Annotated in this window: 68 protein-coding genes and 1 pseudogene (2 of these 69 only partly in view); 16 read left to right on the top strand and 53 right to left on the bottom strand. The window is 58.2% G+C overall.

Annotated features, from left to right (window positions below; all coding sequences use genetic code 11):
• The 15 genes from ACFWHB_RS08010 to ACFWHB_RS08080 form a co-directional block, all read right to left on the bottom strand.
• Window positions 1–420, bottom strand: partial view of a Rha family transcriptional regulator gene (locus tag ACFWHB_RS08010; protein WP_395949880.1) — the 5' portion only. It extends 216 nt beyond the left edge of the window; 420 of the gene's 636 nt are visible here — the first part of the coding sequence; the start codon lies at window positions 418–420; its stop codon lies off the left edge, out of view.
• 460 nt (window positions 421–880) lie between these two features.
• Window positions 881–1,711, bottom strand: a complete 831-nt coding sequence (locus ACFWHB_RS08015; RefSeq protein WP_395949881.1) for a hypothetical protein — start codon at window positions 1,709–1,711, stop codon at window positions 881–883.
• Window positions 1,712–1,774: 63 nt separating this feature from the next.
• Window positions 1,775–2,227: a phage virion morphogenesis protein gene (locus tag ACFWHB_RS08020; protein ID WP_395949882.1), complete on the bottom strand. Its 453-nt coding sequence runs from the start codon at window positions 2,225–2,227 to the stop codon at window positions 1,775–1,777.
• On the bottom strand, window positions 2,209–2,679 hold the full coding sequence (locus ACFWHB_RS08025) for a phage tail protein (RefSeq protein WP_268030434.1): 471 nt from the start codon (window positions 2,677–2,679) through the stop codon (window positions 2,209–2,211). The genes ACFWHB_RS08020 and ACFWHB_RS08025 overlap by 19 nt, the downstream gene beginning before the upstream one ends.
• The gene (gene lysC, locus ACFWHB_RS08030; RefSeq protein WP_395949883.1) at window positions 2,654–2,896 is read right to left on the bottom strand and encodes an Rz1-like lysis system protein LysC; all 243 of its coding nucleotides are present in this window, start codon (window positions 2,894–2,896) and stop codon (window positions 2,654–2,656) included. Before lysC ends, ACFWHB_RS08025 begins: the two co-directional genes overlap by 26 nt.
• The gene (gene lysB, locus ACFWHB_RS08035; RefSeq protein ID WP_395949884.1) at window positions 2,790–3,263 is read right to left on the bottom strand and encodes an Rz-like lysis system protein LysB; all 474 of its coding nucleotides are present in this window, start codon (window positions 3,261–3,263) and stop codon (window positions 2,790–2,792) included. Before lysB ends, lysC begins: the two co-directional genes overlap by 107 nt.
• On the bottom strand, window positions 3,253–4,074 hold the full coding sequence (locus tag ACFWHB_RS08040; protein ID WP_395949885.1) for an N-acetylmuramidase domain-containing protein: 822 nt from the start codon (window positions 4,072–4,074) through the stop codon (window positions 3,253–3,255). The genes lysB and ACFWHB_RS08040 overlap by 11 nt, the downstream gene beginning before the upstream one ends.
• Entirely contained in the window at window positions 4,071–4,394 is a 324-nt protein-coding gene (locus tag ACFWHB_RS08045; RefSeq protein WP_395949886.1) for a phage holin family protein, read from the bottom strand. The genes ACFWHB_RS08040 and ACFWHB_RS08045 overlap by 4 nt, the downstream gene beginning before the upstream one ends.
• The gene (locus tag ACFWHB_RS08050) at window positions 4,381–4,770 is read right to left on the bottom strand and encodes a putative holin (RefSeq protein WP_395949887.1); all 390 of its coding nucleotides are present in this window, start codon (window positions 4,768–4,770) and stop codon (window positions 4,381–4,383) included. The genes ACFWHB_RS08045 and ACFWHB_RS08050 overlap by 14 nt, the downstream gene beginning before the upstream one ends.
• Window positions 4,771–4,779: 9 nt before the next feature.
• Window positions 4,780–5,010 (bottom strand): TraR/DksA C4-type zinc finger protein, encoded by a 231-nt coding sequence (locus ACFWHB_RS08055; protein ID WP_193758501.1) that lies wholly within the window; start codon window positions 5,008–5,010, stop codon window positions 4,780–4,782.
• Between the two features lie 2 nt (window positions 5,011–5,012).
• Complete coding sequence (locus tag ACFWHB_RS08060) at window positions 5,013–5,216, bottom strand: tail protein X (protein WP_025327452.1); 204 nt, start codon at window positions 5,214–5,216, stop codon at window positions 5,013–5,015.
• Window positions 5,216–5,686: a head completion/stabilization protein gene (locus tag ACFWHB_RS08065; RefSeq protein ID WP_395949888.1), complete on the bottom strand. Its 471-nt coding sequence runs from the start codon at window positions 5,684–5,686 to the stop codon at window positions 5,216–5,218. The genes ACFWHB_RS08060 and ACFWHB_RS08065 overlap by 1 nt, the downstream gene beginning before the upstream one ends.
• Window positions 5,687–5,783: 97 nt before the next feature.
• Window positions 5,784–6,467, bottom strand: coding sequence for a phage terminase small subunit (gpM, locus tag ACFWHB_RS08070; protein ID WP_395949889.1), 684 nt, complete (start codon window positions 6,465–6,467; stop codon window positions 5,784–5,786).
• 10 nt (window positions 6,468–6,477) lie between these two features.
• The gene (locus ACFWHB_RS08075; protein ID WP_395949890.1) at window positions 6,478–7,512 is read right to left on the bottom strand and encodes a phage major capsid protein, P2 family; all 1,035 of its coding nucleotides are present in this window, start codon (window positions 7,510–7,512) and stop codon (window positions 6,478–6,480) included.
• A 12-nt stretch (window positions 7,513–7,524) separates the two neighbouring features.
• On the bottom strand, window positions 7,525–8,352 hold the full coding sequence (locus tag ACFWHB_RS08080) for a GPO family capsid scaffolding protein (RefSeq protein ID WP_395949891.1): 828 nt from the start codon (window positions 8,350–8,352) through the stop codon (window positions 7,525–7,527).
• Between the two features lie 149 nt (window positions 8,353–8,501).
• Here ACFWHB_RS08080 and ACFWHB_RS08085 point away from each other — a divergent pair, with 149 nt between their 5' ends.
• A complete protein-coding gene (locus tag ACFWHB_RS08085) occupies window positions 8,502–10,268 on the top strand; it encodes a terminase ATPase subunit family protein (RefSeq protein WP_395949892.1) in 1,767 nt (588 codons plus the stop codon).
• Complete coding sequence (locus tag ACFWHB_RS08090) at window positions 10,265–11,308, top strand: phage portal protein (RefSeq protein WP_197970311.1); 1,044 nt, start codon at window positions 10,265–10,267, stop codon at window positions 11,306–11,308. Before ACFWHB_RS08085 ends, ACFWHB_RS08090 begins: the two co-directional genes overlap by 4 nt.
• Before the next feature lie 492 nt (window positions 11,309–11,800).
• Here the strand turns inward: ACFWHB_RS08090 and ACFWHB_RS08095 are convergent, their stop codons facing one another.
• From ACFWHB_RS08095 to ACFWHB_RS08150, 12 genes are all read right to left on the bottom strand, one after another.
• Entirely contained in the window at window positions 11,801–12,283 is a 483-nt protein-coding gene (locus ACFWHB_RS08095) for a hypothetical protein (protein ID WP_395949893.1), read from the bottom strand.
• Window positions 12,284–12,292: 9 nt separating this feature from the next.
• Entirely contained in the window at window positions 12,293–13,198 is a 906-nt protein-coding gene (locus ACFWHB_RS08100) for an endonuclease/exonuclease/phosphatase family protein (RefSeq protein ID WP_395949894.1), read from the bottom strand.
• Between the two features lie 129 nt (window positions 13,199–13,327).
• On the bottom strand, window positions 13,328–13,951 hold the full coding sequence (locus tag ACFWHB_RS08105; RefSeq protein ID WP_395949895.1) for a P22AR C-terminal domain-containing protein: 624 nt from the start codon (window positions 13,949–13,951) through the stop codon (window positions 13,328–13,330).
• Window positions 13,952–14,410: 459 nt separating this feature from the next.
• Window positions 14,411–14,818, bottom strand: coding sequence for a hypothetical protein (locus ACFWHB_RS08110; protein WP_104452382.1), 408 nt, complete (start codon window positions 14,816–14,818; stop codon window positions 14,411–14,413).
• Complete coding sequence (locus ACFWHB_RS08115) at window positions 14,818–15,375, bottom strand: Panacea domain-containing protein (RefSeq protein WP_104452383.1); 558 nt, start codon at window positions 15,373–15,375, stop codon at window positions 14,818–14,820. The genes ACFWHB_RS08110 and ACFWHB_RS08115 overlap by 1 nt, the downstream gene beginning before the upstream one ends.
• Window positions 15,376–15,852: 477 nt before the next feature.
• Window positions 15,853–16,194: a hypothetical protein gene (locus tag ACFWHB_RS08120; protein ID WP_395949896.1), complete on the bottom strand. Its 342-nt coding sequence runs from the start codon at window positions 16,192–16,194 to the stop codon at window positions 15,853–15,855.
• On the bottom strand, window positions 16,191–16,538 hold the full coding sequence (locus tag ACFWHB_RS08125; RefSeq protein WP_395949897.1) for a hypothetical protein: 348 nt from the start codon (window positions 16,536–16,538) through the stop codon (window positions 16,191–16,193). Before ACFWHB_RS08125 ends, ACFWHB_RS08120 begins: the two co-directional genes overlap by 4 nt.
• 1 nt (window position 16,539) lies before the next feature.
• Window positions 16,540–16,761, bottom strand: a complete 222-nt coding sequence (locus ACFWHB_RS08130) for a hypothetical protein (RefSeq protein WP_395949898.1) — start codon at window positions 16,759–16,761, stop codon at window positions 16,540–16,542.
• Window positions 16,758–19,295, bottom strand: a complete 2,538-nt coding sequence (locus ACFWHB_RS08135) for a replication endonuclease (protein WP_395949899.1) — start codon at window positions 19,293–19,295, stop codon at window positions 16,758–16,760. The genes ACFWHB_RS08130 and ACFWHB_RS08135 overlap by 4 nt, the downstream gene beginning before the upstream one ends.
• Window positions 19,292–19,663: a hypothetical protein gene (locus ACFWHB_RS08140; RefSeq protein WP_290028030.1), complete on the bottom strand. Its 372-nt coding sequence runs from the start codon at window positions 19,661–19,663 to the stop codon at window positions 19,292–19,294. Before ACFWHB_RS08140 ends, ACFWHB_RS08135 begins: the two co-directional genes overlap by 4 nt.
• A gap of 68 nt (window positions 19,664–19,731) precedes the next feature.
• Window positions 19,732–19,938 (bottom strand): hypothetical protein, encoded by a 207-nt coding sequence (locus ACFWHB_RS08145; RefSeq protein ID WP_139736260.1) that lies wholly within the window; start codon window positions 19,936–19,938, stop codon window positions 19,732–19,734.
• Window positions 19,935–20,252, bottom strand: a complete 318-nt coding sequence (locus tag ACFWHB_RS08150) for a hypothetical protein (protein WP_395949901.1) — start codon at window positions 20,250–20,252, stop codon at window positions 19,935–19,937. Before ACFWHB_RS08150 ends, ACFWHB_RS08145 begins: the two co-directional genes overlap by 4 nt.
• Before the next feature lie 280 nt (window positions 20,253–20,532).
• On the opposite strand from ACFWHB_RS08150, the gene ACFWHB_RS08155 reads away from it, so the two are divergent.
• On the top strand, window positions 20,533–20,790 hold the full coding sequence (locus ACFWHB_RS08155; RefSeq protein ID WP_005308783.1) for a hypothetical protein: 258 nt from the start codon (window positions 20,533–20,535) through the stop codon (window positions 20,788–20,790).
• 17 nt (window positions 20,791–20,807) lie between these two features.
• Here the strand turns inward: ACFWHB_RS08155 and ACFWHB_RS08160 are convergent, their stop codons facing one another.
• The 7 genes and pseudogenes from ACFWHB_RS08160 to ACFWHB_RS08190 form a co-directional block, all read right to left on the bottom strand.
• Window positions 20,808–21,032 (bottom strand): hypothetical protein, encoded by a 225-nt coding sequence (locus tag ACFWHB_RS08160; RefSeq protein WP_395949903.1) that lies wholly within the window; start codon window positions 21,030–21,032, stop codon window positions 20,808–20,810.
• Between the two features lie 11 nt (window positions 21,033–21,043).
• Window positions 21,044–21,487, bottom strand: coding sequence for a hypothetical protein (locus tag ACFWHB_RS08165; RefSeq protein WP_395949904.1), 444 nt, complete (start codon window positions 21,485–21,487; stop codon window positions 21,044–21,046).
• A gap of 15 nt (window positions 21,488–21,502) precedes the next feature.
• A complete protein-coding gene (locus tag ACFWHB_RS08170) occupies window positions 21,503–21,724 on the bottom strand; it encodes a hypothetical protein (RefSeq protein ID WP_395949905.1) in 222 nt (73 codons plus the stop codon).
• Window positions 21,721–21,945, bottom strand: coding sequence for an ogr/Delta-like zinc finger family protein (locus tag ACFWHB_RS08175; RefSeq protein ID WP_183149781.1), 225 nt, complete (start codon window positions 21,943–21,945; stop codon window positions 21,721–21,723). Before ACFWHB_RS08175 ends, ACFWHB_RS08170 begins: the two co-directional genes overlap by 4 nt.
• Before the next feature lie 11 nt (window positions 21,946–21,956).
• Window positions 21,957–22,430 (bottom strand): annotated as a pseudogene (locus ACFWHB_RS08180) (phage regulatory CII family protein); the annotation flags it as partial.
• A 75-nt stretch (window positions 22,431–22,505) separates the two neighbouring features.
• Window positions 22,506–22,868 (bottom strand): hypothetical protein, encoded by a 363-nt coding sequence (locus tag ACFWHB_RS08185; protein ID WP_395949906.1) that lies wholly within the window; start codon window positions 22,866–22,868, stop codon window positions 22,506–22,508.
• A gap of 10 nt (window positions 22,869–22,878) precedes the next feature.
• On the bottom strand, window positions 22,879–23,070 hold the full coding sequence (locus tag ACFWHB_RS08190; RefSeq protein ID WP_277736453.1) for a Cro/CI family transcriptional regulator: 192 nt from the start codon (window positions 23,068–23,070) through the stop codon (window positions 22,879–22,881).
• Window positions 23,071–23,189: 119 nt separating this feature from the next.
• Here ACFWHB_RS08190 and ACFWHB_RS08195 point away from each other — a divergent pair, with 119 nt between their 5' ends.
• The 3 genes from ACFWHB_RS08195 (at window position 23,190) to ACFWHB_RS08205 (ending at window position 25,624) form a co-directional block, all read left to right on the top strand.
• Window positions 23,190–23,840, top strand: a complete 651-nt coding sequence (locus tag ACFWHB_RS08195; RefSeq protein WP_395949907.1) for a LexA family protein — start codon at window positions 23,190–23,192, stop codon at window positions 23,838–23,840.
• Window positions 23,841–24,154: 314 nt separating this feature from the next.
• Window positions 24,155–24,514, top strand: a complete 360-nt coding sequence (locus tag ACFWHB_RS08200; protein ID WP_395949908.1) for an effector-associated constant component EACC1 — start codon at window positions 24,155–24,157, stop codon at window positions 24,512–24,514.
• 78 nt (window positions 24,515–24,592) lie between these two features.
• Window positions 24,593–25,624, top strand: coding sequence for a hypothetical protein (locus ACFWHB_RS08205; RefSeq protein WP_395949909.1), 1,032 nt, complete (start codon window positions 24,593–24,595; stop codon window positions 25,622–25,624).
• A 396-nt stretch (window positions 25,625–26,020) separates the two neighbouring features.
• Here ACFWHB_RS08205 and ACFWHB_RS08210 read toward each other — a convergent pair whose 3' ends face one another.
• A complete protein-coding gene (locus ACFWHB_RS08210) occupies window positions 26,021–26,263 on the bottom strand; it encodes a hypothetical protein (protein WP_395949910.1) in 243 nt (80 codons plus the stop codon).
• Here ACFWHB_RS08210 and ACFWHB_RS08215 point away from each other — a divergent pair, their 5' ends adjacent.
• Complete coding sequence (locus ACFWHB_RS08215; protein WP_395949911.1) at window positions 26,264–26,719, top strand: hypothetical protein; 456 nt, start codon at window positions 26,264–26,266, stop codon at window positions 26,717–26,719.
• Complete coding sequence (locus tag ACFWHB_RS08220) at window positions 26,716–27,771, top strand: phage integrase (RefSeq protein WP_395949912.1); 1,056 nt, start codon at window positions 26,716–26,718, stop codon at window positions 27,769–27,771. The genes ACFWHB_RS08215 and ACFWHB_RS08220 overlap by 4 nt, the downstream gene beginning before the upstream one ends.
• Before the next feature lie 420 nt (window positions 27,772–28,191).
• Here ACFWHB_RS08220 and ACFWHB_RS08225 read toward each other — a convergent pair whose 3' ends face one another.
• Window positions 28,192–28,341 (bottom strand): hypothetical protein, encoded by a 150-nt coding sequence (locus ACFWHB_RS08225; protein WP_163135033.1) that lies wholly within the window; start codon window positions 28,339–28,341, stop codon window positions 28,192–28,194.
• Between the two features lie 240 nt (window positions 28,342–28,581).
• Here ACFWHB_RS08225 and ACFWHB_RS08230 point away from each other — a divergent pair, with 240 nt between their 5' ends.
• Complete coding sequence (locus ACFWHB_RS08230; RefSeq protein WP_395949913.1) at window positions 28,582–29,205, top strand: glutathione S-transferase family protein; 624 nt, start codon at window positions 28,582–28,584, stop codon at window positions 29,203–29,205.
• 128 nt (window positions 29,206–29,333) lie between these two features.
• Here the strand turns inward: ACFWHB_RS08230 and ACFWHB_RS08235 are convergent, their stop codons facing one another.
• The 4 genes from ACFWHB_RS08235 to ACFWHB_RS08250 all read right to left on the bottom strand — a co-directional run bounded on the left by ACFWHB_RS08235 (window position 29,334) and on the right by ACFWHB_RS08250 (window position 31,627).
• On the bottom strand, window positions 29,334–29,582 hold the full coding sequence (locus tag ACFWHB_RS08235; protein WP_106887912.1) for a GlsB/YeaQ/YmgE family stress response membrane protein: 249 nt from the start codon (window positions 29,580–29,582) through the stop codon (window positions 29,334–29,336).
• Between the two features lie 119 nt (window positions 29,583–29,701).
• The gene (lpxH, locus tag ACFWHB_RS08240) at window positions 29,702–30,430 is read right to left on the bottom strand and encodes a UDP-2,3-diacylglucosamine diphosphatase (RefSeq protein WP_395949914.1); all 729 of its coding nucleotides are present in this window, start codon (window positions 30,428–30,430) and stop codon (window positions 29,702–29,704) included.
• Window positions 30,427–31,140 carry a DUF4269 domain-containing protein gene (locus ACFWHB_RS08245; protein ID WP_395949915.1) on the bottom strand — a complete coding sequence of 238 codons (714 nt, stop codon included), beginning with the start codon at window positions 31,138–31,140 and terminating at the stop codon, window positions 30,427–30,429. The genes lpxH and ACFWHB_RS08245 overlap by 4 nt, the downstream gene beginning before the upstream one ends.
• The gene (locus tag ACFWHB_RS08250) at window positions 31,130–31,627 is read right to left on the bottom strand and encodes a peptidylprolyl isomerase (RefSeq protein WP_025327420.1); all 498 of its coding nucleotides are present in this window, start codon (window positions 31,625–31,627) and stop codon (window positions 31,130–31,132) included. The genes ACFWHB_RS08245 and ACFWHB_RS08250 overlap by 11 nt, the downstream gene beginning before the upstream one ends.
• Before the next feature lie 203 nt (window positions 31,628–31,830).
• Between ACFWHB_RS08250 and cysS the strand changes: the two genes are divergently transcribed.
• Complete coding sequence (gene cysS, locus ACFWHB_RS08255) at window positions 31,831–33,207, top strand: cysteine--tRNA ligase (protein WP_395949917.1); 1,377 nt, start codon at window positions 31,831–31,833, stop codon at window positions 33,205–33,207.
• 208 nt (window positions 33,208–33,415) lie between these two features.
• Here cysS and ACFWHB_RS08260 read toward each other — a convergent pair whose 3' ends face one another.
• From ACFWHB_RS08260 to ACFWHB_RS08270, 3 genes are all read right to left on the bottom strand, one after another.
• Window positions 33,416–34,312, bottom strand: a complete 897-nt coding sequence (locus ACFWHB_RS08260) for a hypothetical protein (RefSeq protein WP_395949918.1) — start codon at window positions 34,310–34,312, stop codon at window positions 33,416–33,418.
• A 693-nt stretch (window positions 34,313–35,005) separates the two neighbouring features.
• Window positions 35,006–35,656, bottom strand: a complete 651-nt coding sequence (locus ACFWHB_RS08265) for a hypothetical protein (RefSeq protein WP_395949919.1) — start codon at window positions 35,654–35,656, stop codon at window positions 35,006–35,008.
• Window positions 35,657–36,501: 845 nt separating this feature from the next.
• Window positions 36,502–37,032: a hypothetical protein gene (locus ACFWHB_RS08270; RefSeq protein ID WP_395949920.1), complete on the bottom strand. Its 531-nt coding sequence runs from the start codon at window positions 37,030–37,032 to the stop codon at window positions 36,502–36,504.
• A gap of 1,312 nt (window positions 37,033–38,344) precedes the next feature.
• Between ACFWHB_RS08270 and ACFWHB_RS08275 the strand changes: the two genes are divergently transcribed.
• Window positions 38,345–39,385, top strand: a complete 1,041-nt coding sequence (locus ACFWHB_RS08275; protein ID WP_395949921.1) for a sensor domain-containing diguanylate cyclase — start codon at window positions 38,345–38,347, stop codon at window positions 39,383–39,385.
• 113 nt (window positions 39,386–39,498) lie between these two features.
• On the top strand, window positions 39,499–39,786 hold the full coding sequence (locus tag ACFWHB_RS08280) for a hypothetical protein (RefSeq protein ID WP_139751440.1): 288 nt from the start codon (window positions 39,499–39,501) through the stop codon (window positions 39,784–39,786).
• Window positions 39,787–39,961: 175 nt separating this feature from the next.
• On the opposite strand, the gene ACFWHB_RS08285 is transcribed toward ACFWHB_RS08280, so the two are convergent.
• From ACFWHB_RS08285 to ACFWHB_RS08315, 7 genes are all read right to left on the bottom strand, one after another.
• The gene (locus ACFWHB_RS08285) at window positions 39,962–40,216 is read right to left on the bottom strand and encodes a hypothetical protein (protein WP_041204490.1); all 255 of its coding nucleotides are present in this window, start codon (window positions 40,214–40,216) and stop codon (window positions 39,962–39,964) included.
• Window positions 40,217–40,617: 401 nt separating this feature from the next.
• Window positions 40,618–41,391 carry a substrate-binding periplasmic protein gene (locus tag ACFWHB_RS08290; RefSeq protein ID WP_395950187.1) on the bottom strand — a complete coding sequence of 258 codons (774 nt, stop codon included), beginning with the start codon at window positions 41,389–41,391 and terminating at the stop codon, window positions 40,618–40,620.
• Between the two features lie 164 nt (window positions 41,392–41,555).
• Window positions 41,556–42,053 (bottom strand): GDYXXLXY domain-containing protein, encoded by a 498-nt coding sequence (locus ACFWHB_RS08295; protein ID WP_395949922.1) that lies wholly within the window; start codon window positions 42,051–42,053, stop codon window positions 41,556–41,558.
• Between the two features lie 216 nt (window positions 42,054–42,269).
• Window positions 42,270–43,277, bottom strand: a complete 1,008-nt coding sequence (locus tag ACFWHB_RS08300; protein ID WP_395949923.1) for a DUF4401 domain-containing protein — start codon at window positions 43,275–43,277, stop codon at window positions 42,270–42,272.
• A gap of 93 nt (window positions 43,278–43,370) precedes the next feature.
• Window positions 43,371–44,309, bottom strand: a complete 939-nt coding sequence (locus ACFWHB_RS08305) for a DUF2157 domain-containing protein (RefSeq protein WP_395949924.1) — start codon at window positions 44,307–44,309, stop codon at window positions 43,371–43,373.
• Between the two features lie 203 nt (window positions 44,310–44,512).
• On the bottom strand, window positions 44,513–45,070 hold the full coding sequence (locus ACFWHB_RS08310; protein ID WP_106886435.1) for a TMEM165/GDT1 family protein: 558 nt from the start codon (window positions 45,068–45,070) through the stop codon (window positions 44,513–44,515).
• A 256-nt stretch (window positions 45,071–45,326) separates the two neighbouring features.
• Window positions 45,327–45,656 carry a translation initiation factor gene (locus tag ACFWHB_RS08315; protein WP_163149208.1) on the bottom strand — a complete coding sequence of 110 codons (330 nt, stop codon included), beginning with the start codon at window positions 45,654–45,656 and terminating at the stop codon, window positions 45,327–45,329.
• Window positions 45,657–45,775: 119 nt separating this feature from the next.
• Between ACFWHB_RS08315 and ACFWHB_RS08320 the strand changes: the two genes are divergently transcribed.
• Genes ACFWHB_RS08320 through ACFWHB_RS08330 form a run of 3 tightly spaced genes read left to right on the top strand, consistent with a single transcriptional unit; the run spans window position 45,776 to window position 48,598 of the window.
• The gene (locus tag ACFWHB_RS08320; protein WP_163149209.1) at window positions 45,776–46,003 is read left to right on the top strand and encodes a FeoA family protein; all 228 of its coding nucleotides are present in this window, start codon (window positions 45,776–45,778) and stop codon (window positions 46,001–46,003) included.
• Window positions 46,004–46,041: 38 nt separating this feature from the next.
• Window positions 46,042–48,312, top strand: coding sequence for a Fe(2+) transporter permease subunit FeoB (gene feoB, locus ACFWHB_RS08325; protein ID WP_395949925.1), 2,271 nt, complete (start codon window positions 46,042–46,044; stop codon window positions 48,310–48,312).
• Window positions 48,313–48,355: 43 nt separating this feature from the next.
• Window positions 48,356–48,598, top strand: a complete 243-nt coding sequence (locus tag ACFWHB_RS08330; RefSeq protein ID WP_106886441.1) for a FeoC-like transcriptional regulator — start codon at window positions 48,356–48,358, stop codon at window positions 48,596–48,598.
• 101 nt (window positions 48,599–48,699) lie between these two features.
• Here ACFWHB_RS08330 and glgC read toward each other — a convergent pair whose 3' ends face one another.
• From glgC to ACFWHB_RS08345, 3 genes are all read right to left on the bottom strand, one after another.
• Window positions 48,700–49,971 carry a glucose-1-phosphate adenylyltransferase gene (glgC, locus tag ACFWHB_RS08335; RefSeq protein ID WP_111912664.1) on the bottom strand — a complete coding sequence of 424 codons (1,272 nt, stop codon included), beginning with the start codon at window positions 49,969–49,971 and terminating at the stop codon, window positions 48,700–48,702.
• Window positions 49,972–50,291: 320 nt separating this feature from the next.
• Window positions 50,292–51,431: a type IVa pilus ATPase TapW gene (gene tapW / locus ACFWHB_RS08340; RefSeq protein ID WP_139751448.1), complete on the bottom strand. Its 1,140-nt coding sequence runs from the start codon at window positions 51,429–51,431 to the stop codon at window positions 50,292–50,294.
• 55 nt (window positions 51,432–51,486) lie between these two features.
• On the bottom strand, window positions 51,487–51,843 hold the full coding sequence (locus ACFWHB_RS08345) for a DMT family protein (protein WP_010675200.1): 357 nt from the start codon (window positions 51,841–51,843) through the stop codon (window positions 51,487–51,489).
• A gap of 112 nt (window positions 51,844–51,955) precedes the next feature.
• On the opposite strand from ACFWHB_RS08345, the gene ACFWHB_RS08350 reads away from it, so the two are divergent.
• Window positions 51,956–52,018: the 5' end (the start) of a substrate-binding periplasmic protein gene (locus ACFWHB_RS08350; protein ID WP_395949926.1), read on the top strand. The gene runs 687 nt beyond the window's last position; the window shows 63 of its 750 coding nt (coding positions 1–63); the start codon lies at window positions 51,956–51,958; the stop codon falls past the right edge of the window.

The raw sequence follows: 52,018 nt of genomic DNA on the forward strand, positions 1-52,018 counted from the left end.
CTCCATCATCCGGTCGGCAGCGCGCCAGCACCAGGTGAGGGTGCAGAGTTCGTCATCGGTCAGGTTGATCGCTGGTTGCGGGCACTGGGCGGCAAGTTGTTCGGCCATCCAGTTGAAGGCGTTGATATAGGCCTCTTTGGTCGCTGCTGCCTTGGCACCGGTGAAGCCCATCACCACAAAGATAAAGCCGTCTTTGGTCATCTCATACGCTGGTCGAGCCTCGCCTTTCCCGTCCTGATAGGTAACGAGCGCAAAATTGCGCTCGTTGAAATTATTGGAACAGTCGAGGGTGGCGATCTTGCGCAATACGTCTTTGTGCTGCTTGCCAAACACTTCGGCCACTTTCAGGGAGGTGGTGACAGGTTGGCCTTGGTGCAGGCTGATAATCTCGGCAGGGGTAAGGCTGGTGATGTTGCCCATGGTGTGACTCCTCGGATGCGATGCTGGTTAATCGCCACCAATGAGGTCTCAATCTCGACTGGTGACGAGCTGAACAGGGTTGAGACTACCGGGCATCCAAGGAAACCGGCCAGCCGTGAGGCTGCCCTGCCCAGCCCGTCATAACTGAAATTGCGGGTACTACTGGGCCGCACAAAAAAACACGCATGGCGCGTGTTGTGCGCTTGGAATGCTACGGGGTCTCAATCCCGGCAACGGATTTTGCCGTTGCCTGCGCAGTATCGCGCAACCAACCGCAACCAATCAACCACCAATCGACACAAACCCGCCCGACCGCACACAACACCAGCTGCAGGGTAGCGATTTCGGTCAGGGCAGGGGATGTCTGTTTCGGGCGAGGGCAAACACTAGGCGGTGAGCTGGATAAGGTTGGTATACCGGCGCTCAGCAGGGCCCTTATCCAGCCCACTGGATGGGCAAATCATTGTTTACTGGATGTTTGTTCTTTCGTAGTTGTGCGTATCTTCATGGCAGGCACTGAGCTGCTTTCTATCTGTTCATGACGTAAATAGAAGGTCCCCTCCTCCGGCGCCCAAAATGCACATTTTATTGAATTGCAGGAGACTTCTATTGCTTTTATTCCATTAGGGTATTTTGAAGATGTAATCTCTAATGCTTTAACATACTCTCCATTTATTAATTCATCCTTTTGTTTCTTGGCAAGACTGGACCCATCATCAGACACATAGTAAATCAAGCCAATGAATAGTATGCAGAGTCCCATTGTCATGATGAATTTAATATATGTATTGAATGCTATGTCTGTTAGTTCACTAAATGGTTTTGACTCATCTTCGTCAGGGCATCTTGATGTGACTGTTTTGAACAACCAAGTTCCCCCTATTCTCTCATCTACTGCTTTACTGAGCTTCTTGGCGCGTTCTTTGAGTGATTTCAACGACTTATATGTAAGATTGCAAATGGATAGGCCGCAAATGAATATAAAAAAAGCAGGCACGGATAATAATAGTGCTTTAAATAATGAAACAGCTAACCCCATTGAGCCAATCAGTAATGATTCTTCGTGGAGTTGTGGGAATTGATTACTATCAACACCAAACGAAGCAAGATAGCCATTATGTCGGCCCATACCAAAAATATAAAGAGTCGCAATGATGGCTAGCGGAAGAATGGCAAAAAAAATGCCCTCTAAAAATTTATTCTTTTCGCCTTTTGATGGGGGCGTTTCATGTGACGAGAGTTTGGTTTTTCGAAGCTGGATCCTATTTCTCAACTCGGTGCTCTGATTCATTTTAACCTCTCAAGTGTATGTCTCAGGAAGATGGTATGAGCTGCGTCTTCGTTCGGCAACACGCTAATTTGTGAAATGGATCAGCAACAGTTCCTCCAACTGCTTCACCTCCTGAGTAGTGATGCCCAGCAGCTCCCGCGCCGGATAGTGGATCTCGCGGCCCTTGATGCGGTCTTTGAGGCCGTATTGGTGGATGGTGGCGAGCCGGTTGGCGGTGCCGACAAACTCGACCACGGCCTGCTGTTCACTGGCGCGGGCCTTGAGCCAGGTGGGGTTGCTTATCTTGAAGAACATCTTGCGGCGAAGGCGCCCCCGGCCCTTCTTCAGTTTGGGCTGTGGCTTGCGCGGGGCCATGGGGCTGCCATCGGGCTGGCGGTTGGCGCGGATCCGCTGGGCCTGGCTGGCGCGCAAGGTGCGGGCCATCTCGCCCGCCAACTGACGGCGGGCGGCGGGTTCCATGCTGGCAAGCAGGCCATCGGCCCAATGGGTCAGGCGGTTCAGGTCGTCGGCGGCCATGGCTGAGGCTCCCCGTTGATGAAGAGTTCCCAGGTGATGCCGTCATAGGGGTCTTCCGGTGGCTCCGGCAGGTGCTCCCAACCAATTCCCTGTTCGTTCTGCCAGACCCTGACCCGCTCGGTCAGCTTGACGGTGATGATGAGGTCCATCAGGTCATTGGCGAGGTATTCCGCCTCGAAGGTGATGCCCTCCTTGCGCTGCTCGTCGTTGGTCATCAGCTCGGGCTGGTGTTGGCGCAGCCAGGCCAGCAGCGGCACCATGACCTGATCCGGGTGGCCGGCAAAGTCCTCGATGCCGATGGTGAGGGGGTATTGCCACTCGAACGAGAGGGAGCGGGCACCAGTGCTTTCGACGTTGCCCGGGGCGATGAAGATGTGCAGCTTGTCCGGGTTGGTCTTGAGGTGGGGCACACAGCGGGTCAGTACCTCACGGATCTGTTTTGGCTTTTCCATATTCCCTCCCGTTCTGGTGCCGTTGCTGGCAGGCGATTAAGCTGTCGACCTGGGCGGCGCAGGTGGCCCAGGCGGCCTCGGTCTGGGTCAGCTGATCCATGAGGTCGCCGTTATTGACCGGGCCGGCCGGTGGCAGCCGGCAAGGGGTCAGGCCTTGACAGGAAAGCCTGATAGTCTGCGGCGCCGGTGATGGCGGGGCGCTGGAGCAGCCTGACAACAGGATCAGGCAGAGGGCGATCAGCCCACTCCTTGAGTTCAGCATTTTCACGTTTGAGCCTCTTGATGGTGTCGGCCCGGGTGGCGGCCGTGATGGTCAGATCGCCAAGCTGGCGTTGCAGCGTGGCGGCGGCGGTTGCCTGGGCGTCCAGCTCGCCGGTGAGGGTATCGATGACCCCGTCTTTGGTCTTCTCCCGCCGCTCGGCCTCGACGGCCTTGTCGTTGGCCGCCTTGAGGTCGCTTTGCAGGGTATCGACTTTGCCCTCAGCCTTGGCGGCGGAGCGGGCCGACCAGCCCCAGCCGGCCAGGGCGATGGCCAGCGCCAGCAGCAACCAGGTGAGGAGGGAGCGCAGCAGGCTACGCCACATCCGCCACCTCCTTCACCGGGTAGACCTTGGCAAAGTGGCTGTATGCCTTGGCCAGCTTGGTATCGTAGTCATTGTCCTTAAACGCCGGGCCGTTGTAGCGGCGGGCGAAGTCGGCCCATTTACGGCCCTGCAGCGCCTTGTGCATGGCCTGGTCTTGCTGGATGAAGTGGCACAGGGCGGTGAGGTGGTCGACTTCGCTGCGCTGCATGGCGGCCTGCCAGCCGCTGGCCGAGGCAAAGCCCAGCGCCTGCCAGTGAAAGCCCATGATCTGGAACATCCCCCAACTTGCCGACTCGATGGCGGCCTCCCGGTGCAGGCTGATGGCGAGTTGCAGCCGCTCCCACTCGGCCGCCCCGCCCGCGTAACCACCGCGCTTGGGGTTGACCAGGTTGGGGTAACGGGCGGCCATCTGGTCGGCGGTGGCCTTGCCCAAGTGCTGGGTGAGCTGCTTGTAGAATACGTGCCGCTCAAACAACACCACGGGGCGCATGTCAGTGGTGAACCCCTCGCCGATGCTCTCGACCTGGGCGACGGTGGCCATGGTGGCCAGCGGCAGGCCCAGCAGGTCAGCGCCAGCCTGCATGTCGCCGATGCGCAACTGGTTGCCCCGCTCGCTGCCGAGCAGGGCGGCCAGGGTGCGGGGGCCAGCCTGACCGATGGCGGTGATCATGTAGTCCCGCTGAAAGGCGAGCAGGGCGCGCTCTGTGGCATCGCCAAACCAGCCATCCGGATCGAGCGGATAACCGGCTTTGGTCAGGCGACGCTGCAAATCGGCGACGGCGGCGCCGGTATCCCCTTTTTTCAGGCTCATGGTTGCCTCCTCTCGGTTGTGCGGTAGTGCTTTTTGCTGCGCAGCAGGTGGTAGATAGAGCCGCCGTCACTCCACACCGCGCACAGCAGGAAGGCGGTGATGATGACGGAGGCGAGGTCGGGGACGAGGATGGTGCCGAACAAGAAGCGGATCGGCACCGATGCCGTGGCGACACAGATCACCCAAGACAGCCAGGCAGGAAGCGCCTGATAGCGTCCATCCCGGCTGTCAAAGAACATGACACGCAGGCAGATGGCGGTGCACATCAGGGCATAGATCGCGGTGTAGATCATGGCGTAGGTGGGGTTAGTGGGGGTCATCGTTGCCCCCTTTGCCAATGCGACTGAACAGGGTTTCGAGCTGGCCGGGGATCGCGTTCATCGCAACTTTCAGTATCTTCACCGCCAGGGCTGCGGCCACGATGGCACCGACCCCCTTGTTGATCTCGATACCTACCGGCAGCAGCTTGGTCAGCATCTGGACGGTGAAATCTGCGGCGAGCAGCCCGCAGATGAACGAGGTGATAAACAGAAGGATGACTCGTCCGGCAATCTTCTCTTCGCTGGTGAGCCCAAAGAGCAGTGCACCGGCGAATGAGCCAAGCAGGATGATGGGATCGAGCCAAGGCGCGGTGGAGGCCAGCGCAAGGGCGAGCGCTACGCCATTGGCGGTACTGGCTGAAATGGGTTCTGGCATCGTGCTCTCCTATCGTTTACTGCCGTAGTGGCGAGCGGTTTGAAATTCGTGGATGGTCTGGCACTCGGCGCAGCGTTCGCAGCCCCGGATCGCTTCACGGCGCGCCTGCGGGATGGTGTTTTCGCAGTCGATGCAGTAGTGCGGGCCGGTGCCACTGATGCGGGCGGCGTGGATGCGGGCAGCGAGTTGCTGCTCGCTGATGTCGGCCAGTCGTTCGAGTTCGTCGTCGAGGCGGCTCATGGTCAGTCCCATAGCTGGATCAGCGGCTGCTCGGCCTGGGTGGGGGCCGCTGGCATTGTGATGAGGGTTCCGGTCGGGAGGATGGGGCCGAGCGCGGCCAAACCGGGGTTGAGTGCGAGCACCTGCTCGGTGATGCCTGCGGTGTAGCCGTAGTGCCGGAACAGGATGAGATCGAGGGTGTCACCCTGTTGGCTGCGCAGCTCCATCAGATGAGCTCCACCGTGTTGTGGGTGGTGCCGAGGATGTCGCGAATGGCAAAGCGGGCGTCGCGGTAGAGGTCGTCAGAGCTGATGATTTTGGCATCGGCCCCTTTGACGCCATCACCGGTGGCGCTGTAGTCGGTATATCGCTCCAGCAGGTTGGCGCGGGTCATGGCATAGACGGCGCGCCGATAGCTGTGCAGGTGCGCCGATTCGCCATTGATGACCTCGCCCGATACGGCGGCCAGGGTAGCGACCCCTTCTGCCTCACGGGCGCGGCGCCAGTCAGCCAGATCCCGGTTGACGCTGGTGATGGCGTCGATCACGGCATGCTTGAGGCGGGCCGTGGTGACGGTGCCATCGAGCCGGACGGTTTCACGCAGGTCAGGCAGCGAGATCGCCGGCCAGAAGGGGCTGGAAGCTATCTCCCCTTCGGCTGGCGACGTGGGGGCATTGGCAATGAATCCGTTACTCATGGTGCTCCTATTCCGCTTGTTGGGCGGTGGTCGGGCCGTCTGGTATGCGCAACGCATTCGTCAGACCCGAGCCGCCCAGGGTGCGGGGTTCGCTCGGTTAGCTGCCGCCGCCAGTGGCGTCGGGCTGCTTTTCTTTTTTCAGTTCACGCTCGAGCACTTCGAGCTCTTTCTTGATGCCCACCTTGTCGTGCAATTCGAGGGCGCGGCGGTAGTGCTGGGCGGCCTCTTCCTTGAACCCTTCGGCCAGTGCGGCGCGGCCCACGGCCTTGTGCAGCTTGGCGCGTACCTGGTCGAAGATGTCGCAGTGGGTCAGCAGCTCGAGGTAAGCGCACAGCAGGCCATAACTGGGGCCCGCGCCTGCCTCTTGCAGCTTGATGCCGGTGTCGGCGACCTCTTCGGCGATCAGGGTGGCGGCGGTGCGCTCGTAGCGATCGGGGGTGCTGAGGCCGTGGCGGATCACGTAGTCGGCCATGTTGAAGGCCCCTTCCAGATCGCCGGTGTCGAGGGTCCAGAGCATGATGGTGACGAGGACGTCATCCTGGCCACCGCGATCAGCGGCCAGCAGGCCATCAATCCACGGCTTGTAGACCGGCAGCATGGTGCGCTTGGCGTCGATCTTGCGCTCGATGCTCTGGATGCCCTTGAGGGTGCGGCGGTGTTCGGTCAGCTGCATCAGCTGGAGCTCGTAGGCGTTGGCACGGGCCTGGTCGAATTGGGGATTGGCCGCCCCTTGCAGGGCGGCCAGTTTGCGTTCGCGGTTGCGCAGGGCAGGGCTTGCCATGTCTTCCCCCTTACCCAGCCGGAGCCGGTTCAACGAGCTCGATGTGCTCGGCCAGTGCGGCGCCTTCGTAGTCTTCGACCACATAAGCCTCGTTGACCGATTCGTAGTTCTCGATCTGGTCGCGCTTGGCGTTGTCGAGGATGGTGCGGCGGCGGGTGCCCTCCTGCCAGTAGATGGAGAGGTTATCCAGCCGGGTGACCAGGATGGCGTTGTCCGGGAAGCTGGGGACGCGCACGGCAGGCAGGCCGCCCATTCGCTTCTGGCTGATGATGACGTCCGCCGCCATCTTTTCAGTCGGCACATGGTCTTTGTTGACCATGGGGAAATACTTGTCGTGCAGCAGTTTGCGACCGACGATGGCCACCAGTTCGGTGTCATCACGGTAGGTGGGGCCCAGCAGCTCGGTCAGATCCATCACCAGGGCGTCGAGGTTGTTGTAACCATCGTCCAGGGTGATGCCAGAGCCGACCTTGATGACGCCAGACCCTGCTTTCACCTCATCCAGCACGTTCCCCGGCTTGTCTTCACGGATCTTCTGCAGCCAGCCCTTGTTGACGTCTTGCAGCAGGGGGTTGTTCACCCTGTTGGATTTGGCGGCACGGGTGACGCCGTTGAACCCGATCATGATGCGGTCGAGCGCCTGACGTTGCAGGATGGCGTCGCGGATACGGGTCTGGAAGTCCTTGAACTTGGCCCAGGCGTCGATCTTGGCGTAGCGCAAGGCTGTGTCGAAGTTGGTCTGCTCGCAGCGGTAGCGGTTGCCAGTCAGATCGGTCGGGTCTACCGCCTGGCGATCTTCCTTGGTGGTGTCGGTAGTACCGGCGATGGTGTTGTTGATACCCAGCCCCAGTTTCTCGCCCTCCTGCTCCGGCACGCCGACCACGTTGATCATGGTCAGGAAGGCGCTGGATTCCTGGATACGGGTTTCCAGAGTCTGTTCTACCGACGGGGTGACGGTAAATTTCTCGCCGGCGCTTTCAACATTGTTCAGCTCACAGATTTTCTGGGTGAACTGTTTGAACTTCACTCGGGTGTCATTGCGCATTGATGGTGCTCCTTAGCAGTCGGTGGATACGGTGGTGGTGCCATCGCCACCGGTGGCGGGCGGGCGTTGCTGGTTGAACGCTTCCTGGCCCTCCAGCTTGGCGGTGAGGTCGGCCAGCGCCTTGGCGGTGGCGTCCTGCTTGTTGGTCAGCTCGGTGATGGTCTGGGCCTGCTCGGTGAACTTCTTCTGCTGGTCGGCATCGAGGGTGGTGACCTCTTTCGCGACGGTCTCGACGGCCTGGTGCACATCGCTGAAATCGGCGGTGGATTGCTTCTTGTGGCTGGAGAACAGCGCGGCGATGCGCTCGGCCAGAGAGGGGCCTTTCTCCTGTTCACTTTCGAATTCGATGACGGTTTCCAGCGCTTCGGTGAACAGGCACTCCTTGTGCTGCTTGCGGGAGGCCAACGGCGATTTGTCGCCTGCACCTGCGCAGAACTGGAGCATGTCGGTCCCTAGGCTGGCGGGGGAGTCGGTGATCGCCAGCCCCATCAGGTAGGCGCCCTTTTCGTTCAGGTTGGGGTGGATCTCGACCGAGGTGAACACCTTCTGGCGCTTCTTGTTCAGCTCGACCAGCTCCGGGGTCGGGTCAATCTGCACGAACAGGGCCAGGCGCTGCTCGCCTTCGATGGTGACCTCTTCTGTCTTGGCGGCGGTGATGTCGCCGTACATCTTGAACAGGCCGTTGGGGTCAATTCCCCGGATGTGCTCCATATTGACCCGGGCGCCGTAGGTGGACTGGTTGTAGCGCTGGGCCATCTGCTCAAGCCATTCGCGGGTGATGGCGCGGCCATCGGTTGTGCCCCCTTCTACGGCAACACGGAAAAATTTGGACTTTGCCATGGGCTGGGATCCCTTTGGTGATTGGGTGGTGATGTCGCGGCTATGGTCTGGGTGAGCGGCGGGATCGTGCAATCGGCGGCCAGTGTGTGCGGCGCTGGCACATTGGCGCGGGGGCGTTTGGAGCAGTAGCGGCTGGGTAGACTGGCGCCATGACAGCACCCTTACTCTTCCCCCATATCGAACCCCGCAGGCAGGCCATGCACCTGTACTTTCAGGGGTACAAGATCCGAGCCATTGCGGAGCTGCTGGCGACCCCGGAGGGGACGGTCGGCACCTGGAAATCCCGCGACGGCTGGGATGACATCAAACCCATTGACCGGGTCGACTTCGCCATCGAGGCACGGATGTGCCAGCTGATCGCCAAGGAGGTGAAAACCGGTGGTGATTTCAAGGAGATTGACCTGCTGGGCAGGCAGTTGGAGCGGATCGCCCGGGTCAATAAGTACAGCAACGGCGGCAACGAGGCCGACCTCAACCCCAAGGTGGCGAACCGCAACAAGGGGCCGAAGAAGGCCCCCGAGCGCAATGTGGTGGAGCCCGAGCAGCAAGAGCGGTTAATCGAGCGGTTCGAGTCGACCATGTTCGGTTACCAGCGCACCTGGTACGAAGCTGGCAAGCTGCACCGGATCCGCGACCTGCTCAAGTCGCGCCAGATTGGGGCAACCTATTTCTTTGCCTTCGAGGCGTTCATCGACTCCCTGGTCACTGGGCGCAACCAGATTTTCCTGTCGGCCAGCAAGGCTCAGGCCCATGTGTTCAAGCAGTACATCATTCAGTTTGCCAAGGATGAGGGGGTTGAGCTGAAAGGCGACCCCATGGTGCTGCCGAACGGGGCGCACCTCTATTTTCTCGGTACCAACGCCCGCACCGCCCAGAGCTACCACGGCAACATCTACATGGACGAATACTTCTGGATCCATGGCTTTCTTGAGTTCCGCAAAGTGGCCTCCGGCATGGCGATGCACAAGAAGTGGCGACAGACCTACATTTCCACCCCGTCCAGCCTCTCCCATCCCGCCTATGCGTTCTGGTCCGGCGCCAATTTCAACCGGGGCAAACCCAAGGCCGACCGGGTCGAGATAGATCTTAGCCACGCCAATCTGTCTGGCGGCAAGCTCTGCGCCGATGGCCAATGGCGGCAGATTGTCACTGTCGAGGATGCGGTGCTCGGCGGCTGCGACCTGTTCGACCTAGATCAGCTGCGCGGCGAGTACTCCGAGGAGGAATACCGCAACCTGCTGATGTGCGAGTTCATGGATGACACCTCGAGCGTGTTCCCGCTCGCCACCCTGCAGCGCTGCATGGTCGACAGTTGGGAGTTGTGGGACGACTACAAGCCCTTTGCCCTGCGCCCGCTCGGCAACCGGTCGGTGTGGATCGGCTATGACCCGGCCAAGGGCGGACAGGGGGATAGCGCGGGCTGCGCCGTGCTGGCCCCACCGGCGGTACCGGGCGGCAAGTTCCGGGTGCTGGAGCGCCACCGCTGGAGCGGGATGGACTTCGACGCTCAGGCGCGGGCCATCAAGGCCATGTGCGAGCGCTACAACGTGGGGTACATCGGTATCGACACGACCGGGATCGGGGAGGGGGTTTACCAGTTGGTGAAGCAGTTCTACCCGGCGGTGACCCCCATCCAGTACAACCCGAGCGTGAAAATCCAGATGGTGATGAAGGCTCAGGATGTGATGAACAAGGGGAGGCTGGAGTTTGACAGCGGCTGGACCGATCTGGCAGCCGCCTTTATGAGCATCCGCCGCGCCGTGACCGCGGGCGGCAAGATGCCCACCTTCGAGGCCAGCCGATCAGAGGAGACCAGCCACGCCGACATTGCCTGGGCCACGATGCAGGCTCTGTTACATGAACCGCTGGCAGGTGCCACCGGTGCCAATACCAGCATGATGGAGATTTTCGCATGAGAAAGCGCCGCCCACAGCGCCATACCTCGCCGATGACGGCGACCCAGAAACCCGGCGAGGCCATCGAGGCGTTCAGCTTTGGCGAGCCGGTGCCCGTCTTATCGCAACGGGAAGTGTTCGACTACCTGGAGGCCATGCACAACGGTCGCTGGTACGAGCCGCCCCTATCCCTCAATGGGCTGTCCCGGGTCTATCGGGCCGGGGTGCATCACGCCTCCGCCATCCAGGTGAAACGCAACATCCTGCGCTCCTGCTTCATCCCGCACCCGAAATTGAGCCTGGCCGCCTTCACCGGCTTGGTGCTGGACTACCTCATCTTCGGCAACGGCTACCTGCAGGCGGTGCAGAACCGGCTTGGCGGGGTGCTGCGCTATGACCACCTGCGCGCCAAGTACACCCGGCGCGCGCTGGATCTGAACCAGTATTGGTGGATTGCCCAACCCGGCCAGGAGCAGGCACTGCCCGCAGGCCGGGTGGGCCATGTGATGGAGGCAGACATCAACCAGGAGATCTACGGCATCCCCGACTATGTGGGTGGGCTCAACTCTACCTTGCTCAACGAGTCGGCCACCCTGTTCCGCCGCCGCTACTACGAGAACGGCAGTCACGCCGGCTTCATCATGCACATCACCGACGCGGTGCAGAACGAGGGAGACATCGCCAAGCTCAAAGAAGCCCTGCGCCAGAGCAAGGGTCCCGGCAACTTCCGCAACCTGCTGCTCTACACCCCGGGCGGCAACAAGGATGGGGTGAAGCTGATCCCGGTGGCCGAGGTGGCAGCCAAGGACGACTTCCTTTCCATCAAGAACGTGAGCCGGGATGACCAGCTGGCCAGCCACCGGGTGCCGCCCCAGTTGATGGGGGTCATGCCCAACAGCACCGGCGGTTTTGGCGATGTGACCAAGGCCGCCCAGGTGTTCGACATTAACGAGATAGACAGCATCAAGGCCAGCCTGCTGGCGCTCAATGACTGGGCGGGGGAGGAGATCATCAGGTTCAATCCCTACCGACTGTCAGATCTGACAGGGCAGGCGGCATAGGCGAGGCTAGAGTTACACCGAGCGCCTGGAGTTTGTGTGCGCCTTATGGCTTAAGAAAAGCCCCCTCATTGAGGGGGCTTTGTTTTGTCTCTCATCTGACGGTCTGAGCACTTCGCTACTGCATCGCCCCGCTTACTGTGCCGACATATCCCCTGATCCTCGAGCATCGTCCCAGAGCGGCAGGCGCCGCCTGCCGACCCCTGCCAGCACCGCTGGCGCGCAATCGGGACCCCGCCTCGCCTGCCCGCTTTATGTATCGATTTCCATTCGGGTGAAAGGCTGCTGGCGGATGGTTGCTCCCCGCGCCAGCGCTGGCCGCGCTGGCATAGGCAGATCCTTTTTGCGATCCTTCACTTTCCGTCAGTTCCTTTCGCACCATATCGCGATCGTTCAGTCTTCCCTATGTAGTTTGCTGCTTCTTAGCAGTTTCTACATAAGCTGCTTTAATGAAAAATGATCATCAGATATATAGCCATCAGCAAGAAAATATTTTTATTTATCAAGTATATTTTTGATTTTTCTTACAAATTGTTTGAGTTGAATATGTGTTTGGGCATCAGCTAAAACTTCTCCAACTGCGCTCGCAAATTCACTCTGATTATCAGCAACTAGATGGATTTCATTTTTTGCAACAGTTATTGGATATCCATCCCCTGAACGTTTTAATTTAAATAAATAGCATTTGTCTTTTATCTTATCGTTATCGCTCACTAGTGATATTTTTGTGAATCCTGTAGTTTGACGTTTCATCATTCCATTAAAAGGTTGAAATGCAGCCAGACCTTGGCGAATATTTTCATTAAGAATTTCATCTTCATATTCGGTTTCTTCTAATATCAATAATTCAATCTCAAGGAATTGTATGAGTGACTTCTTCATTTCACTTAAAACGTTGCTTATTTCCTTTCTATTGTTAATGACCTTTTCGGCAGCTTCATTACCTTTCGTTAGATAATCATTAAAATTAAATTCCATGACAAATCCTCACGCTCTGTTTATTTCGCAAATTATTGGTAGGTGATCAATGAAGTGAGTGCTATCTTCGTAACTCTCTAACATTGCCTCATATGTCACGATCTTTGTCTCATATTCGTTCAAGTGCCAATACTTATTGCTTACGAAACTTCCGGAGACAATAGCTTGGTCATATGAATGCCACATTGTCCCTTGAAACTCTTTATAGCGATGGCTACCTGAGCGATATGTACCACTATTTGTGGAGTGACAATATTTTTGTTCTGATACAATAGAGCGCCAAAAAGGATTGTAAAAATACTCTTTAGGATAGGCTCTTACTGCATCATGACAGCGGCTGGCGTGTAATATTTTATTCAAACTCAAATCGTATGGGTTGTCATTGAAATCACCAATAATAATAACATCCCCATCCGCTGCCATATACTTCTCAGCTGATGAATACACCAACTGCGCAGATGCTATTCTTTTTTCCGTGCCACTACCATTTAGCCTACTTGCCCAATGACATAGATATATATGGATCTTTTTGCCATCATCAATATTTTCAATATCAACAAGTTGAGCTGCTTTAATTATCTGATCTGTCATCGGCTTGGCAATGGATATGTTTTTCTGAGCTCTGATCTTCCTTTTATTGTAAATAACCATTATATCGAATCGAGTTCGCCCCACTTTATCTGTTAAATCAATGGTCGCAAAGTTATCGAGGTCAATATTGCTTTCTATATGTGCGACATCTGCGCTTGAAAGTTCACATAATGCCAGAAAATCACAATTATATACTTGCAGTAATGAATTTATGTGCTCGCAAACGACTTGATATGTATCTTTGTCTGCTTTAGTTTTTGCTTGAGGTGCAGACGGTGAGAGTGCTGCATTCCACCACCCAAACCTCAATCTATAAACTAGCATTGCCAAGTTCCTAAAGTTAGAGTCGACATCATATTACTTAGAACGCCTTGCTAGTGTGAGTCTTATCGTATTAATAGATTACCTGTTGAATCAAAGGCGGTCACGCACTGCTGTGCGTGACCGGTCACATTACCAACTTTTTGCTGTCGGCAGGCGATGCAGGTGGGGGATCAACCTGTTCCAGTCGCGGTTGCTGTGGGTGGCGCTCTGAATATGGCGGGTCTTGTCGGCCAGGATGTGCTGGGCGGCGGCCAGGGTCATTGGGTATTCGTGAATGATGGAGTAGTAGGTGCCGGCCTCTCGGTGCTCGGCGACATCGAGCAGGGGATAGATGCGGCGGGCGGCCCCCATCATGTAATCGGCGGCGCGCCAGAGCCACGCCAGCGAATGCAGTTCGTCGTCGGTCAGCATGGTGAGGGGCTGCGGATGGGCGGCGGTCTCCCGGTCCAGCACATCGAGCACCCAGCGGCGAAACTCTTTGGCGAGCGCAGTGCGGGAGAACATGGCGATCAGATGGGCACCGCGCAGGGAGAAGATCCGAACCGGGATCGGCATGGGATTTCCCGGGACGGTCAAATTGACCGTCCCGGTCATGCAAGGGGTAAATTCGTCAGCATTACGGCGGTAGATGCGGCTCACGGCATCATCGCTGGCATAGCCAAGGGCTTGGGCGATCTGGGTTGCGGTCAGCCAGGGCTGGCCGTGGTGGGGGATAACGGTGAAATGGGTGTCATGGAAGCTGATGCTGTTCATGGTGCGATCCTCTGGTTCGAGTAACTCGTCACCGAAGAGACCAATCTTACTGGTGACGAACTGGACAGGATTGGTCTTACCGGGAACCAAAGAAACCGGCGCCCCCGAAGGAGCTCCTGCCCAGCCCGTCATAACTGAGATTGCGGGTACAGCTGGGCCGCACAAAAAAACACGCGGGCGCGTGTTGTGCGCTTTAGTTCATCGGGAGACCAATCCCGGCAACGGATTTTGCCGTTGCCCGCGCAGTATCGCGCAACAGCGCGACACCAATCAACCCCAATAGTCCCCGATGCTCCCTTTTTGTCCCTTTCCGGCCCTCTGCGGCCCGCATCAGCGCTTATCAGGGACAATCACCCCACCCAGCAGCACAACACCGCCAGCAGGGTACCGGTTCTACACCAAGGAGGGGACGTTAGTTTCGGCAGGAAACATACACAAAGTCAGGGAGCGCAGGACTGCTCAGGGTTGGGGAAGGCAGTATTTACGATAGAAGTTGCGGATCAAGGGGGTGACGTGTGGAGACAGGTCAAACCCGGCCAAGATGCGTGCAAAGGTTGGCTCTTCACAGATGGCGTGGGTTTGAATGTCACCAGCCGCGATTTGTTCGCCGACCGTTGCTGCACCGAAAATCTCGGCTTTGCGGTAAAAGACAAAACTCGGGTGGTGCACGAAAGGGTGATCCCCCACATCAAGCACACAAGTCCGATCATGCTCGATGTTGGGGGCGATGCTGCTGATATTGACCGCAAGAAAGCTTGCTTTGGTGTTTCTGGGGTAAAGAATGGGGTCGTTACAGACAAAAAACAGATGATTGGTTGCGCCCGATGGGATCAGCAGCGTGCCTCTTCGCACGAGTGCTATCGACATTAGCGCAACCTGCTGGTGATTTCATCGAGTTGGCGTTGTTCGCGCAGATGTTGCGCCATGGCGCCAGCCACTTCCGGCGACTTGCCGACTGCCAAAAACAGGTCTTCTTCCTTGATGGGGTAAGCACTGCCTCTGGGGTCTTGCCACTCCGGGCAATGGTCATGGGTGTAGTCACGGATTTGGTATCGAGTCATGTGCCCAAACTCGTGCCATACCTTGGTCAGGATTTCCAAATCCACATCGCTGAGCAAGTCGAAGTCGTCCCGGTCGGACACGTTGCGACGGATTGCCACCTCGTAGTTCGCTTCGCCCGAGATCCACTCATTCCAGCCGTCAGCATGCTCACCGCCACCGCGGATCAGATTCAACGTCTGTGACAGCACGGGGCCATGGGGCATGGACACCATGAGGTCTCCGCTGATGGATTCACCGAAACGGCTCATGGACTCCCGATCACTCAGGTAGAGCAGTTTCATCAGTTTGAGGTATGCCATTCGTCCGCCCCGCTTGGAAAGCAGGAAGGCGGCCATTTGTGCCACACGCTCTTCGTTAAACATGGTTTGTTCCTTCCTCACTGAGTGAGTTTTGCATGTCTTGGCCGATAACTGACCAGTCGATGCGCAGTTCATTCATACCGCAATCAAAACGGCAAAATCACTTCCACCGCTCTGTTTCCATGTTCTTTGCCACGGTAACAAAGCCCTCAGCCATTTTGGCTTTGAATGAGTCGCTAGTGATTCGCTTGCTTTTCCCAGGGCGGATTTTGGCCTGGGGTTGCTTCTCATTGAGATGGCCGCTCATAGCGTGATCCTCTTCAATGATGGGGGGGTGACGTCACCAAACAGATGCATGGTGAGTAATATTCAATTTTGTATATTACGCAGTATCGCGCAACATTGCGCCACCAATCAACCCCAATTATCCCCAATTATCCCCAGTTATCCCTTGCCCCTATATATTGCGGAAGCAGCCAAAGCAGTCCTGCATGGCGGTTCAAGACGGTTGGGGAGGTAAGAACAAAGAGCTGTGACCGGTCACAGTGCCAAGGTTTTGACCTCAGTGGTGTGCCAGCAGGCCGCCTCGCCCTTGAAGGTACCGCTGCACCCTTCCGGCAGGGCGCACTCGCAGTTGGGACAGGTCTGACTGTTTAGTTCCGCTTGTTGTTGCTGCCAGCGTTCCCAGTCACGGCGCAGCAGGGTGCTGATGTACTCGTCCGCGCTGTAGGGTTCACCGGATCCGGCTCTGGTATGGCGCAGGGTTTCCAGTTGTTCGCGCTCGCGGGCTGAGAGGGTCACTTCCACCCGCTTGATGCCGAGCGCTGCTTGGCGCTTGCGCTGAGCCTCCTTGCGCGCCTTGGCATCCTTGGCGGGGATCATGATGGCCTCCGGGTGTAGATACCTCGGCGTGCCCGGGTGTCTTTGCCGATCTGGCGGTAATCGGGCACTGGCTCGACCGGCCGTTGTGGCTTCTCCGGTGGTGTGATGACATCGACCTCGCCCTGGTAAAGCGGGAACCATTCATCCTCGAACTGGATGACTCGCTCCATCCGGTCGAGCAGACGATCGCAGAGGTGGCGTTCGGCGGCCGGGAGACTATCAAGCCAGTGGGTTACGGTGGCACGACCCGCCGATCCCGGCGGGTGCTGCTGGGTAATGGGCCATAGCCGCAGGCAGTAGGGTTGCAAGCGTTCGACGGCAGCGCGAATGATGGAGTCCTGCACGTTATTCTCCCTCTGCATACGGTGACCAGGTCGGTTTTGGTGGTTCGGGTGGTTCGTCGCCCGGCAACTGGTATTCATCCCGCTTGAACGTCGGGTTGAGCCAGTCACGGGCACCGGGGTTCGCTTTGTCATAGTGGCAGCCCTCGGCTATCCACAAGATTTTGCCGGTGGTGCCGCACAAAATGGTGCCGCCGTAGGCGACGACGACAGGCTTTTTCTTCATGACAAGGCTTCCTCTTCCTGCTGATACGCCAGCGCAATCGTCAGCGCTTTTTGCTCTGTGTTCAGCTCCTCCAGGCGGGTCAGCCGCTGGGCATAGTCGTGCTTGCGCAGCTCGGCGACTTGAACCGTAAACGCCTCTTCGCTGAGCTGGCCTGCGCGGTGCGCACTGTCGAGCAGTGCCACGGCCCGTTCGACGGCGCGCAGTACGGTGTTCTCGTCGTAGCCATCGCCGATCTGCTTGAACTCGTCGCCCAAGCGGTTGTTGAGGTGGAGCAGTGCATCAGGCCAGAGTGCCAGCGGCACGGGGTTCAGCCAGTCGGCCACGCGAAGAGTGGAATCCGGGGTAAACAGGGGAGAGAGATCCTGATAGCAAGCCGCGCGTTTCTGGGCGTTGGTCTTTGCCAGCGCGGCCTCAACCTCAGCCTCCACCGGGGTCAGCATTCCCTTGTTGCAGTGTCCCGGCGCACTGGTCGCCCCTGGCCAGTTGCGGCTCACAATCAGCCGATCGCCGACCAGTCGCACATATTGGCCGTCGGCGTGGATGATGCTGCCGTGCAGCAGCAGGGCGGCGTTGCTCTCATTAAGCCCCATTCGGGCCAGCTCTTTAGCCAGAGCGGATCCTTCAACCCCCGATTTGGATCCTTTCGTACAGTTATTGACAGAACTCCGAGGGGGGCGGCTGCCGCCGCCTGAGGGCAACTCGCTGCGCTCGCTCACTGCAGGCTCGCGCTGCTCGCCCAAACCCGACCCGTTGACCCCCTTGCGCACTATCTGCCAACCCTCGGTGCGGGTGATGGCGGTGGTCATGCCGATGTCGGTGATCACCCCCATCAGGCGCAGCACATCCTCGCCATACTTGTTGGCGGCTTCATCGAGGCGCTTGGAGAGGCGGATCAGGTGTTCTTTGCGGGGAAGGTCAATGCCGCCCATGGCGTCGATAAAGTCGCCCCAGCGGTTGTTGTCGGCTGCGGTGCGGGCGGCTTCCAGAATGCAATCCCACTCGATCACCTCGTCACCCAGTCGGCGCAGCTCGCGCCACACGCTCACAGCAGGGCCGCCTATCTGCTGAAACTGGCGGATACGCCAGCAGCTCGCCCAGGCCGCGACCGCGATGGTGGTGTGGTCGACCGGTGCCTCTGCCTCGTAGTCCATCCCGACCTTGTGGCCGTCGATGTTCTTGGCGATGTATTTGGCGATATACCCGGTGGCGCTGCCCTTGGTCGGGTCGATCTCCTTCCAGTTCACCCGTGGGTTGATGGCCTTGACCACCGCCGGACTGTTCACATCGAGCAGCCACTTGATGCGTGGCATCTTGTTGCGGATTTTCAGTTCGGCCAGGGCATCGAGGTGGTCACCGTTGGGCATCTTGAGCTCGGCCCGTTCGGCGGCGGTGAAGTGGTAGGCGAGCAGAGTCAGAAAGTCGCGTTGATGCTCGGGGTTGATAAACAGCAGGCAGTGCCAGTGCGGGGTGCCATCGTGGTGCGGTTCCACCACCCGAAAGCCGAAGGCCATGATCCCCTCGCGGGCCAAGGCGGCGCGAAAACGGGCCCACTGTTTGCACAGCAGGCGGTTGGTGTCGGTCGGGCAGGCGCCGTTGAACTTCTCGTTCTGGTAGGTCTTCGCCTTGTCTTTGCTGCCCTGGCGCCAGGCGTGATAGCTGGAAGGGGCGGTCAGGGTAAGGAACAGGCCCAGCTTGCCCTGCTCCTGCGCCATGTCTTCAAAGCCCCGCATGCGCACCATCAGCTCATGACGGCGGATCTCGGGGTTGGCGACCGAGCCCATCACCGCATCGACCAGGTCAATCTCTTGCCCCAGCTCTTCGTTGACGGCGCTCATGCCCGCCATCCAGGCTTGCTGGGCTACTTTACGCTGGGTGAATTCGCGCACGGCGTGGGCACTGGCGTAGGGGCTGACCCCCTTGCGCACCTGGCCGGTGAGGATGGCGATCAGCTCGCAGTAGATGGCCCAGGCCCGGTTGATCTTGCGCTGCCACCATGACTCGTCGAGCAGGCGCACCAGCAAGCTGGCGGCGGCGCCTTCGAACTTGTCCACCTCGCCAGCCAGATCGTCACGCTCTGCCTGGCTCAGGGGGCGACCCAGCAGGCGCTCCACCTTGGTGCGCGGGTGAATTGGCAGGGGAGGGCAGAAGTGCCACGCCTTGGCCTGGGCCCCGATATCCGCCAACAGCTCGGTGGCGGTGCGCTCATGGCCCACCGTCGCCAGCAATTGTTGACAGCGACGGGCCCACTCGGCGGCAACCAGCTCGCGGCGCACATCGTTGCGCAGGTCGATCACCGGTACCGGGAACCGGCTCTGTGCGGCGGCGCAGGCGTCGACCATGCGGCGCAGCCAGATGTTGGCGGTCTTGGGGTTGGCCGGGTAGCGGCGCAGGAAGGTCGCGGCCAGCGGCTTGGCGACATGCCACTCGATGCGGGCCAGTTGCTCGGCCGCCCCAGACATATTGATGGCATGGTGCCCGACCAAATAGTGCTGTGGCAGCTGGATGCCGTGCAGGTTGGTGATGGCGTCGATCACTTACACACCCCGCACTTGCCGTTCACATACTCGTTGGGTTGCAGGTAGCGGCCACAAGTGGAGCAGGTCGGAACCATGTCGAGGGTGGCGAGCCGATCAGACCAGCAGGTGGCCTCGCAGAAAAACAGGCTGGTGAGCCGGTTGCCGACCAGGATGACCGGGCGCACATGGCCGAACTCGCCGCAGCAACTGCAGCGCATCGAGGGGCGGGCGTTGGCCGGGACTGTCTTCACCACGGTTTCACTGGCGGCGCAGGCCTGCGGCCAGCAGGTTTCGACGCAATAGGGGTAAGAGCGGCGACCGTGTCGGCCTGCTACCGGCAGGCAAACCGCCATCTGGCGGCACTTGGTGCAGGGCTCAAGCGTCACGATTTTACTGTTTGCAGGGCGCACGACGCCCAAAGCCGGGGCAAGCCCGGCTGGTTTTTGGTGAGTCATTAGATGGCGCCTCCGTTGTATGACTGGCGCAGACGGGCGGCAGATTGGTGCTCGCAGCGGCGGGCCGCGCGCACCATGACCAGCAGGGTTTTGATATATCGGTGGGGGCGGCAGGGACGGCGACGGGCATCCAGTAACTCGAGTTGGTATTCCCGGCGGCGCGCTGCGTCGCTCAACATGGCATCGAGCCAGAAGTCGTGGATCATTTGATGGTCTCCCCCAATCCGTGGAGTGGCTCGCACTCGGCCCACCACTCGGCGATATCTGTGGCCAGCGCGACTTCACCGCCACCCAGAGCCAGCCAATACACGGCGCGGATGGCGCCCAGGGCCAGCAGCTCCTGGGCGATGTTGCGGTTTCGGCGGGCATCACTGCCCGAGGTGTTGAACTCCTCCTGCGCAGCTTCCCAGTGCTTGGTCAGTGGGCTGACCGGTGCCGGCGGCTGCATATGGGCGGGGCCAGATTCGGCGCCGCCCGGCTCGTCGATTGGCGGCTCCAGTTCGAAAAGGTCATCATGCATGTCGGCCTCCTTTGGTGTTCAGATTCAGCCAGAGCGAGCGCCAGGCATGTGCATTGGTGGCGTGGTGCTGTGCCGCTATGTCGTCGGAGCGAGTCATATTGCGGCGCCGTGCCAGTCTGGCCAGATGCCAATGGCACTCCTTCACATTGCGTAGTGCGTTCGAAATCGCTACATTGCGCATATCAGTTACCTCAGTTGCTGATGGAAACCCCGCTGGTGCTGTAACACCGTTAAAGCGGGGTTTTTCTTTAGGTTTTCAATACATTCCAAGGAGCGAGTGATGTTCGACATCAAGTACCATCCCGAAGCTGCGAAACCTGCTTTTCACGAACAACTGGCCAAATTCGTAAAGAAAGATGTCGACGATGGCCCTGACTACCCGCTGGTCGTTGAAAATGAATCCGGCCAGATTTACTGCACCATCAAGGCCTATGGATTGGGCAGTTTTGTCGCCATCGACCAGTTCCTGGGTGGGCTGGGACTGCGAGACAAGTACCAGGGCACAGGGCGAGATGGTCACTTCGTGGTGACTAAATAACCCTCCCTCTAGCGGCCTCAGTGGCCGCTTTGTTGTGCCCCTTCATGCCGCTCAATGGCCGCCAGTGCTTTGGGAGTGTAGAGACCGAAGTCGATCTCAATGCCTGCCGCGCTGGCCTGTTTGTTTGCCTCTGCCGCCAGCTCTTTTGCTCGCACTTCCCTTTCGCTGCTCGGCGTACTAATCACGGCTTTCTCGAAACGGCTGGCGATATCGCTAATGGTCGATTGCTGGGTGGTGTGCATGGTCTGTCTCCTTATTGGCCGTTCCCGGCTGCCTTTCTCAGTGCCGCGATGCGGACTTCCAATGTGCTCGCCTTCTCGTTAAGCAAGGCGCGCTGCCTGTTCTCAAGCTCTGCCTGTTCCCGCTCGCTGCGGGTTGGTCCCTTGCTGCGGCCAGTGGGGCGGTGCCATTCACGGCGGTGCAGCACGCCGCCATCAAACTCGTGCAGGGTGGCGAGCAACTCCCCCAGGGCGAGGCGGATCGCCTCTTGTTGGTCAAAATCGAACTGGTCCAACTCGCGGGTGCCATAGGTGGTCGATAACCCGGCGGCGTAACAGATGACGGCGCGGGCCCGGGTCGGCAGGCGTGACCAGCGGCTGGCCGCCCCATTGCGGCCGAACTGGGCGCGCATCTCGGCCAGCGCCACCTCTGCGGCGCTGGGTTGTTGAGTGAACTCGATTACCTTTGCTGTGTTCATGGGGTGGCCCTCCGGTTATGCCTGCAGCAGCCTGACCAGCCAGTGGCGGTGTCGCTGGCAAGCGGGCTGAAAGCGCAGCGCGCCACGGCGGCCCTGGCTGTCTTCCAGATAACTGCCATCAAAACGGGTGGTGTTGCGCATCACCGGCTCGTCGCCGCTGGCAACGACAGTGGCGCGGGTGAACAGCAAAAACGGCAGCGGGATCAGCCCCGCTTGTTCGGCGCGAAGTCTGCTCATTGGGCCACCGCCTTCGCCCTGCGCGGGACCATGGGCAGCACAATGGCCGGGTTGGGCATGGCACTGGGGCTGATGGTCGCGATGATCTCGAACCCCGCCTTGAAGGTGTGGCCGCACTCCACGTTGCTGCACTGGTAAGTGGCAATGCCGCACAGCGGGCTCATCCGGGTGGAGGTGCGGGTGCTGGCGCGAGATCCGCAGTGGGGGCAAATCAATCTCATGGTCTGGTCTCCTATGCGCCGAGGGCTGCGCGGGCCATGTCGGCAGCACACGCAAGACCAGGGACGGCGTGAAAGCGGTCTTCGACCTCGGTAGCCAGCAGCACCAGGTGCTCGATGCCAGCCCAGATGCCGGAGACGACGGTGTTTCGGTTGGATTTGGTGACACGGTCACCGGCAAGCAGGGTGGTCGCCTGAGCGGTGACGCCCAGGATCTGGGCCCCCGCATTGAGCGCCTGCTGGGCACGTGCTTCTGGTGCAGCGGTCGCCGCCGCCGGCAGGCGCACGGCCGTCAACTGGCAATCAAACAGCAGACCATCGAACAGGGTGTCGTCACCCGTGACGCGGTAGAGGTCGATAAGGTCCGTCGCCGTCAACTTGTGCCGCGCCTGCGCCGGGTTGAACTTGTTGCGCAGCACATCGGCGCTCATGCCGATCTGCGCGGCCAGGTCGGTCAGGTTGTGCACCTGCTTGAAGCGGTCGCAGGCGCTGGCGAAGTGGCGGTGTAGGTTTTGTTGACAGTTAGAGACTTTCGGCTCCTGTTCGCAGTCGCTACTGTGGGATCAAGCCACAGAGCGGGACGCGGGCTTCTTGGTCAGCGCACGGCTTGCCAGTCGTCGCCCGGAGTTCTCATTGACCAGCTTGAAATACTGCTCCGGCTCGCTGGCCATCTCGCGCCAGCGCACCAGATTGACCCAGGGCTGATCGCCGGCGCGCAGCTTGGGAATGATGGGAATACGGCCATCGGCAATCATGTCCTGAGCAGTGCGCTTGGGGAGCTTGAACTTGTAGACGTCGAGCAGCATGTCCAAAAAGGCATCGAGCGGAATGGCCGGCAGGGCTTGCAGGGCCAGCCCTTGCTTGATGGCCGCCAGCTCACGCAGTACCTCGTTGAAGGGCTCGGCAGGATGGTTTTCCATCGTCATGGCGATCTCCTTACAGAACCGGGGGCTGGGGTTGTGCTGAAGGGTTAGCCTTCAGCTTGCCGCCGGTCAGCACCTCTATCTGATAGGCGCGGCCTTTGGGAACGTTTGGACCCCATTGGGAAACGGCGCTTTTTTTGATGCCCAGTGCATCAGCAATGGCGGCCTTTGTGCCGAAGTAATCGACTGCTGATTTTGTTCTCATCCACACCTCGCAGTTCGACATGCTGAACATGTCCAATTAACTTAACTACCGAGAAAGTTAAGTCGTCTGGACTTTTGGGTAAAGCACTCTGGACCTTAAATTGTTTAGATTACTGAACTATGAAAAGTGAACGCATAAAAGAACTCAGGAAAAAACATGGGCTTACCCAGCAAAAGCTGGGTGAGCTTATTGGTGTGAAAAAGTCATCGATCTCTCAATGGGAGAACGATGAGCATTCGCCTAGCGGGGATAACTTGGCTCAGTTGTCCAAGGTGTTTGGAGTATCAGCACATTGGCTTTCAACGGGGAAAGGTTCGCCGGAGCCATCAAACGTCGAACCGGCAGTGATCCCGCAGGGGAATCGGGTGCCGATTCTGAGCTATGTCCAGGCGGGTAACTGGCGGGAGATGTGCGAGCAAGCCACTACCTTCGACGGCAATGTCGAGTATGTGTCTGCCAGTATCGATATTGGCCCATGTGGGTTTGGCCTCTGGCTGCGTGGCAATTCCATGAGCCCGCTCTTCAATGAAGGGGATCTGATCATCGTTGACCCCGATGAGTCACCTCGCCCTGGCGATTATGTCGTTGCCAAGAACGGCGGCGAAGAGGCCACCTTCAAGAAGTACCGACCCCGCGGCATCGATGAGAACGGGCAAGAGGTCTTCGAGCTGGTACCCCTCAACGACGATTTCCCCACCATGCACTCCGACCGGCAGCACATCGAAATCATCGGCGTGATGGTAGAACACCGGATTTTCAGAAAACGATAGGGCGCTGATGCGCCCTTTTTGCATTGTCAGGTTTTAGCGGGTGCAAGAATCAGCAGTCTGGCATGCCTTAACAGCAGGCATTGAAAGGCAAAGTGCTGAAGTTGATCGAAGGTATGCCAATGAAGGCCGGTACAAGTGATGGGATAACTATCTTGGTGAATTCGCAGTATGAGTTGGCGGCATAGAAGCGCCGTGACTGCGCAAAGTGCCAGATAGATAAATAGAGTAAACCGTCTGACAAGACCTCTGGGCGTCATGGTCAGTACAACGGCATCTGTTCGAGAATGTCTCTCAAAGTATGCAAGGGGAGTTGAATGGCACACTACAGTGAACATGGCGGCCTAACCTTTCTGGTTTATGGAGATGCAACCGATTTAGACAAGATGTTGAATCAGGAAGCGATCGCTCACGACTATCGGCTACAGTTTAGCGCTGGTTCACCCCATGCCATTCTGGAGTTAATCGGTAACTTGGCTAGTGTTGTTGTTCCACTGGCAGGCGTTATTGTCGCATGGCTGCATAATCGCCGAAAAGGTTCGATTGAAGTGGTGAGAAAAGATGGTTCAAAAATCTCACTACAAGGTCTTACAGAAAAGCAGATTGCAACCATCTTGAGTGGGAGTGATATTGCAAACCTCATTCTAGAGGCTGTAAACGATAAGCGTGAACCATAGAAACTCTTTTTCCAAGTGTTCATTAAACTATGGTAATTATAAAACGTAAATTGAAGTTGTCATTTATCTGGAGAGAAAGTGAGAAAATTAATTGACTTTATACGTTCAATGGCAAAATACAGTTGGCAGTTCTTTTCTGTAGGGGTTTTAACAACTCTTGCTGTTCTTGGGTATTTTTATGATTTCAAATCACCAAGATTAGAACTAGAAATAACTTCAATTTACAATGGGAATAATGAGCCTGTTGATTTGGTAAAAGAGAATGGAATTCCAACTATAAAATCCCTGTTCAAGGGGCGAGAGGTGGATTTCGATATGCCTATAAGCTATGAAAGATATATATTGTCGCAGGATGATATCAACAGAAGAATATTAATTTTTAAAAGTGAGAACGTTGAGCGAGCGAAAAAAATAAAGGAGTTTGAAGATAAGTTTTATGAATATCGTAAACTTTCTGAATCTGAGGAAAAAATAGATAAGCTAAAGTCGCTTTATGATGATGAAATGGGGCTTAGATCAAGCCTATCTTTGTTTTCCTTGATTAGAGGCGGCAAGAGAAGTGATGAACAGTTGACTGTAGAAGAGATGATCGATGGCATTGAAACATTGGTTTCTGAAGAAAAGGATAAACTGTCAAAACTGGATAAAAAAATAAGAGCAATGGATTCTGAGTGGGTTGAGTACAAGACTAATACATTGCCTAAAAAATCTAAATTAACTGTGTCTGTGGCAATAGGAAATACAGGTGATGGAGCTACTTCTTTAAAACCACAAGCTTTATTTAGAGCTGATCTTGGTGGTGGCAACTATTTAGATTTTCCTATGAGGTTGAAGGGGTATGAACAGGGTGAAGATAATGCATCATTCCAACCTAAAACTTACAAGGTTGTTCGTTTCGAATCAGAAGAAGTTGGTGCGATGACTGAGGCTGACAGAGAAAGATTTAAGATGTTTTTAGGGAATGCATCTCCAGCAACATTGTTTGTTTCTGATGTTAAAGGGAATAATTACTTTTCAAATCCAGTGCCATTCTCCCCAGGAGTATATGAGCAAAAAGCATATGACTTGTTGAAGAAATACGCATCAGACCAGTATGGCAATAAATCTTGAACGTTAATTTATGAATGTAACCTATGCTTTAAATATAGATGATTGTTGTTTTAGATAGTCTAAGAGTGGTGTTTGGGTTGTCTACCCTATTAAGATGAATGGATTATGGCGAAATTAAAGTTTTCAAAATTGTAAAAATGGTGTGCTTATAGTTAGGTGATGCACGACGGATGGTGTTAAGAGAATATGTATCCGGCAAGTGGCTTGATGAGAGCTACTTGGGGGGCGACTGAGTATGGCTAGATCTAATACCCCACTCGTGTACAAGCAGTTCGCCACCAAAATCGAGGCGTTGGCTGGTGGAATCTTCCTGATCCTGATGGGGCAGAATAACCGCCATCTTTCCGAGTTGGTGAAGATGTGTTTTAGCAGCATGGCAAGTCACTGAAGAGCGCATCAACCGACAGTGGTGGGGGTGAGCTTTCTGCGCACATCTTCAAGTGCCGATGCGAGCGCTTCCGCCAGCTGTTCAGCCCCTTCCGCTTCGGCGAAATTTGGGAGATGGGTGCGCCAAAAGGCACGGGCACGCACGGCGTCCACAGAGCCGTTGAGTTGCGACACGATGTGCCTCTTCATGATGTCGGTCAGCTCGTATCTGCGCTGATGATCGGCAAATGACTCTTTTAGTGAAGGATTCATATGGTCTCCAATATTGAACGATTCGATACCATTGTGGTGCTGGCACTGGCTGAACTGTATAGCCGTTTTCCGGTGCGCCAGTATCTGGCCTCCAGCAAGTTCATCGTCACCGAAGATGGCGAGCACATTGATGGTCTTTCACCCGAGGCAGAAGGGCACCTGTACGATGAAGACCCATACCTCAAAGACCCCTATTTTAAGCGCAAGGAATTTGCGTTCGACAGCCTGAGGTGGCTGGTTGATGCTGGATATCTCCATGGCACACCAGTGGCGTATGACGGTATCAACGATGCTGTGTTGACAGCCAAAGGGCTGGAGGTGCTCAAGGCCACCCCCGATAGCCTGCAAGGGAGCTTGGGGGAGCGATTGGTCGAGGCCGTCAAGGCAGACTCCCGGGAGGTCGGCCGCACGGTATTGGGTCAGATACTTGGGTTGGGGGTCGGTTTGTTCTCATGACTGTTCGTAAACTGGATGACGACAAGCCGCTCCCCTGGTTAGCCGATGTGCGCCCGGGTGGCCGAGATGGGCCGCGTCGGCGCAAGCGCTTTGCTACCAAGGCAGAAGCCACTGCATGGGAGGCTTGGCAGCTTGAAGAGCATACTGCTAAGCCTTGGTTGGGGGAGGGGGGCGTTGAAAGCGAGGCTGCCGATACACGCCGGCTGTCGGATCTGGTCGAACGTTGGTTTGGCTTGCATGGCCAGAGCCTGCGAGATGGGGAACAGCGCCGCTCCAAGCTGTTGCTGATCTGCGAGAGCCTGGATAATCCGTTGGCCTGCAAGTTTACCGCCAATGACTTTGCCAAGTACCGGGAAGCACGCCTCACCGGGGTCGTCAGCGATCGCCGCGCCGCCACCCATGTCAGCAAGGGGGTCAGTGTCTCGACGGTGAACCGGGACCATGCCTATCTGCGGGCGGTGTTCAATGAGCTGAAGCGGTTGGGAGAGTGGCAGGGGGATAATCCGTTGGCCGGGATGCGGCTCTACCGGGTGACGGAGTCGGAGCTGGCATTTCTCTACCCCGAAGAAATCAAGTCGCTGCTTGCTGCCTGTGATGCATCCAGCAACCCTGACCTTGGGGCAGTGGTGCGCCTTTGCCTGGCCACCGGGGCGCGCTGGGGGGAGATCCAAAACATGACCCAGTCACAGGTGGCGCAGAACCGGCTGACCTTCACCCACACCAAGGGGGGAAAACGCCGGACTGTGCCCATCAACCAGGAGCTGAAAGCGCTCATTCCGAAACGCAGGGGCAAGTTGTTCAGCGAGTGCTATCACCACTTTGAAACAGCAATAAGCCGGGCAGGTATCGAGCTGCCGGAGGGGCAGAGCACCCACGTGCTGCGGCATACTTTCGCCAGCCACTTTATGATGAATGGTGGCAATATTCTGGTGCTGCAGAAGATACTCGGTCACTCGACCATCACCATGACGATGCGCTATGCCCACTTTGCCCCCGACCATCTTGAGGATGTTCTGCGGCTCAACCCATTGACGCTCAACAACCTGCGCTAGTGTCCACTTTTGATCCACACAGCTCGCAGAACCCCGCATTTTGCCACATGGTGGCGCATCCATAACTGATTGTTTTAAAATAACTTATTGATTTTAAAGACAAGCTCACGGCATTTAAAATCCCTCGACGTTCGCGTCGTGCCGGTTCGATTCCGGCCTCGGGCACCAGTTATTGAAGAAAGAAATCAAAGACTTACGAAGGCCACTAGCGATAGTGGCCTTTTTGTTTTTCCTCCGTGTCCACCTTTGATCCAGATAGCGCTGTTCTGCCCCCTCCTTAAGTCATCGTGCGCATGGTTGCTGGGCAGGGCATCACTGATTGGCGAGACGAAAAGCGCCGGCGGGCTGCCGGCGCTTTCTGGTCTTGTCGTATTCGACGTTGGGGCCTGGCTGAGCCTCGGTTTGCAGGAGATGGCCTCGTTAATAGGTCAGGTAGCTGCTGCCACCCCCGCTCTTGCCGCCGGCGTTGCTGCCATCGTCCCCGGTCGGGGGAGGGCCCGAGCCGTCGGAGGAGGCGCAGGCAACCAGCATGAGCTGCGCTGCTATCAGGCAGATTTTCCATATTTTCATGATGTTGTCCCTTACTGCTTGGCCTGTCCCGCGGCCGCTCTAAAGGAGCCGGTCAAGCCGGACACGCAAGCATGAGTTTAGCCCACCGCCTCTTTTTCATCTGTGGCTCACCCCGCTCAGGCCATGCCCCAGGCGGCCCATGAGAGCCAGTCCCATGGGTCAACTGCAGTCATGGCTCTCCCCTTGACCGGCGCTCTCCCCTTGATGGAAGCTGGTGCCTTCTTATACAAGGACGAAGACATGGTACTGATACTGGGCAAGGGGTCGTCAATCAATGTGCGCAAGGTGTTGTGGGCCTGCGCCGAGCTGGATCTCCCTTTCGAGCGGGAGGAGTGGGGGATCGGTTTTCAGTCCACCCGGAGTGCCGAGTTCCTGGCGTTGAATCCCAATGGGATGGTGCCGGTCATGAGAGATGGGGACTTCACCCTATGGGAATCGAACAGCATCATCCGATATCTGGCGACGCGCTATGGTGACGGCTCGCTCTATCCCGCCGAGGCGCGGGCCAGGGCCAGGGTCGATCAATGGATGGATTGGCAGTCGTCGGATTTGAACCGCGCCTGGAGCTACGCCTTCATGTCGCTGGTCAGGCTCTCCCCCGCCCATCAGGACAGCCAGGCGATGGGGGCGAGTTGTGCCGAGTGGTCCAGGTATATGCAGATCCTGGACAGGCAGCTCGAGGCCACCGGCGGCTATGTGGTCGGGAGCCGCTTCTCGCTGGGGGACATTCCCATCGGCCTGTCGGTGAATCGCTGGTTCCATACCCCCTTCGAGCGCCCGCCACTCGCGGCGGTGAGCGATTACTACGCGCGATTGAGCGAGCGCCCCGGCTTCTGTCTGTATGGCAATAACGGGATGCCATAAGCAGAAGCGCGAGATCTGCGCCAGAGGCGAAAGGAGTGGCTCGCCCATAAAAAATCCGAAACCCAAGGTTTCGGATCCTGGCCCGGGGGGCATACACATCGAGTGCTGAAAAAAACGGATTCAGCGGCTCAGCTGCGGATCTTGTTGTAGAAAAACAGCACTATCAAGGCACCCACGGTGGCGATCAGTATGCTCGGCAGGTTGAAGCCGGTCACCGTTCCCATGCCCAGCAGGGTGCCCACATAGCCACCCACCATGGCGCCTATGACCCCCAGGATCACCGTCATGAAGAAACCGCCCCCATCCTTGCCCGGCATTATCCATTTGGCCAGGATGCCGACGATCAATCCCAATACAACCCAGGTAAGAAATCCCATCATCTAGTCCTCATTTGTGTGCACAGACACAGAGTATATGCAGGGTTCGGCGTTGCATCCTGCTCGGGGAGGGGGACAGACGTTGTCATATGGGCATCCCTTATCCCCGAGGGGGAGCGTCACTCGGGGAGGGGACGACTCTCGAGCCGCTGGCCCTGCGGGGAGCAGCTCAGCACGGACCCTTGCTCGAACCAGTCTCCCAGCACTATGCGCCGCGCCGGCTTGCCGTCCAGCATGAAGTCATGGACGGCGGGCCTGTGGGTGTGGCCATGGATAAGCAGCTGGCAGCCATGCTGGCGCAGCAGCGCATTGACCGCCGCCGGGGTCACATCCATGATGGTCTGTGGCTTGCCGGCATTCTCCATCTGGCTCTGGCCCCGCATCTTGCAGGCGATAGCCTGGCGGCGGCTTAGGGGCAGGCGCAGGAAGAGCCAGCGCAGCCATTTTTGCTGGGTGATGCGGCGAAACTTCTGATAGCCCTCATCCAGGGTGCAGAGCAGGTCCCCGTGGCTCAGCAGCACCCGCTCCCCGTAGAGATCGATGACGCAGGGGTCGCCGAGCAGCGTCATGCCCGCCCGTTTGGCAAAGGCCTTGCCCAGCAGGAAGTCGCGGTTGCCGTGGATGAAGTAGATGGGCACGTCCTGCCGGCTCAGGGCCAGGAAGGCCTCGGCCACCTGGCTGTGGAGCGGGTTGGGATCGTCGTCGCCAATCCAGAATTCGAACAGATCTCCCAGCACATAGAGGGCATCGGCCTTGGGGGCGTCGCGCTCGAGAAAACGCACCAGTGCGGCTGTCATGTCGGGCCGCTGGGCGCACAGGTGAATGTCACTGATAAAAAGGGTGCTCATGATGTGGGATGAGTGCTCTTGATGGGATCCGGGCAAAGGGGGGCAGGGGAGTCTGCCAGCGTGGACGAGTCGCATTGGGAATGGGCCTGCCAGTGGATCTCGGCAAGGTCGCGCCCCTCCAGGGTCAGCAGGGCGGCGTAAGGATCGCCGCCAAGGCCAAGCAGACGGCAGATGGCCGCCTCTCCCTTGAGCCCTGACTCGAGGCGAAGGCGCAGCGCGGCCTGATAGAAGTCGTGGCCAAAGTGCCCCAGCAGGGCGGCCATCAGGCTGAGGTGACGCCAGCCGTTGAGCGTCTCAAGCGGGGCTTGAGTGACATAGAGCTCCACCGGCCAGCGCGCCTGGTCCGGGCCTGTCAGGGTCTGCTCCATCAGCCACACCTGGTGCCCCTTGTCGCTGGCCGTCCAGCCCTGCTCACGCAAGAGGGCGGCGAGGCGCGCTGGATCAGGGTGCTGGCAGAGGATGTCGAGATCGCTGCCGGGCTTGTCGAGCCCGATGGCGACAGTGCTCACCAGCGCCAGGTCCTGGCACAGGCGTTCAAGCGCATCCCAGCATCCCGCCGTGAGCAGGGCATGGGCGGAGCGCTGGCGGGGATTGCCCTGGGCCAGATAGTCGAGGCGGCGCCAGTTGGCGGGGGTGGCCTGCGCAGATGGAAAAACTGCGGCCGGGGCCGCAGTTATATCAGTGCGCAGAAGGCGACAATCACTCAGCAAGGGTCACCTTGGTGATGACGACGTCTTCGGTCGGCACGTCTTGATGCATGCGGCCGTAGTTGCCGGTCTTGACGCCCTTGATCTTGTTGACCACGTCCATGCCGGCGGTGACTTCACCGAACACGCAGTAGCCGAAGCCCTGGGTGGTGGGGGACTTGAAGTCCAGGAAGTCGTTGTTGTTCACGTTGATGAAGAACTGGGCGCTGGCGGAGTGCGGCTCCGAGGTGCGGGCCATGGCGATGGTGCCAATCTTGTTGGACAGGCCGTTGGCCGCCTCGTTCTTGATGGAGGCGCGGGTCTCTTTCTCTTCGAAGCCAGGGGCATAACCGCCGCCCTGGATCATGAAGCCGTCGATGACGCGGTGGAAGATGGTGTTGTCGTAGTGACCGTCACGGCAGTATTGCAGGAAGTTGGCCACGGTCTCGGGGGCTTTTTCCGCGTTCAGGGTCAGGGTGATGTCGCCGTGGTTGGTGTGCAGAGTAACCATGATATGTCCTTTCAAATGTTGCGCGAGCACGAAGCCGGCTCGCGGCTGTTGCATGGGCTATGGCCTAAAGTGGTGGCAATTCTAGCCCATCAAGGGGCTGCGGCATAGATGGCATGGGGGATCCGGCGCTTTTTCTGCCTCGTTTTCTCCACCGGATGCGGTTAGAATGTCAGGCCATTTTACTCACAGGCAGTGGTCATAAGATGCTGAAGATATACAACACACTCACTCGTCAAAAAGAAGAATTCAAACCTATCCACCCGGGCAAGGTGGGCATGTATGTGTGTGGCGTCACCATCTACGATCACTGTCATATCGGCCACGGTCGCACCTTCGTCTCCTTCGATGTGGTGGCCCGTTACCTGCGTTACGCCGGTTACGATCTCACCTATGTGCGCAACATCACCGACGTGGATGACAAGATCATCAAGCGCGCCGCCGAGACCCAGGTCACCTGTGACGACCTCACCGAGCGCCTGATCGGCGACATGCACCAGGACTTTGACGCCCTCGGCATGGTGCGTCCGGACATCGAGCCCCGCGCCACCCAGCACATCCATGAAATCATCGCCCTGGTCGAAACCCTGCTGGAGAAAGAGCACGCCTACGTGGCCGACAACGGCGATGTGATGTTCATCGTCGAGTCCTTCGCCGACTACGGCAAGCTCTCTGGCCAGGATCTGGAGCAACTGCAGGCCGGCGCCCGGGTCGACGTGGTCGAAGCCAAGCGCAACCCGCTCGACTTCGTGCTGTGGAAGATGTCCAAGCCCGGCGAGCCGACCTGGGACAGCCCCTGGGGCCCGGGTCGCCCCGGCTGGCACATAGAGTGCTCCGCCATGAACTCCAAGCACCTTGGCAACCACTTCGACATCCACGGCGGCGGCTCGGATCTGCAGTTCCCCCACCACGAGAACGAAATAGCCCAGTCCTGCTGCGCCCACGGTGGCGACTACGTCAACACCTGGATGCACAGCGGCATGGTGATGGTGGACAAGGAGAAGATGTCCAAGTCCCTTGGCAATTTCTTCACAATTCGGGACGTCCTGGCCCATTTTGACGCCGAAACCGTGCGCTACTTCCTGATGTCCGGCCACTACCGCAGCCAGCTCAACTACTCGGAAGACAACCTGAAGCAGGCCCGCGCCGCCCTGGAGCGGATGTACACCGCCCTGCGCGACCTGCCTGCCGCTGCCGCCGCCGGTGGTGACGAGCAGGTGGCCCGCTTTGTTGATGCCATGGACGATGACTTCAACACCCCGGAAGCCTACTCAGCCCTGTTCGATCTGGTGCGCGAGATCAACCGCCAGAAGGCCGAAGACATCAATGTCGCCGCAGGCCTCGGTGCCCGCCTGCGGGAACTGGGCGCCGTGCTCGGCATTCTGCAACAGGATCCGGATGCCTTCTTGAAGGGTGGCGAAGCGGACGACGAAGTGGCCAAGATCGAGCAACTGATCGCCCAGCGCAACCAGGCCCGCGCCGACAAGAACTGGGCCGCCGCCGACGCCGCCCGCAACCGTCTCACCGAGATGGGCATAGTGCTGGAAGACAGCGCCGGCAAGACCAGCTGGCGCCGTGCCTGAGGCCAGTTGCCCTGTTGGTGCCAACGGGTTGACCCAATAAAAAACCGCAGCCCTAGGGCTGCGGTTTTTTTGCGATGTCTAAGAATATTAAAACGTAACGTTTTTTAGTATGTATTGAACTACTGCCATGGCATGCCTCTCGGTTAGTCGACTCTGACAGCTGGAGTGAAAAAGATAGAATGAAATATCTTACTTCAAAACTATTATTTTATAGATCTTCAGCGATTAGGCTTTCATTAGGTATTTCAAGCTTCCTTGTTTTTTTATTTTCTGTAAAGTTGATAACAGTGGTTTTCCCAAATCCTTTAAACGATATTAAAATTCCTCTGAATTTTTTATATCCATCTGGAATACTGCCAGAGGTCATTTCTAAGTTAGCTGGAATAAGTGATGAGTAAGGCTCTTTGACATATATAATAGAATTATCTACGCGCACGTGAGCTGCTCGCATTGCTGCATCAAGTAGCTGTCCAGAAACGCCTCCAATTAACAGTGGCGCAACAAATATACCGGTAATTATTAGCATTTGATCTTTTCTGATATTATTTGGGCAGCCTACTTCATGTATTTTCTCTTTTTCATTTGTATGAATTGCTGCGTTTTCTAATGAGCTGAGCTTATTAAGTTTGGATCCATTTGATTGATATGCTGAATACAATAGGTAGAGAGTGATAGATACTAATGGTAAATTCCAGTATGCGGTTGGTTCATTGCCACCTAGAATGAAAATGAAGAATATTGCGAATATCGATAAGAATATGAATGGCCATTCAATTGGTGCAAGTTTAAATCGTTGTCGAAAAGGTTTTTTACGAAAAAAAGATGATAGATTGATGGCTAGTTTTGTAATTATTTTAATTAGTGGGGATATTAACATTCCAAGAGCACTTAAACTTATTGTAAAGAAAATATAGACTATTCCAAAGCAAGCTGCAGCCATTAAAAACAGTATGCCATCCCCAAGAGATAAATCTTGAGGGAAGTGTCCAATTCTTAAAGAATATAAAATAACACATGAGCCCCCTGTAAACACTCCAAATTTGAATGCTGTTGATAGGCATGCTGATAGTAAATTTAAATTTTTCTCTAAATATAGTGCAGACATATTATATCTTCCTTGTAAAAGCATGGAATAGTGTCTTTTTATTCACTATTAGAATTTTACGGAGAGTAAAAATTAAGTTGACTTTCAATTGCATCAGTACTCTCTGCTTGACCCCTTCACCTAAGGGGTTCTGCTCTGCTGTATTGGTGTGAAAATTTTGTTTGGCCTTGTTTGCAATCGAGGGTGAGTAGAAATAACTTTTCTCCCGATTGGAGCTTGGGATTCATTGGTCATATTTAGCGGGATTCGTGCTGACCTCTCTTGTTTGTCGAGGTGAGCTTATTTGTCTGGGCTACCGAGTGAGTGCCGTTGGGCAAGGGATGGCCCATCGGCGCATGCCGTGGGACAAACGGGTGAACCGAGGGAGCCCTACGCAAGAGGGAGAACAAGCGGGGGTGGCCGCTCGATTAGTGACTTTTCTTTGGCCACGTAAAGAAAAGTCACTAGCCAGGCCGCGCAGCGGTGGCGAAACCCCATCGAGGATGGAGTCCCCGTATCCTGCGCGGCGAAGCCGTGCCAATACAGGGCAAAGATGTTACCCAGAATCGTAGGGTGTAATGAACGAAGTGAATTACACCTCTATTTTCAAGTGGAATTATACAGGATGCAGTTAGTCACGCAGTCTGCAATCTGTCTTTTATATTTTCCTCGGATTCCAGTCAAGGAGTTGATCGGCAATGTTCTAGAGATAGGCTAGTAATAAATTTCTTGTCCAATCTCTTTTATATCCAGTTTGTTTGAGCCTGGATAGAATCCATCCATGTTGATAAGATTAGTCACGGGGACGGAGATCTCTTTCTGTTCATTTTTAAAATTTGATGCAAGATCTTCATCAGTGCAGCCATCTTCATATTTTTTATAAATGGCTTTTCCAGTCATTACATTTAAGTCGAACTCAAAGAACCCTTCGCATGGGGCTCCATAGTTTATCGTGGCACCAATAAGGTTCCATTCTTTACCGTTAAAACGATATCTATGTATGTAATTCCATTTTCTATTACTGCCTCCAAAATGGTCAATGACAATGGCTCCTCGTTGTATTTCAATGCCCACGAATGGATCCCCCATCATGCCACCATGAGCACTATCTAGTACGGGGCCTTGCGAAGAGTGCCATAAGGACCACTTACCTTGCTTCTTTTTATATATAAGAAGTGTTCTTTGCGTTCCTATTTCACCGTCCAACCCAGTATCCAGAACTATGACTTTTTCATTGATGCCATCTTTATCCAAATCACCAATAGCCTCGCCAATTACCTTTGAGGTGATAGTATCTTGACTTGGTTCCTCAGCAAGTGCTGTATTTAAAAATAATGAAAAAATAAAAGCGAATAAATATATCATAAAACCTCATCACCCTTAATTTTAAATATGTTAATATCGATATTTTCCGTGGAGCAAATGGGTAAATCAGTGCACCCGATAAAGGAGGGCGAACACACGGTGATAAGACCTTTGATGTTATTTGCCAAAGATAGTGGATTGTTCCAAAGTCTCTCACCCAGCCGTGCAGTACAATTTAGATGTGCAATAGCACTTCGCCAATCGTCTCTATAGTTTGCTACCTAAGATAGAGAGGCAAATACATAGATAACAAGATAGCTATGACACAAAACATTGTATTGATGGAAAAATACTTCCAGCGCATGGTAACTAATAAAGCTAATGCGGCAACAATGTTTGTTAATGGCCAGAATATAATAAAGAGATAGTTCATAATATGTATCTGAACCGCATATGTAGACATGTTGTATGTGAATATTAAATAAAATAAATATATATGGCCTAGTAAAAAAACAGGTGTGGCCTTCTTGATAAATAGATCGAATTTTGGCTCTGGTTTACCTTCAGAACTACTCATTGATAATTGCCCTGTATAGATATATTTTTATAGATGCAAATAATAGCTATCGAGCCATTAGTATAATGGCATTCCCGATAGGGGTAATATGTCGGGTGAGAGATCACTATTCTCCCGTTCACGACCTGAATAAATAGAACGCTATTAATCGACCTCGGATTTGAGGGTGCGGTTTTTTTCCCCCTGTTGTTCGCCGAGGTGAGGAGAACAACAGGGTGGCGGTTATTTCTTGTTCAAGGTTAGTGGCAACAAGCTTGTCCCAAAATCCTAGTTATCAGAAATGGCATTGAATTAAGTTAATGACTATGAATACGTGCTGGCTGATGGTCTATTTCTTAAGCTTTCTATTTTTCCTTTCAGCTAGTTCATTAAGTTCATGTTCGATCAATTCAAACCAGGTTTTATCTACGCGCTCAAAGGTATTCTCTTCATGCAAATACTTTACTAGTCTACCCTTTTCATTGTAACAATAAACATTGGCATCAGCCCAGATCTTGAGAACTGGAATTACCTTGTGACCTAGCTCTTTGAACTGCTCTGCTGCTATATGTATATTCATCCATTCTGGAGCCTCCTTGCTATAAGCGTAAGAATACACACCTCGCAAAAACTCCCAAAATGGTGCCACAGCCAGTGCTTCTGCATATGGCCACAACTCCTCTTTAACCTCTATAAAGAATCCACCCAACTCCCCCACAGCATGAGAGATATAGTCATCTGGAAAATTAATTCCATACATCTCCCCAAGGGTTATTACCTCATTTTTTGTTGGTGCCTGATCTCCTGCGGCAACAATGTAATAATCATCATCCCAGATCTTAAGTATCAGCTCTCTAGTTGTATCTGTTACGTTAATCATTGTTTGTTTTCATCCTGTTAGCATTGCCTGTAAAGATGGAGATTAAATTAGTGAAGCGTAATTGGATATTTGAAACAAATAAGGTTATGTCACTGCGAAACACTCACTATCAGGCCTTTAATATAAGGTCATTCCTCGATAGGACGGTGTACCGCTTGTTGCTGTACTCATATTAATTTTTACCATGTCGATTGTGCTTGTTGCATAGGTGCGACAATTTGGTCTTGCCATACGGTGGGCGAGGGGCCGGATCAGAGATAACAACCCTCCCGATCTTTGTCCCGAATACATTGGGTTCGGTTAACTGGCCTCGGAGTTGAGGATTCGGGTTTTTGCCCCCTGTTGTTCGCTGAGGTGAGCCAGTTTGTCCAGGCCGCGAGGCAGGATGCCGAGCGAGCGCCGCTGGGCCAGGGATGGCCCATCGGCGCGTGCCGTGGGACAAACGGGTGAACCGAGGGCACCCGACGCAGGAGGGCGAACAAGCGGGGGTGGCCTTTCTTTTGGTGACTTTTCTTTGGCCACGCAAAGAAAAGTCACTCGCCCAAGCCCGAAGGGCGGGCGAAACCTCGTCGAGGACGGAGTCCTCGTGTCCTGCATGGCGGAGCCATGCCATTCACACGTAGGACGACATTGCACCAGGCAATGAGGTTACCCAACCCCTCACCCTAGCCCTCTCCCGCAAGGGGAGAGGGGATGTTTACCGTGGTGCAATGCGCTGTGCTTATTGCACCCTACCCCTAACCCTCTCCCGCATGGGGAGAGGGGATGGTTACCCTGGTGCAATGCGCTGCGCTTATTGCACCCTACCCCTCTCCCCCAAGGGGCGAGGGGATTGTTACCGCGGACGATTACGCTTCGCTAATCGACCCTACTCGACCCTACTCGACCCTACTTGTCCCGGGTCCCGGGGCCGTCGGAAACCCCGTCGAGGGTGGAACCCTCGCACCTTGCCGCAGGCGCGGGATGCCGGGCTGGCATCCGCCAACGACGCTACCGCCCCTGGCTCTCGCTACCACAATGCGCCGCTGACCCTGGCATACGAAATAGGGTCCAACGGGCACCCACCCCCATCCTACGGAGCCGACGGGGCCCGATCCACGGATATTGCTGACCCAAGTGTCAGAATCGACAGGTTTTTTGCGCTGGTTCAAAGTTACGGCCGCCAGCCTGGGGTGGGGAGGGGCCTCAGGCGTGACCTGCCAAAGTGTGAACGGGGTGGTATTTCCCCGGCCTACCCCTTTCTCGCACTTGTCTGGCGTGCCCCGGGTTGGCTAAGGTGGTCGCCCATCACATGCAGGCAGTGGAGAGAGGCATGGACAAGATATTGCAGACCCTGTCGGAGCGGGTCACGCAGGCGCGGGATCTGGAGAGCCTGACCCGGCCCCTGCTGGAAATGCTCGAGGCGGTGACCGGGCTGGAGTCGACCTATCTCACCCAGATTGATGTCGAGCAGGGCACGCAGAGTATCCGCTATGCCAAGAATGCCAACGGCGTGGCCGGGCTGCAGATCCCGGAGGGGATCACGGTGGACTGGAGCGATACCCTGTGCCGGCGCGCCATCGATGAGGGGCGCATGTTCACCGACAACGTGGCCGAGTGCTGGGGCGATTCGGATGCGGCCAGGATCATGGGCATTCGCACCTATCTGAGCAGCCCGGTGCGCACCCCATCGGGGTCGCTCTATGGCACCCTGTGCGCCGCCAGCGCCGAGCGCAAGCCCTTCGTGGCGGGCTCAGAGCAGCTCATCGGCTTCTTCGCCCGGCTGATCGCCGAGCATGTGGAGCGGGAGCAGTTGCTGCAGCAGTTGCAGCAGGCCAACCAGGAGCTGGCGCGCCAGGCCCTCAGCGATCCCCTGACCGGCCTGCCGAACCGGCGGGCCCTGATGCAGGAGCTGGCTCGCCTGTTTTCCCTGTCGGAGCGGGCCGGGCATCCTGTGCTCATCGCCTTTATCGATCTCGATGGCTTCAAGCAGATCAACGATACCCACGGTCACGAGGCGGGGGACAAGCTGCTGATCACCATGGCGCAGCAACTGTCGGCGACCCTGCGCGGCGGCGATCTGCTGGCGCGGGTCGGGGGGGACGAGTTCGTCGTGGTGGGTATGGGGCCTCATCAGGGGCATGAGACGGTCGAGGGGGCGGTGCAGGGCTTCCAGCGCCGGCTGTTCGAGCAGAGCGTCTTTCAAGTGCCTATCCCCTCCCGGGTGCTGGACTATCCCGGTGCCAGCGTGGGGGCCGTGGCCATAGATCCGGCGCACACCAGCATAGACGACGCCCTGCGCCAGGCCGATGCGCGCATGTATGCGGTCAAGCGCCAGCGCCGCGCGCTGGGGGGACGGGCCGGTTGGATCTGAGGCGCCCCTGCCCATGGCAAGGAGGCCAGGGGCCGCGGCTTTGATGCCGCGCATTGTTGCCCCCGCGCCCGGGATGCTAGGATGCGTCTCCCTCAACACAGGCACTCTCTACCATGGCAAACCGCGTTATCGGCCAGCTCCGCGCCCTGGCGGCGAAAGTGGCCACCCTCTTTGCGGAGCTTTCCGAGTTTCAGCAGCGCATCTGGGTGGTCAGCATCATCAAGGATGCCTACACAGACACCTTCATCGTCAACGAAGGCAGCTTCGAGGAGCCCATGCAGTGGATGCACCGCAAGGGCTACAGCGCCGAGATGCTGGCCCGGGTCGATGCCATGGCCCGCTCCCAGGTTGTCCAGCTGGAGCTCGGCGGGCAGTGCCACCGTCTGATGCGGGTCAAATAGATGGCCCGGGTCGATGCCATGGCCCGCTCCCAGGTTGTCCAGCTGGAGCTCGGTGGGCAGTGCCACCGTCTGATGCGGGTCAAATAAAGCCCCTTTTGGCCCAAAGAGCCCGAGCCACAAGGTTCGGGCCACTCATTCTGCTGCCTGATGGCAACCCCTGGCAGGGTTGCCCGGGTCATGATTTCTCGGTGGTGCGCTCCGGTTTCAATGCCCCCGAGTAGACGCAGATGGCGGAGTTGTAACTGTTGTAGGCGACGGCGTAGTTGAAGTCGCAGAAATAGGCCGGGTGCTTGGTGGCCACAGTGTCACCCGCCTTGCATTTGTCCTGCATCCCCTCCACCAGAGAGTCATTGTTGGCGCCAAGACAGGCCTTGCCCGTGGTCTTGTCGCCGCCGCACGCCATCAACAGGGCGCAAACCGAGATACTCATCAACCACTTCACTGTGCCGTGCATGTTCAATCCTGATCTGTTCAAACGAGATGCCGGTGCCATGGGCTCCGGGGTATAGGGAGATGGCGCCTGGGGGAAGGGTGCCCGGCGGCTTGCCGTCGTGCACGCCACCAGGGGCGTTGCCGCAACGGCTTGACCGCCATTGTGCGCCGTCCCCTTGCCCGAAGAGAGGGTCAACAGACTCCCGGTGTCATTTTACGGACCCAGAGAGCCCCCTGTCACCCCTTGGGGCGACCGGCGTCAGATATTCAATGGTGTTCGTGATGAGGGTCAAGGGTTGGGCGGGCCGGGATAAGCGAGGAAAGCGGGGCTGGGCAAGGAGAGCGGTGCCCGGCAAGCGAGAGGCCCATGGCGGGCCTCTCTGCTGGCATCGAAGGGTACTAGGGCGCCGGGAAGTACTTGTGCTGGATCCGCTGGAACTCGCTGCTGGCCAGCACCTGGGTCAGGCCTTGCTGGAACTCCTTGACCAGGGCATCGTCCACCGGATGGCTGAAGGCAAAGCAGAACTGCTCCGAACTCAGCACCCAGCGCACCTCGAACTGGGCGGGATCCAGCTGCTGGGCCTGGATGAGATCCATCAGGGTGGCCTTGTTGCTGGAGATGAGGTCGACCCGGCCCGAGGTGAGCATCCGCAGCGCCTGGGGGAGGCGGTTGGCTGTCATTATCTTCTGCTCGTCGAAGCCGCTGTTGAGCAGCAACTGCTCCCCCACGTCGGCGCGCACGGCGCCTATGGTGTGCTGCTGGGCATCCTCCAGCCGGGCGATCTTGAGGGGATGGCTGGCCAGCCCCATCAGCACGATTTCGGCATAGCCGATGGGGCAGGCCCACTTGAACAGGGGATCCCGCGCCTCGGTGCGGGCGGTGGCGAAGAGCACCACGTTGGGCTTCTGGGTCAGCAGGTAGTAGCCCCTGGCCCAGGGGAGGATGCTGATCTCCTGAGGCGGGGTGCCCGTCTTCTGCCACACCTGGTGCAGCAGCTCGATGGCAAAGCCGCTGGGGCTGCCATCTTCCCCGGTGAAGTTATAGGGTTTGTACTCTTCGGTGAGGTAGTGAAGCTTGCCAAGGGCCGGGCTGGCGCTGGCCTGCCCCATCTCCCCCGGCCCGCCCCAGAGTGTGGCCAGGAGTGTGGCCAAGAGGGCGGTACTGTTCCTGATCCTTCCTATTCCTGCGCTCATCCTGACCGTCCTGCTGCCGAGTGCCCAGCTTCAAGTGTTGCCAAGCCGCGGGGTTTCGCCACCCGAAGGGACGAGCCATCGCTGTTGCTGTGCCAAGGCGTGGCGCAACAGGGGGCGCGGCAGCGCGCTCCCGGGACGGCCCATCACCAGGCCGGGCGGGTATGGCCTATGGGCTTGAGGGCCTGATCGCGCAGGCCGACCAGCAGGGTTGCGCCGTCCGGTTGCAGCCTGAATTCGCCATAGCGCGCCTGCTCGTACTGGGCGGCTGTCCCCTCCTCGAAGAAGAAGGCATCCGGCCCTATCCACCACTGGCCCTGCTGCCAGCGGGCCTGCAGCAGGCGCTGATCCGGGGCCAGGGCGTCGGGGGTGCCCCCCTCCTCCCGCTGCGCTACTTGCTGCTCATCGAGGCGGATGACCAGGGTCTGGGTGGCGGCGCCCTCCTGACGCGGGCTCCCCAACTGGCGGGCGAGGGCGTAGCTCAGGCGCATGTAATCCCCCTGCATCAGGGAGCGGGGATCGACCGGGGCCAGCTCCAGCAGCACTGTCTCGCCGCTGCTCATGGCATGCTCGAAGCGCCAGACGGTGACATTGATGCCCACCAGGATGGCGAGGCCGGTCAGCAAGAAACCAAGGCGTCTCATGAGGGGAGCCTCCCATGCAGGTGCATGAATTTTTGGTTGTCGCCGAATAACAGGGGGCTGGAGCCCGGCAATGTGGCGAGGCCGGTCAGCAAGAAACCAAGGCGTCTCATGAGGGGATACTCCCATGCAGGTGTTTGAACCCTTGGTCGTCGCCGAATAACAGGGGACCGGAGCCCGGCGGTGTGGCGAGGCCGGTCAGCAAGAGGGCAAAGTGTCTCATGAGGCGATCTCCTTGCCGAGGATGTTCAACAACTGGCGGGCGCCGAGCAGCAGGGCCCCCGAGCCCAGCAGCAGCCAGGATTTGGTCATCAGGGTCAGCCCGAGATCGTAGTAGTAGAGGGAGCCAAAGCCGAGCAGCAGCAGGCCGGCCAGGGTCATGAGCCCCAGGCTCCCGGCATAAAAGCCGAGCACCAGCACCAGGGCGCCGGCTCCCATGCCGGGGATGATGGCGCTGATCACCACCAGGGGCAGGCCGTAGAGCAACGGCAGTTTCAGTTTCACCATGACCCCGAGCAGCAGGGCGGCGCAGAGCAGGGGATTGAGCCAGAGCGGCAGGCGGGAGATCCCGAGCTCGTCGAGCGCGCTGGTGCCGCCGTCCCAGAGTGGATGGTGCAACCGGCCCAGCACCAGCAGGGAGAGCGCCAGCCCCAGGGTCAGGGACTCATAGAGCGAATGGCGTTCTGGGTCGCGCTCGGCCTGCAGCCAGCAGAAGGTGAGGGCGGCCATCACCAGCGGCAGGGCCAGCAGTTGCAGGCCGAGGCAGGCGAGCCCCATGGTCAGCAGGATGGCGGCGGCGAAGCTGTGGAAGAGGCGAACCAGCCAGTGCTCGAACAGGGCGGCGATGGCCAGCGACAACAGGGCCAGTCCCAGCCAGAGCGGGGCCGAGTGGGGGTCAATCTGGTCGATGAGGCCATAGAGCAGCCAGGCATCGGCCGCGAGCGCGAGCGCCAGCACGAACTGATCCCAGAGATCGCTGCGCCGGGCCAGGCGGTTGAGGCCGAGGGCGGCGGCCATCAGCAGGGTGCCCATGACAAGGGCGTGGTTTGCCTCGCGGATCAGGCTCTCGAAGGCCATGAACAGGAAGAGCAGCAGGAAGAGGGCGGCCAGCCAGCCCACCATGCCGAGCAGGAAGCGGCTCGACCAGTGAGGTTGCTCGTCTTGAGGGGCGTCGCCCTCCACCAGATGGGCGGCCCGCAGCCTCTCCCAAGGACTCAGATCAGACATGCTGCCTCCGTTGTTGTTGCAGCCAGCGGCTGGCCATGACCATGAAAGTCCGATGGCGATGGGATGGCCAGCAGGGGTGACCAGAGGATCGGCTCAGGCATGGGACCTCCGTTGTTGTTGTAGCCAGCGGCTGGCCATCACCGAGAGGCCGATGGCAATCAGGCTCAGCAGCAGGAAGCCGTTCATGTCGGGCTCCATCCACTTGCCGAGCGCCGCGAGAATGACGGCGATAAGGCTCAGGCACCCCATGGCGAGCCCGGCGATAAACCTGTGGTGCCAGCGCAGATAGGCGGCCCCAAGCCATGCGAGCCAGGCGGGCCAGACCCAGAGGGAGGCGGCATCGAACAGTGCCAGCAGGGCCAGCAGGGTGACCCCGAGCCCGGCGGCCAGCCCCGGGAGCCAGGAGGGCATGAGCCCGAGGCGCGCTGGGGCCAGGATGAGCGCCCCCCAGAGGGCGGCGTTGAGCAGGGTCAGGCACCAGCCGAGGGCCTCTTCATTGAAGGAGAAGAAGAGATCGATGAGGCCGAGCCGCCAGTAGAGCACCAGGGCCAGCTGGCCGAGCAGCCAGCAGAGCGTCCAGAGCAGGGGGCTCCTGCCGAGCGCCGCCAGGGGCAACAGCAGCAGGGCCCAGGTGGCGAAGAGTTGCCAGGGATCGGCACCTGTCTGGTAGGTCTGACCCACCAGGGCCAGCAGGGCGCCTATGTTGAGGGCCACCGCCAGCAACAGGGCCTGGCGCGGGGTGTCGGCCAGGGGCTTGCGCCAGAGCACCAGCAGCATGGCGAGCAGGGGCAGCTCCAGCAGGGCGAGGCGGGAGAGGCGGCCCAGCGCCTGCCAGTTGAAGGCGACGAAGAACACCAGGCCAGCCCCCAGGCAGAGGCAGCCGAGCCAGAGCAGCAGCCTGTCGAACAGCCACTGCCAGCGCACGGGGGCCGGGGGCAGATCGCAGAGGGCGAGGGCGGCGGGCAATGACTCCCGGGGGAGACGACCGCGTCTGACCCAGTCGAGCAGGGTCTGTCTTGAGGTGACGAGCATGGCGAGGCTCCTGGTGCCGTCGTGCCTGAATGGTAAGGCATTATGGCACGGCGCCGCGTCCCGGGGCAGACCCCGGTGGCGCTGATGCGACAGGGAGGCAGGACGCGGACGACAAAAAAGCCCCGACCGGGAGGAGGGGGCTCTGATGACGGGCAGGAGGGGATGGGTGCTCACGCCCATCCCATCCCCTCGTTGCTGGCGCGTCAGACGAAGATCAGGGTGCTGGCGCCCAGGCCCACGAAGAGGATGGCGCAGGCGATGCGGATCCCCTGGAGGGGCAGCTTGTCGGCCCCCAGCTTGCCAAGCAGCACCACAGGCACGTTGGCCAGCATCATGCCGAGGGTGGTGCCCGTGATGACCTGAGTGAGAGAGTCGTACTTGGCCGCCAGCAGCACTGTGGCTATCTGGGTCTTGTCGCCGATTTCGGCGATGAAGAACAGCACGAAGGTGGCCATGAAGGGGCCGTATTTGTCGAGGGAACTCTCTTCATCGTCCATCTTGTCCGGCACCAGGATCCAGACCGCCATGGCGATGAAGGCCCCGGCGACCAGCCAGGTCATCACCTTGGGGTCCATCCAGCTGCTGATGAACTCCCCTATCCAGGCGGCACCCGCATGGTTGAGCAGGGTGGCGACCAGCATGCCGGCGATGATGGGCCAGGGTTTGCGAAAACGACAGATGAGCAGCAACGCCAGGAGCTGGGTCTTGTCGCCGATCTCGGCGATGGCCACGCTCAGGGTTGAGGTTAACAAGGCTTCCATAAATATGACCGGGGGACGGAATTGTTATAAACCAAAGACAAGCCTGCGCCATCCGTCCCCGGTATTGGCACTGGCCCGTCAAAGGTCTTGTCAAATCCGGCATTGCCCGGATCACCCTGACCATGGTGAGTTGGCACCAAGTATGTTGATCAGGATCGCGCACCGGGTTGGCACCCGTGGCGAGACTACTCCCCCTCGATGGGAGCCGGCATTCTAGGGAAAAACGTCCTCTGAAGCAAGGCGTGTGGCTGGGGGATCACCCGCCCACCAGCTTGACTTGAAAGCCGGCCTTCTCCAGCTCGGCCTTGATAAGGTCCCGTTTGTCCCCCTGGATCTCGATGATCCCCTCCTTGAGGCCGCCGCCGGTACCGCACTTCTTCTTGAGCAGGGTGGCGATGGTTTTCTGCTGGTCGGCCGGCACGCCGTGGATGGTGATGACACCGGCGCCCTTGCGTCCCTTGGTCTCGCGGCGGATGCGCACGACCCCGTCGGCGGGGAAGGGGGAGGCGCTCTGGGTGGGGGCGGATTCCTTGATCATGCCGCCGTCCGTGCTGTAGACCAGGCGGCTGTTGTTGTCGTGACTCATGGCAATACTTTGTCGGTTAGCTAAGCGGAGTTTGATTTTACGCAAATAAATGTTGGGGGCACAGCTTATAATCCCCCCACTAAAAGCGAATTATTCTTGTTTAACTTCAGGAGCCCGTCATGGTACTCACAGAGTTGTCGCCGGGGCAGCGTGCTCGCATCAAGAACATGAACCAGCTTGGCCGTACCTTGCGACGCAAGCTGATGGTGATGGGGCTCTTGCCCCAGACCGAGATCCTCTATCTGCGGGCGGCTCCCCTGGGGGACCCGCTCCAGATCCAGTGCCAGGGCATCTGCCTCTCCATGCAAAAGAGCCTGGCCCAGCAGATAGAGGTCGAGCCGGTATGAATTCGTCGGGTTCAGCAGACAATAGAGGTAGCACGGCTATGAATTACGCATTGGTAACGGTCGGCAACCCCAACAGCGGCAAGACGTCGCTGTTCAACGCCCTGACCGGTGCCCGCCAGCAGGTGGGCAACTGGAGCGGGGTCACCGTCGACAAGAAGATGGGCGAGTTTTCCGCCAAGGGGCAGGATTACACCCTGGTGGACTTGCCCGGTATCTACTCCCTGGCCAATCAGGAGGCGAGCCTGGACGAGCAGATCGCCAGCCGCTTCGTGCAGGGCCAGCAGCCGGATTTGCTGCTCAACGTCATCGACGCCGCCAATCTTGAACGCTCCCTCTATCTCACCCTGCAACTGCGGGAGCTGGGCCTGCCCATGGTGGTGGTGCTCAACAAGATGGATCTGCTGCAAAAGCGCCGCATCACCATAGACGAGGGGCTGCTCGGTCAGGCACTCGGTTGCCCCGTGGTGTCGCTCTCGGCCCACAATCGCCAGCAGGTGGCGGCCTTCAAGGAGCAGATCCACCAGTTCATCGGCCAGCCCCAGCCCGCCCTGGTGCTCGATTACGGTCAGCCGCTGGAAGCCGACATCGCCGAGCTTGAGACCCTGCTCGCCCCCCACCACCTCAATGACCGCGGCCGTGCCCTGCGTCTGCTGGAGGAGGACGTTGTCATGCAGGAGACCCTGGCGGCGGGTCAGCAGGCGGCGGCCGACAACGTGGTGAGCCGTGCCCACCACGCCCAGGACATAGATCTGCAACTGGCTGACTTGCGCTACGGCCACATCCACCACTGGTGTCAGCAGGCGTGCCGCCATCAGGACAAGCTCACCGTCGCCCAGAGCGAGCGGCTGGACAGGGTGCTGCTCAACCGCTGGGTGGGCATCCCCTTCTTCCTGCTGGTGATGTACCTGATGTTCATGTTTGCCATCAAGGTGGGCAGCGCCTTCATCGACTTCTTCGACATCCTGGGGGGCGCCCTCTTCGTGGACGGGGTGCATCACCTGCTGGGGCTGGTGTCGGCACCCGACTGGCTGGGGGCCGTGCTGGCGGACGGCGTCGGCGCCGGTCTGCAGACGGTGGCGACCTTCATCCCCGTGGTGGGCTGCCTCTTCCTGTTCCTCGCCGTGCTGGAGAGCTCGGGCTACCTGGCCCGCGCCGCCTTCGTGGTGGATGCCCTGATGCGTCGCCTCGGCCTGCCCGGCAAGGCCTTCGTCCCCATGCTGATGGGCTTTGGCTGCACAGTGCCTGCTGTGATGGCGACCCGCACTCTGGGGTCGGAGCGCGAGCGGCTGATGACCTCGGCCATGGCGCCCTTCATGTCATGCGGCGCCCGGCTGCCTGTCTATGCCCTCTTTGCGGTGGCCTTCTTCCCCGAGTCGGGCCAGAACCTGGTGTTCGGCCTCTACCTGCTCGGCATTCTGGTGGCCGTGCTCACCGGCCTCTTCCTGCGCAGCACCCTGCTGCCGGGCAAGAGTGACTCCATGGTGATGGAGATGCCGGACTACGAGTGGCCCCGTCCGGTAGACGTGGGGCTGCGCACCTGGCAAAAACTCAAGGCCTTCATCTTCGGCGCGGGCAAGACCATAGTACTGATGGTGGCCGTGCTGAGCGTGCTCAATTCGCTGGGCACCGACGGCAGCTTCGGCAACCAGGATCAGGAAAACTCTGTGCTGAGCAAGATCAGCCAGTCGGTGACCCCGGTGCTGCACCCCATCGGGATCCGGGAGGAGAACTGGCAGGCCACGGTCGGCATCCTCACCGGCATCTTCGCCAAGGAGGCGGTAGTGGCCACCCTCAACAGCCTCTACGCCGGCAGCGCCGGTGACGAGGAGGAGAGTGAATACTCCCTGCTCGGGAGCCTGAAGGAGGCGCTGGCCACCATTCCCGCCAACCTGGCGGACATAGATCCCGCCGATCCCATGGGGCTCAAGGTCGGGGAGCTGGCGGATCAGCAGGCGGCCGCCGAGGCTCAGGAGGTGGATACCTCCACCTACGGCAACATGCAGACCCACTTCGACGGGGCGGCCGGTGCCTTCGCCTACCTGCTGTTCGTGCTGCTCTACATGCCCTGTGCCGCCGCCATGGGCGCCCTGGTGCGGGAGACCGGCCGTCAGTGGGCCCTGTTCACCGCCGCCTGGTGCAACTACATGGCCTTCATGTGCGCCACCCTCTTCTATCAGCTGGCGACCTTTGCCGCTCACCCCGAGCAGAGCCTGCTCTGGACCCTGAGCTACGGGCTCTCCCTGCTGCTGCTGTGGTGGTTCGGCCGCCGCCACGGGGACATAGTCGCCCGCAAGGTGGTGACCCTGTGAGGGCGCAAGAGAGGAGATGGACCCATCAAGGGGAGGTCACGCCATGATATTGCGAGAGCTGGGTGATTATCTGGCGCAGCAGCAGAAGGTGAGCCGGCGGGATCTGGCCCGCCACTTCCACACCTCGGAGGATGCGGTGGAGGCCATGCTCGGCGTCTGGATGCGCAAGGGCCGCGTCACCAAGCGGGAGACCCGGGTGTGCGGCGGCAGTTGCTGCGGCAAGAGCGAGGAGGTGATGTTCGAGTGGTGCGAACCAGGCCGGATCGGCCTGGTGCAGCAGCGCTGAACGCGCTGCCGCCTGAGAGCGTCATCTGACAACAAGAGACCCGCCATTCGGGTCTCTTTTTTGCGTCTGTTGCCGATAGGCGGGGCGGGCAGATGTGGCCATCACAGCCTGGCCAGCATCTCCTGGGTGACCAGCACTATGCCCTGCTCGGAGCGGTAGAAGCGGCGGGCATCCTCGCAGGCGTTTTCCCCCACCACCAGCCCTTCCGGCAGCCGGCAGCCCTTGTCGATCACCACCCGGCGCAACCGGCAACCGGCCCCTATCTCGACCCCGGGGAAGATCACCGCCTGATCCAGGGTGCAGAAGGAGTCGACCCGCACGTTGTTGAACAGCACGGAGCTCACGATGAAGGAGCCGCTGACTATGGTGCCGCCGGCGAACAGAGAGTTGATGGTCATGCCGTGCTGGCCGTTCTGATCCTGCACGAACTTGGCGGGGGCTGTCATCTTCTGGCTGGTCCAGATGGGCCAGTCCTGATCGTAGATGTCGAGCTCGGGCGTCACAGAGGCGAGATCCATGTTCGCCTCCCAGAAGGAGTCCACAGTGCCCACATCGCGCCAGTAGGGGCGCTTTTGCGGGCAGCAGCCGACGCAGGAGAGGCTGAACGGATGGGCATAGGCGGTGCCCTCCTTGACCACCCGCGGGATCACGTCCATGCCAAAGTCGTGGTGGGACTGCTCGTTGGCAAGATCCTCTTCCAGCAGCTGATAGAGGTAGTCGGCGTCGAAGATGTAGACCCCCATGGAGGCCAGTGCTGTGTCGGGTTTGCCCGGCATGGCGGGCGGGTCGGCGGGCTTCTCGACGAAGGCGTTGATCTTGCGGCTCTCATCCACCGCCATCACGCCAAAGGCGCTGGCCTCCTGGCGCGGCACCTCTATGCAGGCCACCGTCACCCGGCTGCCCAGGTTGACGTGATCGAGCAGCATGGCGGCGTAATCCATCTTGTAGATGTGATCCCCCGCCAGCACCACCACATATTTGGGGCCGTGCTCGCGAATGATGTCCATGTTCTGGTAGACCGCATCGGCGGTACCGCGATACCAGCTGACCTCGTCAATGCGCTGCTGGGCCGGCAGCAGCTCGATGAATTCGTTCATCTGGTAGCGCAGGAAGGACCAGCCCGACTGCAGGTGACGCAGCAGACTGTGGGACTTGTACTGGGTGACCACGCCGATCCGGCGGATCCCGGAGTTGATGCAATTGGAGAGAACGAAGTCGATGATGCGGAACTTGCCACCAAAATGAACGGCCGGTTTTGCCCTGCTGTCCGTCAGCTGCTGGAGCCGACTGCCTCGCCCCCCTGCTAACACCAACGCCATGGTCTCGTTCAATAACTGCCTGGACCTTGCTGTGTTGGCTGGTTGTAACAACATTGAATACCCCTTTATTGATATACCTCCTCAATGGTGCCTCTTTTGAGGCCTGTTTGAAAGGGCTTTCAATCAGCAGGGGATTCAAATTGATTTTTTTGTCATTTATGTGAGCGAGCGCCATTGCCAATCAGGAAGATGGCTAGGTTTGTGGTCGCATGCTGGGCAGAGGGCAGAGGGCAGAGGGCAGAGGGCAGAGGGCAGAGGGCAGAGGGCAGAGGGCAGAGGGCAGAGGGCAGAGCGAAGGGAGGGGGATCAGCCGTGCTCTTGTTGAACACCCGGCCGCGAGGGCGGCCGGGTGTTGCGGGGGAGGGGGTGCCTGACTAGAAGAGATCGTTGTTATCATCCTTGGTGGGCTCCAGGCTCCAGCCGCTGGCCGCCGCACTGTTGCCTATCTGTCCCTTCTCCCGCCACAGCTTGATCTTGAGGCGCAGGTTGTTCTGGGAGTCTGCGTTCTTGACCGCCTCTTCTTCGTCTATCACCCCCTCCACCACCAGATCGAACAGGGTGCTGTCGAAGGTGACCATGCCAAGGGCCCTGGATTTCTCCATGATCTCCTTGAGGCCGCCAAACTCGCCGCGCTTGATGAGATCGCGAATGGTGTGGGTGCCGAGCATGACCTCCACCGCCGCCCGGCGGCCGCCGTCTGTGGTCTTCACCAGCCGCTGGGAGACGAAGGCCTTGAGGTTGTTGCCAAGGTCGTTGAGCAATTGGGGCCTGCGCTCCTCGGGGAAGAAGTTGATGATGCGGTCCAGCGCCTGGTTGGCGTTGTTGGCGTGCAGGGTGGAGATGGCCAGATGCCCGGTCTCGGAGAAGGCCAGCGCATGCTCCATGGTCTCCCGGTCGCGAATTTCACCGATGAGGATGACGTCCGGCGCCTGGCGCAGGGTGTTCTTCAGGGCCGCGTGGAAGCTGCGGGTATCCACTCCGACCTCCCGCTGGTTGATGATGCTCTTGCGGTGGCGATGGACGAACTCCACCGGATCCTCGATGGTGATGATGTGGCCACCGCTGTTGCGGTTGCGATGGTCGATGAGGGCCGCGAGCGAGGTGGACTTGCCCGAGCCGGTGCCGCCGACGAAGAGCACCAGGCCGCGCTTCTCCATGATGGTGTCGAGCAGCACCGGGGGAAGCTTCAAGTCCTCGAAGCGGGGGATCTCTGTCTTGATGTTGCGCGCCACCAGGGAGACCTCGTTGCGCTGCTTGAAGATGTTGACCCGAAAGCGGCCTATCTGGGGCAGGGAGATGGCGAGGTTCATCTCCAGCTCCTTCTCGAACTGCTGCTTCTGCTCCGAGTCCATGAGCTCGGCGGCTATCCTGGCCACCTCGCCCGGCTCGAGCGGCACCTCGTTCAGGGGGCTAAGGGCGCCGTTGAACTTGGCGCAGGGGGGCGCCCCTGTGGAGAGATAGAGGTCGGAGCCATCCTGCTTGGCCAGGATCTGTAGCATGTCTCGCAATTCCATGTGTTGCCTCGTCACTCAAAGAAATAGGGGGAGCAATGTGCTTGAGTGTACAGCCTCAGGCACCGGTCAGTTTCTCGCGAAACACAAAAAACACCGCGCCCAGGATGCACAGGCCGGCCCAGAGGTAGTCCCACTTCAGGTCCTCTTTCAGATAGAAGATGGAGAAGGGAACGAACACGGTGAGGGTGATCACCTCCTGCAGTATCTTGAGCTGACCGACCGAGAGCACGGTGTGGCCGATGCGGTTGGCGGGCACCTGCAACAGGTACTCGAACAGGGCGATACCCCAACTCACCAGGGCGGCGATGATCCAGGGTTTGTGGTTCATGCTCTTGAGATGGGCATACCAGGCGAAGGTCATGAAGACGTTGCTGCAGATCAGCAGACCGATACTGGTCATGATAGGGTTCATTAGGTTCTCCTTTGAAATCAATGCATTTTATCTCGACTCCATGGGTTTTCATAAGTGGCACATGAGGGTATTTTTAACCCACAAGGATGTGACAACAGAAGGTTGAAACTGGATGGGCAAGACAAGCTGGGGAGTGCTTTGTCTGTTGTTTGCCTGTATGGCGCCCGTTACCGCT

It is taken from the genome of Aeromonas mytilicola subsp. aquatica (assembly GCF_044336385.1).
Classification (GTDB): domain Bacteria; phylum Pseudomonadota; class Gammaproteobacteria; order Enterobacterales; family Aeromonadaceae; genus Aeromonas; species Aeromonas rivipollensis.

Excerpts from the sequence above, each read along its gene's own strand:
- ACFWHB_RS08265 (WP_395949919.1), bottom strand. The coding sequence starts at position 35,656 with ATGATATATTTATTCGCTTTTATTTTTTCATTATTTTTAAATACAGCA.
- ACFWHB_RS08100 (WP_395949894.1), bottom strand. The coding sequence starts at position 13,198 with ATGCTAGTTTATAGATTGAGGTTTGGGTGGTGGAATGCAGCACTCTCA.
- feoB (WP_395949925.1), top strand. The coding sequence starts at position 46,042 with ATGAATTACGCATTGGTAACGGTCGGCAACCCCAACAGCGGCAAGACG.
- ACFWHB_RS08280 (WP_139751440.1), top strand. The coding sequence starts at position 39,499 with ATGGCAAACCGCGTTATCGGCCAGCTCCGCGCCCTGGCGGCGAAAGTG.
- ACFWHB_RS08300 (WP_395949923.1), bottom strand. The coding sequence starts at position 43,277 with ATGTCTGATCTGAGTCCTTGGGAGAGGCTGCGGGCCGCCCATCTGGTG.
- ACFWHB_RS08050 (WP_395949887.1), bottom strand. The coding sequence starts at position 4,770 with ATGCCAGAACCCATTTCAGCCAGTACCGCCAATGGCGTAGCGCTCGCC.
- ACFWHB_RS08285 (WP_041204490.1), bottom strand. The coding sequence starts at position 40,216 with ATGAGTATCTCGGTTTGCGCCCTGTTGATGGCGTGCGGCGGCGACAAG.
- ACFWHB_RS08260 (WP_395949918.1), bottom strand. The coding sequence starts at position 34,312 with ATGTCTGCACTATATTTAGAGAAAAATTTAAATTTACTATCAGCATGC.
- ACFWHB_RS08045 (WP_395949886.1), bottom strand. The coding sequence starts at position 4,394 with ATGACCCCCACTAACCCCACCTACGCCATGATCTACACCGCGATCTAT.
- ACFWHB_RS08275 (WP_395949921.1), top strand. The coding sequence starts at position 38,345 with ATGGACAAGATATTGCAGACCCTGTCGGAGCGGGTCACGCAGGCGCGG.
- ACFWHB_RS08145 (WP_139736260.1), bottom strand. The coding sequence starts at position 19,938 with ATGATCCACGACTTCTGGCTCGATGCCATGTTGAGCGACGCAGCGCGC.
- ACFWHB_RS08060 (WP_025327452.1), bottom strand. The coding sequence starts at position 5,216 with ATGGAGCTGCGCAGCCAACAGGGTGACACCCTCGATCTCATCCTGTTC.
- ACFWHB_RS08190 (WP_277736453.1), bottom strand. The coding sequence starts at position 23,070 with ATGAGAACAAAATCAGCAGTCGATTACTTCGGCACAAAGGCCGCCATT.
- ACFWHB_RS08065 (WP_395949888.1), bottom strand. The coding sequence starts at position 5,686 with ATGAGTAACGGATTCATTGCCAATGCCCCCACGTCGCCAGCCGAAGGG.
- ACFWHB_RS08110 (WP_104452382.1), bottom strand. The coding sequence starts at position 14,818 with ATGTCGATAGCACTCGTGCGAAGAGGCACGCTGCTGATCCCATCGGGC.
- ACFWHB_RS08220 (WP_395949912.1), top strand. The coding sequence starts at position 26,716 with ATGACTGTTCGTAAACTGGATGACGACAAGCCGCTCCCCTGGTTAGCC.
- ACFWHB_RS08130 (WP_395949898.1), bottom strand. The coding sequence starts at position 16,761 with ATGAAGAAAAAGCCTGTCGTCGTCGCCTACGGCGGCACCATTTTGTGC.
- ACFWHB_RS08320 (WP_163149209.1), top strand. The coding sequence starts at position 45,776 with ATGGTACTCACAGAGTTGTCGCCGGGGCAGCGTGCTCGCATCAAGAAC.
- ACFWHB_RS08315 (WP_163149208.1), bottom strand. The coding sequence starts at position 45,656 with ATGAGTCACGACAACAACAGCCGCCTGGTCTACAGCACGGACGGCGGC.
- cysS (WP_395949917.1), top strand. The coding sequence starts at position 31,831 with ATGCTGAAGATATACAACACACTCACTCGTCAAAAAGAAGAATTCAAA.
- ACFWHB_RS08185 (WP_395949906.1), bottom strand. The coding sequence starts at position 22,868 with ATGACGATGGAAAACCATCCTGCCGAGCCCTTCAACGAGGTACTGCGT.
- ACFWHB_RS08330 (WP_106886441.1), top strand. The coding sequence starts at position 48,356 with ATGATATTGCGAGAGCTGGGTGATTATCTGGCGCAGCAGCAGAAGGTG.
- ACFWHB_RS08150 (WP_395949901.1), bottom strand. The coding sequence starts at position 20,252 with ATGCATGATGACCTTTTCGAACTGGAGCCGCCAATCGACGAGCCGGGC.
- ACFWHB_RS08115 (WP_104452383.1), bottom strand. The coding sequence starts at position 15,375 with ATGTTTAACGAAGAGCGTGTGGCACAAATGGCCGCCTTCCTGCTTTCC.
- ACFWHB_RS08310 (WP_106886435.1), bottom strand. The coding sequence starts at position 45,070 with ATGGAAGCCTTGTTAACCTCAACCCTGAGCGTGGCCATCGCCGAGATC.
- ACFWHB_RS08175 (WP_183149781.1), bottom strand. The coding sequence starts at position 21,945 with ATGAGATTGATTTGCCCCCACTGCGGATCTCGCGCCAGCACCCGCACC.
- ACFWHB_RS08155 (WP_005308783.1), top strand. The coding sequence starts at position 20,533 with ATGTTCGACATCAAGTACCATCCCGAAGCTGCGAAACCTGCTTTTCAC.
- ACFWHB_RS08305 (WP_395949924.1), bottom strand. The coding sequence starts at position 44,309 with ATGCTCGTCACCTCAAGACAGACCCTGCTCGACTGGGTCAGACGCGGT.
- ACFWHB_RS08040 (WP_395949885.1), bottom strand. The coding sequence starts at position 4,074 with ATGAGCCTGAAAAAAGGGGATACCGGCGCCGCCGTCGCCGATTTGCAG.
- ACFWHB_RS08160 (WP_395949903.1), bottom strand. The coding sequence starts at position 21,032 with ATGCACACCACCCAGCAATCGACCATTAGCGATATCGCCAGCCGTTTC.
- ACFWHB_RS08250 (WP_025327420.1), bottom strand. The coding sequence starts at position 31,627 with ATGGTTACTCTGCACACCAACCACGGCGACATCACCCTGACCCTGAAC.
- ACFWHB_RS08075 (WP_395949890.1), bottom strand. The coding sequence starts at position 7,512 with ATGCGCAATGACACCCGAGTGAAGTTCAAACAGTTCACCCAGAAAATC.
- ACFWHB_RS08170 (WP_395949905.1), bottom strand. The coding sequence starts at position 21,724 with ATGAGCAGACTTCGCGCCGAACAAGCGGGGCTGATCCCGCTGCCGTTT.
- ACFWHB_RS08345 (WP_010675200.1), bottom strand. The coding sequence starts at position 51,843 with ATGAACCCTATCATGACCAGTATCGGTCTGCTGATCTGCAGCAACGTC.
- ACFWHB_RS08210 (WP_395949910.1), bottom strand. The coding sequence starts at position 26,263 with ATGAATCCTTCACTAAAAGAGTCATTTGCCGATCATCAGCGCAGATAC.
- ACFWHB_RS08215 (WP_395949911.1), top strand. The coding sequence starts at position 26,264 with ATGGTCTCCAATATTGAACGATTCGATACCATTGTGGTGCTGGCACTG.
- ACFWHB_RS08025 (WP_268030434.1), bottom strand. The coding sequence starts at position 2,679 with ATGGAAAAGCCAAAACAGATCCGTGAGGTACTGACCCGCTGTGTGCCC.
- ACFWHB_RS08090 (WP_197970311.1), top strand. The coding sequence starts at position 10,265 with ATGAGAAAGCGCCGCCCACAGCGCCATACCTCGCCGATGACGGCGACC.
- ACFWHB_RS08085 (WP_395949892.1), top strand. The coding sequence starts at position 8,502 with ATGACAGCACCCTTACTCTTCCCCCATATCGAACCCCGCAGGCAGGCC.
- ACFWHB_RS08105 (WP_395949895.1), bottom strand. The coding sequence starts at position 13,951 with ATGAACAGCATCAGCTTCCATGACACCCATTTCACCGTTATCCCCCAC.
- tapW (WP_139751448.1), bottom strand. The coding sequence starts at position 51,431 with ATGGAATTGCGAGACATGCTACAGATCCTGGCCAAGCAGGATGGCTCC.
- ACFWHB_RS08230 (WP_395949913.1), top strand. The coding sequence starts at position 28,582 with ATGGTACTGATACTGGGCAAGGGGTCGTCAATCAATGTGCGCAAGGTG.
- ACFWHB_RS08235 (WP_106887912.1), bottom strand. The coding sequence starts at position 29,582 with ATGGGATTTCTTACCTGGGTTGTATTGGGATTGATCGTCGGCATCCTG.
- ACFWHB_RS08020 (WP_395949882.1), bottom strand. The coding sequence starts at position 2,227 with ATGGCCGCCGACGACCTGAACCGCCTGACCCATTGGGCCGATGGCCTG.
- lysB (WP_395949884.1), bottom strand. The coding sequence starts at position 3,263 with ATGTGGCGTAGCCTGCTGCGCTCCCTCCTCACCTGGTTGCTGCTGGCG.
- ACFWHB_RS08165 (WP_395949904.1), bottom strand. The coding sequence starts at position 21,487 with ATGAACACAGCAAAGGTAATCGAGTTCACTCAACAACCCAGCGCCGCA.
- ACFWHB_RS08225 (WP_163135033.1), bottom strand. The coding sequence starts at position 28,341 with ATGAAAATATGGAAAATCTGCCTGATAGCAGCGCAGCTCATGCTGGTT.
- gpM (WP_395949889.1), bottom strand. The coding sequence starts at position 6,467 with ATGGCAAGCCCTGCCCTGCGCAACCGCGAACGCAAACTGGCCGCCCTG.
- ACFWHB_RS08270 (WP_395949920.1), bottom strand. The coding sequence starts at position 37,032 with ATGATTAACGTAACAGATACAACTAGAGAGCTGATACTTAAGATCTGG.
- ACFWHB_RS08095 (WP_395949893.1), bottom strand. The coding sequence starts at position 12,283 with ATGGAATTTAATTTTAATGATTATCTAACGAAAGGTAATGAAGCTGCC.
- ACFWHB_RS08120 (WP_395949896.1), bottom strand. The coding sequence starts at position 16,194 with ATGATCCCCGCCAAGGATGCCAAGGCGCGCAAGGAGGCTCAGCGCAAG.
- ACFWHB_RS08055 (WP_193758501.1), bottom strand. The coding sequence starts at position 5,010 with ATGAGCCGCCTCGACGACGAACTCGAACGACTGGCCGACATCAGCGAG.
- ACFWHB_RS08200 (WP_395949908.1), top strand. The coding sequence starts at position 24,155 with ATGGCACACTACAGTGAACATGGCGGCCTAACCTTTCTGGTTTATGGA.
- lpxH (WP_395949914.1), bottom strand. The coding sequence starts at position 30,430 with ATGAGCACCCTTTTTATCAGTGACATTCACCTGTGCGCCCAGCGGCCC.
- ACFWHB_RS08195 (WP_395949907.1), top strand. The coding sequence starts at position 23,190 with ATGAAAAGTGAACGCATAAAAGAACTCAGGAAAAAACATGGGCTTACC.
- ACFWHB_RS08295 (WP_395949922.1), bottom strand. The coding sequence starts at position 42,053 with ATGAGACGCCTTGGTTTCTTGCTGACCGGCCTCGCCATCCTGGTGGGC.
- ACFWHB_RS08080 (WP_395949891.1), bottom strand. The coding sequence starts at position 8,352 with ATGGCAAAGTCCAAATTTTTCCGTGTTGCCGTAGAAGGGGGCACAACC.
- ACFWHB_RS08015 (WP_395949881.1), bottom strand. The coding sequence starts at position 1,711 with ATGAATCAGAGCACCGAGTTGAGAAATAGGATCCAGCTTCGAAAAACC.
- glgC (WP_111912664.1), bottom strand. The coding sequence starts at position 49,971 with ATGTTGTTACAACCAGCCAACACAGCAAGGTCCAGGCAGTTATTGAAC.